Annotated in this window: 57 protein-coding genes and 1 rRNA gene; 21 read left to right on the forward strand and 37 right to left on the reverse strand. The window is 42.1% G+C overall.

What is annotated here, in order from left to right; genetic code table 11:
• Window positions 1-257: 257 nt before the first annotated feature.
• A 5S ribosomal RNA gene (rrf, locus tag H5119_RS13620) occupies window positions 258-372 on the forward strand.
• A gap of 331 nt (window positions 373-703) precedes the next feature.
• Here the strand turns inward: rrf and H5119_RS13625 are convergent.
• The 33 genes from H5119_RS13625 to H5119_RS13785 all read right to left on the reverse strand — a co-directional run bounded on the left by H5119_RS13625 (window position 704) and on the right by H5119_RS13785 (window position 27,549).
• Window positions 704-928, reverse strand: a complete 225-nt coding sequence (locus H5119_RS13625) for a hypothetical protein (protein WP_182702620.1) — start codon at window positions 926-928, stop codon at window positions 704-706.
• Window positions 921-2,699: a hypothetical protein gene (locus tag H5119_RS13630; protein WP_259398995.1), complete on the reverse strand. Its 1,779-nt coding sequence runs from the start codon at window positions 2,697-2,699 to the stop codon at window positions 921-923. The genes H5119_RS13625 and H5119_RS13630 overlap by 8 nt, the downstream gene beginning before the upstream one ends.
• Before the next feature lie 8 nt (window positions 2,700-2,707).
• Window positions 2,708-2,998: a hypothetical protein gene (locus tag H5119_RS13635; protein ID WP_182702621.1), complete on the reverse strand. Its 291-nt coding sequence runs from the start codon at window positions 2,996-2,998 to the stop codon at window positions 2,708-2,710.
• Complete coding sequence (locus H5119_RS13640; RefSeq protein ID WP_182702622.1) at window positions 2,998-3,882, reverse strand: hypothetical protein; 885 nt, start codon at window positions 3,880-3,882, stop codon at window positions 2,998-3,000. Before H5119_RS13640 ends, H5119_RS13635 begins: the two co-directional genes overlap by 1 nt.
• Before the next feature lie 3 nt (window positions 3,883-3,885).
• Window positions 3,886-5,997, reverse strand: a complete 2,112-nt coding sequence (locus tag H5119_RS13645) for a hypothetical protein (protein WP_182702623.1) — start codon at window positions 5,995-5,997, stop codon at window positions 3,886-3,888.
• 14 nt (window positions 5,998-6,011) lie between these two features.
• Window positions 6,012-6,374, reverse strand: coding sequence for a hypothetical protein (locus H5119_RS13650; protein WP_182702624.1), 363 nt, complete (start codon window positions 6,372-6,374; stop codon window positions 6,012-6,014).
• Window positions 6,371-9,961: a tape measure protein gene (locus H5119_RS13655; protein ID WP_182702625.1), complete on the reverse strand. Its 3,591-nt coding sequence runs from the start codon at window positions 9,959-9,961 to the stop codon at window positions 6,371-6,373. The genes H5119_RS13650 and H5119_RS13655 overlap by 4 nt, the downstream gene beginning before the upstream one ends.
• Window positions 9,962-10,026: 65 nt before the next feature.
• Window positions 10,027-10,773 carry a hypothetical protein gene (locus H5119_RS13660; protein WP_182702626.1) on the reverse strand — a complete coding sequence of 249 codons (747 nt, stop codon included), beginning with the start codon at window positions 10,771-10,773 and terminating at the stop codon, window positions 10,027-10,029.
• Window positions 10,770-11,195, reverse strand: coding sequence for a hypothetical protein (locus H5119_RS13665; protein WP_182702627.1), 426 nt, complete (start codon window positions 11,193-11,195; stop codon window positions 10,770-10,772). The genes H5119_RS13660 and H5119_RS13665 overlap by 4 nt, the downstream gene beginning before the upstream one ends.
• Window positions 11,195-11,623 (reverse strand): gp436 family protein, encoded by a 429-nt coding sequence (locus tag H5119_RS13670; protein ID WP_182702628.1) that lies wholly within the window; start codon window positions 11,621-11,623, stop codon window positions 11,195-11,197. Before H5119_RS13670 ends, H5119_RS13665 begins: the two co-directional genes overlap by 1 nt.
• A complete protein-coding gene (locus H5119_RS13675; RefSeq protein ID WP_182702629.1) occupies window positions 11,620-12,081 on the reverse strand; it encodes an HI1506-related protein in 462 nt (153 codons plus the stop codon). The genes H5119_RS13670 and H5119_RS13675 overlap by 4 nt, the downstream gene beginning before the upstream one ends.
• Window positions 12,082-12,151: 70 nt before the next feature.
• On the reverse strand, window positions 12,152-13,045 hold the full coding sequence (locus H5119_RS13680; protein ID WP_182702630.1) for a Mu-like prophage major head subunit gpT family protein: 894 nt from the start codon (window positions 13,043-13,045) through the stop codon (window positions 12,152-12,154).
• 6 nt (window positions 13,046-13,051) lie between these two features.
• Window positions 13,052-13,432 (reverse strand): hypothetical protein, encoded by a 381-nt coding sequence (locus H5119_RS13685; protein ID WP_182702631.1) that lies wholly within the window; start codon window positions 13,430-13,432, stop codon window positions 13,052-13,054.
• 2 nt (window positions 13,433-13,434) lie between these two features.
• Window positions 13,435-14,628: a phage protease gene (locus tag H5119_RS13690; RefSeq protein ID WP_182702632.1), complete on the reverse strand. Its 1,194-nt coding sequence runs from the start codon at window positions 14,626-14,628 to the stop codon at window positions 13,435-13,437.
• A 71-nt stretch (window positions 14,629-14,699) separates the two neighbouring features.
• On the reverse strand, window positions 14,700-16,532 hold the full coding sequence (locus tag H5119_RS13695; protein ID WP_182702633.1) for an AIPR family protein: 1,833 nt from the start codon (window positions 16,530-16,532) through the stop codon (window positions 14,700-14,702).
• A 225-nt stretch (window positions 16,533-16,757) separates the two neighbouring features.
• Window positions 16,758-17,216, reverse strand: a complete 459-nt coding sequence (locus H5119_RS13700; RefSeq protein WP_182702634.1) for a phage virion morphogenesis protein — start codon at window positions 17,214-17,216, stop codon at window positions 16,758-16,760.
• 93 nt (window positions 17,217-17,309) lie between these two features.
• The gene (locus H5119_RS13705; protein WP_182702635.1) at window positions 17,310-18,656 is read right to left on the reverse strand and encodes a phage minor head protein; all 1,347 of its coding nucleotides are present in this window, start codon (window positions 18,654-18,656) and stop codon (window positions 17,310-17,312) included.
• Complete coding sequence (locus H5119_RS13710; RefSeq protein WP_182702636.1) at window positions 18,649-20,208, reverse strand: DUF935 domain-containing protein; 1,560 nt, start codon at window positions 20,206-20,208, stop codon at window positions 18,649-18,651. The genes H5119_RS13705 and H5119_RS13710 overlap by 8 nt, the downstream gene beginning before the upstream one ends.
• On the reverse strand, window positions 20,202-20,357 hold the full coding sequence (locus H5119_RS13715; protein ID WP_182702637.1) for a hypothetical protein: 156 nt from the start codon (window positions 20,355-20,357) through the stop codon (window positions 20,202-20,204). Before H5119_RS13715 ends, H5119_RS13710 begins: the two co-directional genes overlap by 7 nt.
• Window positions 20,357-21,910 carry a terminase large subunit domain-containing protein gene (locus tag H5119_RS13720; RefSeq protein WP_182702638.1) on the reverse strand — a complete coding sequence of 518 codons (1,554 nt, stop codon included), beginning with the start codon at window positions 21,908-21,910 and terminating at the stop codon, window positions 20,357-20,359. The genes H5119_RS13715 and H5119_RS13720 overlap by 1 nt, the downstream gene beginning before the upstream one ends.
• A gap of 1 nt (window position 21,911) precedes the next feature.
• Window positions 21,912-22,493, reverse strand: a complete 582-nt coding sequence (locus tag H5119_RS13725) for a DUF3486 family protein (RefSeq protein ID WP_182702639.1) — start codon at window positions 22,491-22,493, stop codon at window positions 21,912-21,914.
• A gap of 1 nt (window position 22,494) precedes the next feature.
• Window positions 22,495-22,797: a hypothetical protein gene (locus H5119_RS13730; protein WP_182702640.1), complete on the reverse strand. Its 303-nt coding sequence runs from the start codon at window positions 22,795-22,797 to the stop codon at window positions 22,495-22,497.
• The gene (locus H5119_RS13735) at window positions 22,787-23,140 is read right to left on the reverse strand and encodes a DUF2730 domain-containing protein (protein ID WP_259398999.1); all 354 of its coding nucleotides are present in this window, start codon (window positions 23,138-23,140) and stop codon (window positions 22,787-22,789) included. The genes H5119_RS13730 and H5119_RS13735 overlap by 11 nt, the downstream gene beginning before the upstream one ends.
• Window positions 23,112-23,342 carry a TraR/DksA family transcriptional regulator gene (locus tag H5119_RS13740; protein ID WP_182702641.1) on the reverse strand — a complete coding sequence of 77 codons (231 nt, stop codon included), beginning with the start codon at window positions 23,340-23,342 and terminating at the stop codon, window positions 23,112-23,114. The genes H5119_RS13735 and H5119_RS13740 overlap by 29 nt, the downstream gene beginning before the upstream one ends.
• Entirely contained in the window at window positions 23,339-23,779 is a 441-nt protein-coding gene (locus H5119_RS13745; RefSeq protein WP_182702642.1) for a 3TM-type holin, read from the reverse strand. The genes H5119_RS13740 and H5119_RS13745 overlap by 4 nt, the downstream gene beginning before the upstream one ends.
• Window positions 23,772-24,032 carry a hypothetical protein gene (locus H5119_RS13750; RefSeq protein WP_182702643.1) on the reverse strand — a complete coding sequence of 87 codons (261 nt, stop codon included), beginning with the start codon at window positions 24,030-24,032 and terminating at the stop codon, window positions 23,772-23,774. Before H5119_RS13750 ends, H5119_RS13745 begins: the two co-directional genes overlap by 8 nt.
• The gene (locus H5119_RS13755) at window positions 24,025-24,633 is read right to left on the reverse strand and encodes a glycoside hydrolase family 108 protein (protein WP_182702644.1); all 609 of its coding nucleotides are present in this window, start codon (window positions 24,631-24,633) and stop codon (window positions 24,025-24,027) included. The genes H5119_RS13750 and H5119_RS13755 overlap by 8 nt, the downstream gene beginning before the upstream one ends.
• Window positions 24,634-24,696: 63 nt before the next feature.
• Window positions 24,697-25,299: a hypothetical protein gene (locus tag H5119_RS13760; protein ID WP_182702645.1), complete on the reverse strand. Its 603-nt coding sequence runs from the start codon at window positions 25,297-25,299 to the stop codon at window positions 24,697-24,699.
• Window positions 25,300-25,301: 2 nt separating this feature from the next.
• The gene (locus tag H5119_RS13765) at window positions 25,302-25,616 is read right to left on the reverse strand and encodes a hypothetical protein (RefSeq protein WP_182702646.1); all 315 of its coding nucleotides are present in this window, start codon (window positions 25,614-25,616) and stop codon (window positions 25,302-25,304) included.
• 150 nt (window positions 25,617-25,766) lie between these two features.
• On the reverse strand, window positions 25,767-26,294 hold the full coding sequence (locus H5119_RS13770; protein ID WP_182702647.1) for a hypothetical protein: 528 nt from the start codon (window positions 26,292-26,294) through the stop codon (window positions 25,767-25,769).
• Between the two features lie 9 nt (window positions 26,295-26,303).
• A complete protein-coding gene (locus tag H5119_RS13775) occupies window positions 26,304-26,618 on the reverse strand; it encodes a hypothetical protein (protein WP_182702648.1) in 315 nt (104 codons plus the stop codon).
• 23 nt (window positions 26,619-26,641) lie between these two features.
• Window positions 26,642-26,830 carry a hypothetical protein gene (locus tag H5119_RS13780; RefSeq protein ID WP_182702649.1) on the reverse strand — a complete coding sequence of 63 codons (189 nt, stop codon included), beginning with the start codon at window positions 26,828-26,830 and terminating at the stop codon, window positions 26,642-26,644.
• Between the two features lie 26 nt (window positions 26,831-26,856).
• Window positions 26,857-27,549: a S24 family peptidase gene (locus H5119_RS13785; RefSeq protein WP_182702650.1), complete on the reverse strand. Its 693-nt coding sequence runs from the start codon at window positions 27,547-27,549 to the stop codon at window positions 26,857-26,859.
• Window positions 27,550-27,678: 129 nt separating this feature from the next.
• Here H5119_RS13785 and H5119_RS13790 point away from each other — a divergent pair, with 129 nt between their 5' ends.
• The 15 genes from H5119_RS13790 to H5119_RS13860 all read left to right on the forward strand — a co-directional run bounded on the left by H5119_RS13790 (window position 27,679) and on the right by H5119_RS13860 (window position 38,106).
• Window positions 27,679-27,951: a helix-turn-helix transcriptional regulator gene (locus H5119_RS13790; protein WP_135476753.1), complete on the forward strand. Its 273-nt coding sequence runs from the start codon at window positions 27,679-27,681 to the stop codon at window positions 27,949-27,951.
• A gap of 71 nt (window positions 27,952-28,022) precedes the next feature.
• A complete protein-coding gene (locus H5119_RS13795; protein ID WP_182702651.1) occupies window positions 28,023-28,409 on the forward strand; it encodes a hypothetical protein in 387 nt (128 codons plus the stop codon).
• Window positions 28,402-28,902 carry a hypothetical protein gene (locus H5119_RS13800; RefSeq protein ID WP_149613282.1) on the forward strand — a complete coding sequence of 167 codons (501 nt, stop codon included), beginning with the start codon at window positions 28,402-28,404 and terminating at the stop codon, window positions 28,900-28,902. Before H5119_RS13795 ends, H5119_RS13800 begins: the two co-directional genes overlap by 8 nt.
• Window positions 28,903-28,917: 15 nt before the next feature.
• Window positions 28,918-29,160, forward strand: coding sequence for a hypothetical protein (locus H5119_RS13805; RefSeq protein ID WP_182702652.1), 243 nt, complete (start codon window positions 28,918-28,920; stop codon window positions 29,158-29,160).
• Window positions 29,157-29,465, forward strand: coding sequence for a hypothetical protein (locus tag H5119_RS13810; RefSeq protein WP_182702653.1), 309 nt, complete (start codon window positions 29,157-29,159; stop codon window positions 29,463-29,465). Before H5119_RS13805 ends, H5119_RS13810 begins: the two co-directional genes overlap by 4 nt.
• Window positions 29,466-29,471: 6 nt before the next feature.
• Complete coding sequence (locus H5119_RS13815; RefSeq protein ID WP_182702654.1) at window positions 29,472-30,401, forward strand: hypothetical protein; 930 nt, start codon at window positions 29,472-29,474, stop codon at window positions 30,399-30,401.
• Window positions 30,398-32,200: a hypothetical protein gene (locus tag H5119_RS13820; protein WP_259399627.1), complete on the forward strand. Its 1,803-nt coding sequence runs from the start codon at window positions 30,398-30,400 to the stop codon at window positions 32,198-32,200. Before H5119_RS13815 ends, H5119_RS13820 begins: the two co-directional genes overlap by 4 nt.
• Window positions 32,201-32,203: 3 nt before the next feature.
• Complete coding sequence (locus tag H5119_RS20700; protein WP_182702655.1) at window positions 32,204-33,352, forward strand: AAA family ATPase; 1,149 nt, start codon at window positions 32,204-32,206, stop codon at window positions 33,350-33,352.
• Window positions 33,353-33,354: 2 nt separating this feature from the next.
• A complete protein-coding gene (locus tag H5119_RS13830; RefSeq protein ID WP_182702656.1) occupies window positions 33,355-33,699 on the forward strand; it encodes a hypothetical protein in 345 nt (114 codons plus the stop codon).
• Window positions 33,692-34,372: a DUF2786 domain-containing protein gene (locus H5119_RS13835; RefSeq protein WP_182702657.1), complete on the forward strand. Its 681-nt coding sequence runs from the start codon at window positions 33,692-33,694 to the stop codon at window positions 34,370-34,372. The genes H5119_RS13830 and H5119_RS13835 overlap by 8 nt, the downstream gene beginning before the upstream one ends.
• Before the next feature lie 2 nt (window positions 34,373-34,374).
• Entirely contained in the window at window positions 34,375-34,992 is a 618-nt protein-coding gene (locus H5119_RS13840) for a DUF3164 family protein (RefSeq protein WP_138555779.1), read from the forward strand.
• A gap of 8 nt (window positions 34,993-35,000) precedes the next feature.
• Complete coding sequence (locus H5119_RS13845) at window positions 35,001-35,486, forward strand: gp16 family protein (protein WP_182702658.1); 486 nt, start codon at window positions 35,001-35,003, stop codon at window positions 35,484-35,486.
• A complete protein-coding gene (locus H5119_RS13850) occupies window positions 35,479-35,841 on the forward strand; it encodes a Mor transcription activator family protein (protein ID WP_182702659.1) in 363 nt (120 codons plus the stop codon). The genes H5119_RS13845 and H5119_RS13850 overlap by 8 nt, the downstream gene beginning before the upstream one ends.
• Before the next feature lie 498 nt (window positions 35,842-36,339).
• Window positions 36,340-36,975 carry an isoprenylcysteine carboxylmethyltransferase family protein gene (locus H5119_RS13855; RefSeq protein WP_182702660.1) on the forward strand — a complete coding sequence of 212 codons (636 nt, stop codon included), beginning with the start codon at window positions 36,340-36,342 and terminating at the stop codon, window positions 36,973-36,975.
• A 333-nt stretch (window positions 36,976-37,308) separates the two neighbouring features.
• Complete coding sequence (locus H5119_RS13860; protein ID WP_077535524.1) at window positions 37,309-38,106, forward strand: response regulator; 798 nt, start codon at window positions 37,309-37,311, stop codon at window positions 38,104-38,106.
• 491 nt (window positions 38,107-38,597) lie between these two features.
• On the opposite strand, the gene H5119_RS20515 is transcribed toward H5119_RS13860, so the two are convergent.
• Entirely contained in the window at window positions 38,598-38,762 is a 165-nt protein-coding gene (locus H5119_RS20515; protein WP_259399039.1) for a hypothetical protein, read from the reverse strand.
• Between the two features lie 188 nt (window positions 38,763-38,950).
• On the opposite strand from H5119_RS20515, the gene H5119_RS20520 reads away from it, so the two are divergent.
• Window positions 38,951-39,217, forward strand: a complete 267-nt coding sequence (locus H5119_RS20520) for a LysR family transcriptional regulator (RefSeq protein WP_259399040.1) — start codon at window positions 38,951-38,953, stop codon at window positions 39,215-39,217.
• 146 nt (window positions 39,218-39,363) lie between these two features.
• Window positions 39,364-39,834, forward strand: coding sequence for a hypothetical protein (locus H5119_RS20525; RefSeq protein ID WP_259399041.1), 471 nt, complete (start codon window positions 39,364-39,366; stop codon window positions 39,832-39,834).
• A 6-nt stretch (window positions 39,835-39,840) separates the two neighbouring features.
• Here the strand turns inward: H5119_RS20525 and H5119_RS13875 are convergent, their stop codons facing one another.
• The gene (locus tag H5119_RS13875) at window positions 39,841-40,887 is read right to left on the reverse strand and encodes an ArsO family NAD(P)H-dependent flavin-containing monooxygenase (protein ID WP_182702661.1); all 1,047 of its coding nucleotides are present in this window, start codon (window positions 40,885-40,887) and stop codon (window positions 39,841-39,843) included.
• 150 nt (window positions 40,888-41,037) lie between these two features.
• Window positions 41,038-42,357, reverse strand: a complete 1,320-nt coding sequence (locus H5119_RS13880) for a M20/M25/M40 family metallo-hydrolase (protein ID WP_182702662.1) — start codon at window positions 42,355-42,357, stop codon at window positions 41,038-41,040.
• A 407-nt stretch (window positions 42,358-42,764) separates the two neighbouring features.
• Between H5119_RS13880 and H5119_RS13885 the strand changes: the two genes are divergently transcribed.
• A complete protein-coding gene (locus H5119_RS13885) occupies window positions 42,765-43,454 on the forward strand; it encodes a hypothetical protein (protein ID WP_182702663.1) in 690 nt (229 codons plus the stop codon).
• 124 nt (window positions 43,455-43,578) lie between these two features.
• On the opposite strand, the gene H5119_RS13890 is transcribed toward H5119_RS13885, so the two are convergent.
• Window positions 43,579-44,259, reverse strand: a complete 681-nt coding sequence (locus H5119_RS13890) for an SDR family oxidoreductase (protein ID WP_182702664.1) — start codon at window positions 44,257-44,259, stop codon at window positions 43,579-43,581.
• A 391-nt stretch (window positions 44,260-44,650) separates the two neighbouring features.
• Between H5119_RS13890 and H5119_RS13895 the strand changes: the two genes are divergently transcribed.
• Both H5119_RS13895 and H5119_RS13900 read left to right on the forward strand, forming a co-directional pair.
• The gene (locus tag H5119_RS13895; RefSeq protein WP_182702665.1) at window positions 44,651-45,004 is read left to right on the forward strand and encodes a hypothetical protein; all 354 of its coding nucleotides are present in this window, start codon (window positions 44,651-44,653) and stop codon (window positions 45,002-45,004) included.
• A gap of 228 nt (window positions 45,005-45,232) precedes the next feature.
• Window positions 45,233-45,601, forward strand: coding sequence for a PH domain-containing protein (locus H5119_RS13900; RefSeq protein ID WP_077535528.1), 369 nt, complete (start codon window positions 45,233-45,235; stop codon window positions 45,599-45,601).
• Window positions 45,602-46,053 lie beyond the last annotated feature (452 nt).

Raw genomic sequence — 46,053 nt, forward strand, 5'->3', positions numbered from 1 at the left:
GTGAGCCATTAAGCTAACTTGTACTAATTACCCGTGAGGCTTAACCATACAACGCCAAACGCGTTTTATGTGATAGTGAAACACGCGAAGAAGTTAATATGACTAAAGTAGATATTACTGAAAGACTTAAAAAATATTATCAGATATTTTCCAAATTCAAGAGGTGACTCTTAGCGCGTAGCGTTAAAGTTGAGGCACCTTGCGCAAAGAAAATGGTAGCACTACGTGCTTGTCATTAATTCTCTGCACCATATTTGCTTGGTGACAATAGCGTTTTGGACCCACCTGATTCCATGCCGAACTCAGTAGTGAAACGAAACAGCGCCGATGATAGTGTAGCATTTGCTATGTGAAAGTAGGACATTACCAGGCTTCAAATTGTAGAAAGCCCGAATCTAACGATTCGGGCTTTTTTACGTCTGCAGAAAAGTGATGGTTTTTTTGCTGTCTGGGATTTAGTAAATAGCCAAGAGCCCATGCCGAACTCAGTAGTGAAACAAAACAGCTCGAAGGCGAGCCCCACAGAAGGCCGCCCCGACACAAAGATAGTGTAGCATTTCACTGTGGCTCTCCACCGCTATGGGCACTACGACATTATCAGGCTTCAAATTGTAGAGTGATGCGCCGCGCGAAAATTTCCCGCGCTTCGCGCGATAACTGCGAAAAATAGAAATTACTCTATATTAAACAGCTTTCCAAATACTTAAACTTCAATCTCTGTATATGGCAATGTTGGTGCTGGGCCAACAATTCTACCATTCTCTACGTATACAGCCCCTGTTTGAACACTGTCACCTAGTACAATGCTCTGACTGCTGTCGCTGTATTCGACTAACGTTGTGCCGTTTGAGTTAACCGTAACAACCGTTGCTATTGTTCGCTGAGTTCTATCGAGCACTGAGCCAAGTCGGTTTAGTGTGTTAGACATTGCTGATCACCTTTATTGTTTGGCTTACTGTAATAGCCCCTGAATCGTTTATGCTTGCGCTTATGTCCATACTATCGCACGTTGCTTTGTACGTAGTGTCGCTGTATGTAACACCGACTAACATACCAGGGCGGATTGGCGGTAGGTCATCTAAAAGCTTGGTTCTTATTGTTGTATTTTGTTTCTTACCGCTGTTAGCCAGCTCACACGTTCCGCGTTGACGGGCTGCTTGATTATGCGTGATTAGCGTGTCTACAACATCATTAGCAAACTGATCGCCAAGCGTACCTGCACGTTTTATTTTACACGCTACGCCTTGCTGCTCACCTCGCACAAATATCGCGTTATGCGCTTGGCTTATTGTCTGGCTGGTATTGTGCTCAAGTATGATTGAATCATTGAGTATTACATCACAAATAGCGTTTTCAGTATCCCAAGGCATAACAGGCCATGAGGGAATAACTGACACCGTTTTGTTCGCACTGTCTATATCAAGCATTGCACCTACCGACTTAGCCACACTTAACAGTGCCGCAGCTGGGGTTAAGTTTGTATAACTAAATGCGCCTGTTGGAATTGGATAATCAATCATTTTATTGTCGAGTGACCAACCCGTATTAACGAGTATGTCAGACATGATCCCTGCTAGGGTTTTAGCTGTGGGGTTCGCGTAGTTCGTTGCGCGAGCGTATGGTGCTGACAGTAGTGCAAAGCGACCTCGACAGCTTGCACTATAGCTTGAGTTTGCAAAGCGATTATTCGTACTTGGCTGCTCACAAATCACATAAAAGTCATAACCATTTAGCGATATTTTAAGCTCTTGGCCCAGCGCGCGTTCAAAGTCGATACGAGAACAAAATTTAAGGCTAGCAGTAGCGCTAAACTGGCTGCGCGATACTGAGTAATTAACACTACTAATAAGTATTTTTACGTCGTCTAAAACTCGCACGCAATTTATGGTTGGCTGCATGATGTATGTATTCCTAATTTGAGGCTCTATTGGGATTTTTCTGTCTATTGTTGGTACGTCATCGTCGCCACGAACAAGGCCACCCGGTAGGCCCCAATAACAAACTTTGTCGGGGTTGTTAAAGCGCATAATTAAATGGCCGTTGTACGATTTTGCACGCTCTGAAAACTCACCTACAGCGTACCCTTTAAATGGGTGGTTTTTCCAATAACAAATATACTCCTTATCCGTTTCACCATAATGAATAACTAGCTCACGCGACTCTAAAAGTGGCTTTACAAACCAATGCAACTCACGTGCTATGTTAAGTAATTCAGAGCTGTTCCAACGTTGTTTAAGCTCGGTATGTTCAACATCGAGCTGAGTTAGCCAGTGAAAATCCTTTTCGTTATATTCAATTGTGGTGATAGTTTGGAGTATTTGAATGTCGTTTGATACTTGCCCGCTGTTACCCCACTTAGCGCCATATTGTGTTGTAATTACGGTGGGCAATTTCCAGCTAGCAATAAAAAAAGCACGTTTTAATTGAGAGCTGTTAAACACTGTTTCAAACTCAGCTTTAACAGATTGTGTTTGCCATGCTAAATTTTTACTTTGTGTAATTAATTGCAGAGTTAACCAGCTTGAATCCAACTCGATACCAATATTAGACTGCAAAACTGGTATAGTTGGATCACCTGGCCCTGAATCATCTCCAAAATAAAATCTAAGTGGCGGCGTATTAACCGTGACCACCTTTTTAAATATGAATTTAATTAAATTTCTCTTGTCGCTAAACTTTAAAGATAAGGGTTTCTCCATGATTTAACTCAACTTTGGGGGTATGTTTTTATTGCTGGAGTAACGTTATCAATAGCGCTAACAGAGTAGGTTCCTGTTTTGTCGAAACATAAAACTGTTAAAGTGTTTAGGCTACCTAATCTAAAGTAAAACTCACCGTTTTGTCCTGTATTAGCAAAAGCAACTGGTTTATAGTTTGTTTTATCTAAAGCAACCACCATCTGAGATTTTAAAATAAGGTCATTTTTAGGCTCAATCACACCATTGACATAAATTTCATCAGGGATTGTCGCAATGCCATAACGTATTGAATATTTCATTATTCACCCAAGTAAAAACGTACACGGTTAAAATAAAGATAATCTCCAACGACCTCAAAACGAGCTGGCCAAGATTTTGGCGGTGATAATGGAATTTCAACAAATGGAAATAATGCGGATAATTTGTTAGCGTTATTGTTTATAAGTAAGCGCCCCCAAACTCCAGAGCTAGAAAATGCTGATGATTTAGAGTAATGACCATGATCATTATGGAAGTCTATTGGCCCAATGGAATTTATCGAGTTTAAAACACCTGTGTTAACGTCTACCAAAATTGGGAAAGATGTCTTTTTATTAAGAAATGCGTTATGCCCTGAATAGTTACTAAATAATTGACCCACATCATAATCTTTATAATAACCAAAATTGCCTATGGCGGTATAAGCTAAATTATGACCATTGGCATCAAGCTTACCTACAAAGCATGCAGCGCTAGCATCGCTTGTTCCAATATTATCTAAAAGTAAATAGAAACTTTCTTTTGTTGCTAATATCAACCACTTAAAGGTTTTCTTGTCTATTATTTGATTGAAAACAGCTTCGTCATTAGATGGTTGAGCTGTCCAACTACTGTAATTTAATGATGATATTGGTTCCTCTATCGAGTTATAAGCATCAATAGCCCCAAAAAGGGCGGCCCTGTCACCCCAAAACGAATTACGACCATCGTCATAAATTAAATACATCCAAGCACGGCTAGCTGGACTAAATATCATGTTTTTATTGTTTTGTGATATTTCTTCTAATACCCAACCAGCTGGGGGTTTTGTGCCATAACCATCAATTAAGCACTTTTTTAAAACATCAACGGCTGAGCCGTGTGTCTGAGTTAATTGCGGTGCGCCGTCATCATCCCATCTATATACTGTTACTGCTTGAGACATAATTTAATCCTTATTTCCACGAAAACTTAATGTTGAATTGTCACGCACTATTTCAGAGTGACCGGGTGATACTGAGCGGGTAATCATAGTTGGCTTGCTTGCAGCGAGGGTTTCAAATAAAAATGCTTCGCCGGGGTTTAAACCAGCGCCAAAAGCTTGCTTTCGTAATACAAAATACGGCGCGCCTGCGAATGAGTTAATGGGCGCACAGTCGTTTAGCGTGTCGCCGCTGTATATATTACCGACTGATTCACCAATAACGTTGTAAGCCGTTGTTGATGTAAACACGATGGCCCAGCGCTGAGCTATTGCACCAATATTTGTCAGCTCAATTGGGTATTGAGTTGTATTGATTGCTGACGATGCAGCAGCGCCTATCTCACCAAAATTATTTTGCCAAGCGGAAAGAGTTCGTTCGTCTTTTGTTTGTCCCTGAAAATCACCAAGCACCTGAACACTACTCACTGTTGCACCCATTGGGTATGCACGTTTAAGCGGTGTTAGCAGGCTTAATTCATTGCTGTTCATTGCACCGATAGTGACTAATTCTGATTGAATGGCTGTAATAATATATGGCGGTGAAAATACGCTTATACCTGCGTTTATTTTTACCTCACCTTTTACTTTGTCATAGCTGTAATTAGCATCTGTAACTGACCATAAACTCATTCCTTGTCCATCCACAATATCAACAAAATTTGCATCTACAATTACGTTAATACTCTGGCCGCTGGTAAGGTTTTGATGTTGAGTACGCACTCTGTTTTGGACGCAAACTTGCCCAAATTCATTGAATATATTCACGGTGCCATTATTTGGAAGTGTTGACGTATCAAAACCACCCGGTGGGGCTGGAACAGTTATTACGCTAACTTCGTTGAAGTCATAACTAATTGAGGCAGGCTTTACGCCTTGGCTAAACTCAATATCAACATAGCCCGTTTCGCTTACTGTGCCGGTGCAATTAGTGCCGGTAATATTACCGCTTAAATCGCTTGATGCTGAGAACGTAGCACCCGCCTGTGTTTCAAAACGTATATAAACTGAGTCACGCGCAAAATTACTGCTCGGTAACTGCCATTGTTTTTTACTAATTGTGCGATTGCCTTTTTCTATTATCACGCCTAAATTTTCGGTTACAGTACCAGAGTAATCAATGGGGTCTATTGCTGTAATAATACCCGACTCATAATCTATGGTTGCAAACACATAACCCGCTGAGACGAATCGGCCTTGACTATCATCTGTGTAAACCGACGCATCGCTTGATTTTTTAAGTCTTGCTGAGCCTTTTAAAACGCGTTCATTAGCTGCAAGTGAAATAGTTTGACTGTCTGAAAATGAATGAAAACGTAAATCTTCATTCGACATATAGAACAACGTGAAATATTGCCCTTTAGAGACCGCAATATTAATAGACGATGAAACAACACCATTTTCAAATGTGAGTTCTTCTTGCGATAAATGTCTAGTAAATATACCGAGTTGTGCGCCTGTTGAAGTGCCTTGACCATAATATCGCTGATATTGATATTCAGCATAATAATGCGGATCTGCTAAAAGCATATCGGGTACGTCTATATTCACTTCAGTAATGTTGCCATAGCTTAAAATACGCTTAGTCCGATAAACATTAAATGCTTCAGAGGCTGGTTTTAATCCAATCTTGGAACTAACCGTTTTAATGCTTGGCGTTAACGTGCGTGTTACTGATTCAATACTGAGCAATTGAGCGGCTGCATTCACTGGTGCAGTTAAAAAGCTAGTGCCATGAAATTTAGTTGTATCAAGTCCTAAATATGGCAGCATCTCGGCTACTGTGTCTGTGTCTTTTAGTTCCTGCGCTTCAACGAGTAACACGTTTACAAGCGCATCATCTGGCTGGTCGCTTAGAAATATGTGCGCGTCCTGCAGGCGGCTTGAATCGTCAGTGCTTAGCGCCGGGTATAGCTTCACCAAATCAAATGATGAACGCGCATGGTCAATATCACTGATTGAGCTAAATACATCGTTTAATTTACCGCTCACGATTGCATTGCTGGTACGGTGGCCACCTGCGTGTAACTCGTTGCCTATGCGCTGGGATTTGAATATTTTTAAATCGGTTCTGTTCATGTTTAAACTCCTATTTAAACGGTTTTTAAACGTAAGTTTATATTTTGGAAATAAGTAGGCGCAGAGTCTGAAAAATGCGTATGCGGTGTTCCCTCTACTGCCTTTTGTGAATGGTCCCAAACCACATTAAACACAGTCCCGCGTATAGTTATTTCAAACGCGGTGAGGGTTGTTTGTGCATGCTCATATAAAGGTGTAAACACGCTGGCAGCTTCAAAGTCACTGTATAGATTAATTGGGCGGCCTTGTGGTATCAGTGTTTTTTCAATGTGCTGCGCACCATTTAAAGCACGTTCGGTTTGCTCGGCTACTGGCAAATAATCAAACTCATTGAGCCAAATTAAGTTATCTAGGCTTTGTGCATTTATTACGATCATTGGGTGTTACTCAACTGTTCAAGTTTTTGTAAAAACTGCTCTTCAAACTCAGCTAATAAATTGGCTGATTGCCCGCCAGGCAACACAAGTTCTAACCGGACTGTTTTGCCATTGGTGTTACTAGTAAAAGTCTGCTGGCTTTTAAGCATGGTGATCAACTCACGCACAGCTGTTGTAAGGCTGTTTAAATCGGCGTTAGAGGCGTTATTACTAGGCGTATAATTGTTTGTAGGCGGCGTATAGCTTGGTGTAGGTGTAGGCGAAGGCGTATACGTCTGTACTTGCTCAACCGCTTTTTGAGTGGTGCTTTGCGCTTTTATTGCTTGCTGTTGTGCGTTAATAGCTGCGTTTAATGTACTCTTTTGCTCACGCGTTAGGTATGTAAGCTGCTTATTGATTTTGTTGTATAGCTCAGTCAGCGCTTTGCTACTGCTGGCGTTATCAATTTGACCGCTGAACTTACTAAATTGAACGCTTTGAATATTAGCGTAGCCGCGCTTTTCTTTTTCTTCGCGTATTGCTTTTGTATCTAAATCGTAAGGGCTATTACCGTTCTTTTCTTGGTAATCTACAATCGTCTTGACGCTTGCCCCAGCAGCCGAATTATAACGACTTACGTTACTTGCCGCCGTCGATGCTGAGCGTGATATTTGCTCTAGCTCGTCGCGCTGCTCACGTAAGCTTTTAGTCGCAAAACCAGACGCTTTAACTTGATCATTAGTGGCTTGTGTACCCGCTCTAATCGATGCAGTCGCTGCATCTTGTGCACCTTTAAAGTCACCAAGCAAGTTGTTTACAACGGCTAATACATCACCTAAACGCTCTTTTTGGTAATTATACTCTTGAGCTGTCAAAGCACCTGCTTGGTAAGCATCGTTTAAACGCTCAAGCTCTGCGGTCACGCTAATTTGTCGACGCTGTAGCTCGCTAAGGCTTAATACCTCTAGTTGCTGTACACGGTTTAAATCGTTCGTTTGATCTGTTAAGCGTTGCTGTTGAATAGTCAGTGCGGCTTGTGCCTGAGCTTTTTGCTCAGCTGTGGCCGTACTGCTCGCCATTACTTGCTGGTTAGTTTTTATTGCGTCGCGGGTTTGCTCTAACTCGCGAGTAAAGCGGTTAACTGCATCGCTGTTTGTGTCTGTTACAGGCTTTAAGGCATTTGCTTTTTCAATCAGCTTATCAAGTTCTTTAGTTAACCCTAATGCCGCCGCTGCGGCTTGGATACTTGAAGGTACGGTTTGATCTGTTGCGTCAGCAGCGGCAATTGCGGCCTCTGCCCACTTTAAATATGCCTGGCGTTGTATGCCTAATGGCTGCTCTGATTGCTGCATTAGCTCATAAGCAGCGCGCAGCTTGTTAGCTGTATCGTCTAGGGCTTTGGTTGAGGTTAAACCAAGCTCTTTGTAGGCTTTTTCAACATCGCCGGCAAATACCTTTTGGCGTTCAAGCATTGCGCCGTGCTCTTCAAATTTAATTTGTAGGGCATCTAAAATAGCGAGCTGGCCTTGGTATTGTTCACCAGCGCCAGCAATTGCAGCACGAGCAGATTCAATGCTTTGAATGAAGCCATCAACCCCAACGGTTACACCGTCCATGGCTGTTGCTTGCTGCTCTAATGACTCAATGGTTTTAAGGGCTTCGGGTAACGATAAGTTTAAAAACGCCTGGCGCTCTTTTTCAGCAGCGAGTGTTTTAGCGGTGGCCTCGGCTAGCTTTTGTTGCTGGTACTCAACATTTATATATTGCTGGTTTGCCTCATCCCAAATGAGTTTACCGGCCTCTATTAGCGCGTCTAACTCGGTCATGTTGGTAATAACTAAACCGGTAGAATTAGATAAATACTTTAGCTCGTCAGCAAGCAGCTGGGCTTGTTGGGCTGATTGCTGCTTAGATTTGCGCAGCGCTTCCTCTGCTACTAGTAGGTCTTTGTATAGCAAACCTACGTCTATTAACTCGGTAATTAACCAAGCATATAAGCCAGCTTTACCGACGGCTTTAAGCGCTGTGCTCCACTTCGCGGCCGCAATACCTGCGGCATTTGTCGCCACTGTAGTAGTTCCTACAGCAGCGGTGTAGGTTCTTAATGATGCCATAGCTGCTGTTGCGCCGCTGATCACACTTGTAAAATAGTTACCTACTTTTAGCGCTAGCCATACTTTAGCAACAGTTGCTATTTCTTCGCGATATTCGTATAAAGTAGTAGCCGTGTTTTGTATTGCTTTACCGGTGCCAACAATCGCGTCGCTAATCTGTTGCGCCCACTCTTTTAAACGCCCATCTTTCGCCATGGCTGCAAATTCAGTATTAAGCGCTGTTATTTGTCCTTTTAACCACTCCATAGCGCCACTTTGCGCTATAAGGTTATAAAACTGAGCCATGTTGTCTTTAGCGTTAGATACCTGCCCGCTAAAGAGCGCCATTTGGGCGGCTGCTGAGCCAACGCTACTACGCCCCATTTCATCAATTAAGCCTTTAATTACATCACGGCCTAACTTACCAGCTGTAGATAATTGCTGTAATTCTTGTACGTTTTTGCCTGTTGATTTTTGTAGTAAATCCCATACTGGGATACCGCGTTCAACCAGCTGTAGTATTTCCTCGCCTTGTAATTTTTGTTTTGCCCAGGCTTGGCCTAATGCCAGGCTTACACCTTCAACCTCTTGAAACCCGCCGCCGAGCTTTAATGCTTGGTCGGTAATGGCCTGCATGGTGCCATCCATTGGATCAAGGCCAAACGCTTTTAGTTTTACAAATGCCTGGCTTACTTCACCCAACTGTAACGGAGTGTTTTTAGTAAATTCTTTTACCCATGCGGTGGCTTTTTCACCGCCCGCAATGCCGCCCATAAGCGCTTGCATTTGCACGCCGAGCTTTTCAAATTTATCACCGGTGCTAAATACCTGGCTTACGGCTTGGGCTACCCGATCAAACCCAACATAAGCCGCAGCAAGTGCGGTAACTTTGCCAATTATACCGTCTAAGCTTTGTGCTTGAGCGCGTTGGGTTGTAGTTCCTTTGCGCAGCTCATTACTAAACTTATCGACAGAGCGGCCAGATTTATCAAACTGGGCTGCTAAGTCACGTTTGGCCGCACGTAGGTTATTAGTATCAACATCAGAGCGTTTAAGGGCTGTTTGTAATGCTGCGTGCTTACTGGTTTGCTGGGTAAGCTCGGTGCGCATTTGCGTTAAATCTTTCTCAGCGGCTTCTAATGAGCGCGCGAGTTGCACAAATGGCTTATCAGTGTTTTTGGTTTCGGTTTGTAATTGGTCGAGGGCTTGAGCTGCCGCCGCTGTAGCTATTTCTTGTTGTTCTAGTTTTTGTTTTGACTGCTCAAATGCACGTATCAGATCAGCTTGATTAGCTAATCCGTCTAATTCGTTGGCAAGCTTGCCAGCGGTTTGGCTGGTTTTCTTGGCGCTGTTATCGGTTTGGTCTAGTGATTCACTGAGTTTATCAGCAGCAGGATTAGCGGCATCGGCACTTTGCTCAATGTTGCGCAGCTCTTGAACCAGTTGCTCAATATTTTGCTTGCCTGTCGCTTCTGCAACAACGCGTAGGGCTAGTTCGAGGGTTTTATCTGCCATGGGTTAACTCAATTTGAAACGGTGTTTAAGAGTGTGAAAAAGGGGCCGCAGCCCCGCACAGGAAATTAGGCGTCGAGTTCGGTATATAAAAACGGGGAATTTTTGCCTGTCACCACTTTAGCCGTGCCAGTTAAACCACCGCTTACAAACTCACTAGCCGCAAAGTCGATTGCTTTATTAGGCATTAATGAGCTTTCGTATACTTCGAGTTGAATTGCTTTACCATTGGCAAGGTTTTCACCTTCACCAAAAATACGCGCACGTACTTGGCTTTCAATACCACCTTCAACGGCTCTGCCGCTCATAGCGTTGTGTTGGTAGCTCAAAGTAATACTGCCGCCAGCGTCAACTGCACCGCCTTTAATGGAGCGAATAAGGCCAAGGGCATAGTTCACTTCAAAGTCAGTGCCTAGCACTAAATCAACAGCAGCTTGTTTAACGGTTAAACCTTCACTTGCTAGGTTCTTATGGCCAAGCTCTAACCAACCTTGGTTTGCAGGGAGTGTTTTAGCGGCATCGGCTACGGTGCCACTGGCTTGATTAACATCAACCACTTTACCCATTAGCGCCATCGCTAACAGTTCAGACGGCACATCATCAAATTCAATCGACAGCTCAACAGGCTTGGCAATTTTTACATCGTCCAGGGCTTGGCCGTAAGAGTCTTTCTTTTTTGATGTACGGATTTTAGAATCAGCTTCAGTTTTGATCTCAAGCTTAGTCATATTGATAGGGCCAAAAATACCAGTGCTTTGGCCCGTTTTACTTAATCGGTCAATGTAAAAATTGCCCGCTACTAATAAGCCACTCATAGGTGCGCTCCTTTCATTCTCATTTGACAAGTAAAGGCCAGCGGGTAATACGCAAAACCTTTGGTGAATCGGGGTTTAATCGGTGAGTTAACACGCAGCCAAGGGCCAGTATCGCCTGCTTTTTTGCCAGCTAATGCGCGAATAGTGTTAACCAAGTGGGGGCCTGCATTTTCTTTACGGCCTTGGCGTACAACCAAAATCACTAACCAGGTTTGTTTAATTTGCATTAAATTGCCGGCGTTTGCGGTGTCGGGTAATTGGTCGCCAAAATATAAAAAGTGCAAGCACGGTGTACGTTGTGATGACTCGCCCAAATCAGCTAAGTCGGTAATGTAATTAACTTGCTTAATGTTGGGCACAGTCTCAAGCGCGGCTTTTAATGGCTCGTGTGCTGCTAGGTAGTCATCGGTTATGTCAAACATCAGATAAACCCTTTCGATTTACCACGGGCAAATACGCTACCTGCTGATTGCATTATTGCAGTGTCGTCGGTTTGGGCATTTGCGCCTAGCTCATCAACACCAAGCGATAACGTGCCTTTACCAACTGCCGCTAAAAACTTAATTGCATTTTGATAGCGCTCAGTAATGTGCTCTGGCGCGTTATCAGTGCCCAAAAAGTAACGGGCAATATCGCAACACAAACGCGTTAAAACGGTTGGCACAATCGTCAGTGGCAGTGAATAACGCCCCGCTAAATAGCCATTAATTTCAGCGCTGGCATCAGTTAATGCCTGCTCTAAAATTGGCATGTTTATTTGCTCGGGGTCGCTGTCTTCACGCTCTGTTAGCAGCACTAAATCTTGCTGGCCAAAGCGTTTTAGCATGTCATTAGTGCTGGCATAACTCATGATGATTGACCTTGTTTAACGGCATGGCTAAATACTTTCCATGCGGCATTACGCTGCTCGGCACTGGGTTTTATTGTGAGTACTTCGCCAGCATCGATGCCAGGCACTTGATACTCAAGCTCATCAACCGTTGGCTTTTTAGCAAAGCGCTGCTCAAGCATGATGGCTAGAATCGGGTGCAAGCTTTCATCAATACCCGCTAAATCAACCTCAATAGCTACAGTGCTATCCACACGTCCATTGTCCAATGATGATTGCGGACTTGGCTGCGTAGACGCTTGACGAGTTTGCACGCTAATGTGTGGATCAGCGCTAAGGGTCTTAAGTTGCTGCTCGTTAATATCTGCGGTCGGCAATTTATTTTTACCTGGGGCAAATGTAAGGCCCGCACGGCGGTACTTTTGACCGCGCGGGTTAGTGACAATGATGCACCCAGTATCAGTACTATTTTTAGACATTTCATATCCTGCCTTTATATAAAACAGTAGGGCTAGCAGGGCTAACCCTAAACGTTAGTGTTAAGCCTGGTTAATCAAGCCAAGGCACAACCATCACTTCAACCGCTTGATAGTTGGTGTTTGATGCTCCACCTTCTTTTTGCATAGCTTCAATGAGTGCTTTAGCCTTGCTGCGGTTCGTTGGGCCAACGACGAGTAAGTCAGGGTTAATGCCTAATGGGCGGCCTTTGTCTGACTTTAAGCCCATCATTTTTTCAATTGCGCTGTTAAAGTTTGCTTCAGTTAGCTCGGCTTTTGAGCCAAAGGCTTGTTGCCAAAAACCAAAACCTGCGTTCACACGTGCATCTACGCCATACAAATACTCATCGGCCATAAACACATGATCAGAGTTGCCCGCATCGGTTTTAGCACTGAGCTGGTAGTCTTTGCGCTTTTGGAAAATAAGCGGTTTAAGTGGGCGGCGGGTATCCAATAAATACCAAGGGGCTAACGCGCCATCTTGCATATTTGATACAAGCTTTTCGTTTTCACCTTCACCGACATCGTGCTCGGTATCAAAAAAGTTTTGACCGTCATAACATAAGGTGTTCCAGCCGCTGGCTAAACAGGCATAGGTTAGTTCGTCTGGGTGTGTTGCTGCCGCATAGCCCATATCTTGGAACTTAGCCATTAACACGCCAAACGTATCGTCTTCAATGTATTCGCTGGGGATGCCTTCAGTGGCTTCAAACTTTTTGTTTTTAATCGAGTACGAGTGCAAGGCCATTTTGTTTATATGGCGATCACCAATCCACTCACGCAAGCGGCTAAATTCACCTAACCAAGCATAATCTTCACTTGATGTGGTCGACGGTACGACCGTGGCAATACGCGTATATGTAGGCGTGTAAGTGCTACGGCCTGCGTTAAATTCAGTTTTAACGGCCGTAAAAACGGCGCGTAACGATGGGGCTGAAATATCCATAGTGGTTTAAATTCCTAGTTCAACCCAAACACCTTCAGCAGCAACTTCCGTTACTTTGCCTGCGGTGCTTCGGCTATCGGTTGCAGAGTCGATAGACACATGGCCATCGGTCGAGAAATACACAGTGCTGCCAATATGGCTGTCGAGCACATCACCGGCATTGGCAAATAAGTGCTCGCCAATTTCAACGGTTGCACGCTGTGCTTTGTCAGCGCCTTGGCTGTTATCAACACCCATGCGCACAATCCCTGCACAGGTGCCAACTGTGCCAATGTTGGTTAGCAAACCATTGCTGGTTAAAATAGCTGGTGCATCGCCAGTTAGTACAATGGATGCAGCAAGTGGGTAGGCTCTAAATTTGCCTTGGCGTTTTGCAATAGCGGCCATGGTTATGCGTCCTTATTTTTCAAGAATGCCGCTTTATCAATGCCAGTGGCTTTGAGTACAGCGAGTTCTTCAGTGGTTAATTCAGGATCACGATTGTGTTCTTCGTCAGCCTTTTTCTTTTGTGCACCGGTGCTTTGGGTAGTGCCCGTTAATGCGGCAATTGGGCTGCGAGCATCAAGCGCGGCTTTTAAAACAGCCACGCCGTTTTGCTTGCCTAAATCTTGAAAGTACGACACCTCCGCTTCAATAATGCGGCCATCGGCTTTTGCGGCATCAATCGACTGCTCAACGGTTAAACCGTCATTTTCCGTTTTTAATACGGCTAGCTGTTGGGTCACTGCGTTATAAGTGGCAACAGGCACATATTTCGATAGGTCAACGCTTGAGCCTGAGCTTGCTTTAAGTGCGGCGACTTCAGTGCTGGCGGTGGTTAATTTAGTGCTTAGCTCATCAGCCGAGTCGGCTTTTGTTTTAAGCGCTTTGAGTGCGGCAAGACCTGTGGCGTATTGTTCAGTGGTTGGCTGCTCGCCATCACCAATTGTCACGCCCAAGAGTGCAAGCAGCTGGAGTGCTTCATTCATGGTGGTTTCCTTTTCAGGGGTTGAGGTTTTTAAAACGGCCACCTTGCGCATGCCATCAACAGCGGGTTCGTTGGTCAGTGCAAAGTGGCGTAATTTAACGGGGCGGCCATCGGGGCCATAATGAAATACGGGGCTGATAAAACGGTATTCATCATCACGCAAAAATTGGGCTGCTTTTTTTGTCCATTGCACGTTGAGTGCAAACAAGCCTTCGCCTGGGATGTACTCTAAATCGGTGGGGTTAAACCACCCTGCGGCGGGGGCTTCCTTGCCGTTTTCTTGTGCATAAAGTGTTTGATGTTCGTAGTCAAAGTGGTAATCGTTTTGGCGTGTGTTGGCATCTGCTTTAAGGGTATTAAACGCAGTTTCATCCATTAGCCAAGCGTTATGCTCAGTGTCATTTGGGCGGCCATCGCCTGCGCTAAAGTAACCATCAGGTGCAAGTTGTACGCGTGGGCTGGTGCCATCAGCGGTTACATCGGCATTAAAACGACATACCGCAAGGCCCATTTGTGCGGGTTTACTAGCCGTTAGTACAGCAAGTGAAACGCCTTCCAGTGGCAAACAGCTCCTGGTTGTATTTGGTAAGTCTGTGTTGTGAGTATTTAACGGCATGTAACTGGCTACAAGTAAATTAACTTGCAGCCAGTATTAGGGATTTCTTTCGAGGGGGATTTTAAACTGGATTAAAAATTAGTTATAGTTAGTGGCACTTCTGGTAATGTAACTATCGGTTCAGGTAGAGCATCATTTCTTAGACAACTTAAAGTTAAACCTATCTTCTCTACGTTACTGAAAAAACGAGCTGGATAAGCATTTGGATAGTCACGCTCTATTAATTGCTCGGTTAAATTAAGTATTCTATTTATCAAAGTTCGAATTCTATCTTCATCAGGTTCAAGTAAGTTTCTAGCATTAACTAGATTAGGGGTAGAACTTAAAACATAGGCAGCAAAAACTCTATTAGCATGTGTCAATATACCATAGCGCTTTTTGGCAGTTTGATAATTAGTTTCTTCCAAGAGTTCCTTTATATTTTTATCAACAATTCTTAAATGCCTTACTGCATTTATTAACTTAATTCCGCTAACTGAGCTATTAAATACAGAGCGATATTGCGACCCTTGGAGATTATCAAAAAACTTACCTCTTTGGCTTTTTAGTAATGCCAGAGTTGTTGGAGTGGAGGTTAAGCATGCAAGGGCATTGAGCGCTTCATCCACGTCTATATTATTTTGCTCATTTTCAATTTGAGAAGAGCTTGTACGCAATAGCTTATATGTATAGCCTTCAATAATGAGCTCGTCTCTTAGACGGATTTGCTGTTCATTTTGAGAAGCGAAGTCTCTTCCTAGTACGCGATTTTGGTGATTGTTAGCTCTTGTTATGTCATGAATTATATTATCGTTATCACCTTCAGGAATAATGATAAATCTAATATGGACCTTAATTTGCACAACTTCTTCAGGGTGTGCTGAGGCCAAATTGCCTATAGTGCTCAGAGTCTGCGCTCCATTAATCACACTTACATCCCTAAATTTGAAACGGCCCATGGCTCTATCGCGATTGTTATTACGCCTAAAGGGTTCAATACCTCTGACAAGAACAGTAATCCCATTATTATAAAACCAAAATAGCCCCGGATTATTGATAGCAGTAGTTTTGATTGAGTCATTTACTTCGGTTTTACCAAGTAAATTACGGATATTTTTGGTGAAAAGGTTATTTGAATGTTGTTCCCACCACTCAGCAAGTTGTTCGCCGCTAATCATCCCATAGTAAGAAGTGTAGTTTGATTCAATTTGACCGTATTGCTCTAGCTCAACATCTTCAAGGTCTATAGTGCTTGATGATTGAACACGCATCCAATCAACAATATCTTCAGCAGATACAAGGTGTACTTGGAAGGGCAAAGCATTATTAGGTGTATCATTTTGGACTATCGCAGCTGCATTTAACTCATGTTGCCATCTTTGCATGTCAGATAATATTTCTACAGCAGCGCCGCGTTTACCTGTATGAGCCATGACAAATTTAAATGTATAATCAATTGAATCAAGTGCAGTTAAAATATCGCTTTCGATGCTACGTAATATTCTATCGAATCTTGCAAACTGCTTATCTTGTAGATGTTCGCAAGCTGATTTAAAAGTTAAAAAATCAGCTTTAGACCATGTCGAACCTCCGGACTGATTAAACTTAGCTTGAACAACAACGACTGTTTTTTCGTTATGATTAACGTGTATTGCGTCTATTCCTCCATCTTCAGAGCTATCACAGACTGCTGCACCAGCAATACTAGTATCCACGAAGCATAGATGTTGTATTACAAAGGCTCCGATAGCCCGGCTAGCCATTTTAACATTGTAGTCATTTTGAGTACTGGAGCACTCTCTCTTGTGTATATGATCTTGAAAAGTACTTCTTAAAGTATTACCAATTCTATCAGCAGTTACAGCAGCAGTTGCGGATGCTGCAATGTTATTATCTTCTGGTGCTAATTCGGTTACAAATGCCATATTGATCCTTTATGATTGCATTCTGAGTTTAAGGTAAGTAAATATTATATAACTGTATTCATATTACGGTCTGGACTGAATAATTAAAATATTTTAGTTAGTTATATTGGTCTTTATTCAACCTAGAAACGTTTCTAAACCCATTTCCAGCTTATTTAATACCATACTTGCAACATTCACGCGACTAAAATACCGCATACGCTCTTAGGTGGCGTTGTGGCGTTTTTAGCTTTCTAATAGAAGATCACCCAGTATTACCAGTAATTCGGTTTCGTTATCGCGGCTTATGCCTAAATATTCACGTTGGGGAATCGCAGCGGGGCCGGGTGCCATTTCAGGTAAGCCGCCAAAGTTATGAATAGCAGCATAAGGTTTGTTACTGCCAATCTGCGCCCAAAAGTCGCCGCTGTCTGCTGTAATAGAGGCCGCAAGTCCGCCAGCTGTGGCTTGCAGTATTTGCCCGCCGACACGGTTGGGGTTGTGTTTTAAGTAATTATCGCTAAGTGCTGGCCATGGCGAGCCATCAACAGGGCTTTGCTGATCTGCTAGGGCATCTTCGCTGGCACCTTCCATCACAGCGGCAATGGCATCCATAGGTTCGCTTAAGTCGTTAAAGCGTTCAACCAACTGTTCAAGTATGGTTATAACGCCAGTGCCTTCAAGGGTAAGTGAGATAGTTGACATACGTAATAGCCTATTTAATAATCATTAGTGGCGGTAGTGTTTCCAATGGGTAACGGTTAACGTGTTCGTTATGATGTGGGTTCGAGTCTCACCCTATCGCCAGCCTTTCAAATAACCTGCCGCAATCCCTGCGTTTATATCTGCTTGTGTAACTTTGAACACATTAATTAATGGGTCGAGTACACTGCCAACCTTGGCAAAATCCACAATCATTTTGATCACTTGCTCACCACTTGGGTAAACATACATAAGGTTATTATTTGTAGTGTCCCAATACACTTTGGTTTGTGGGTTATTAAGCCAGGTACTGAGCTGGGTATATTCACTTAGTTCTAGTGCTTGGCCTTTTACTTTATGGCGGGTGCTGTTGGCATGGGCTAATGCGCGCTCACTTAAGGTAATTACACGCCCAGCCTCAATACCTTTATCAATCAGCTGTTGGTTTATATCGTCTGCTAAAAAGCTCACTACGGTTTTATGTTGTGGCCGTGGGCCATTGGCTTTTAAGCCTGCGGCGTTGTTTGCTTGCTTAGCTAATTGGTAGCGCTCAACACGGGCAAGGCTTTCTTTTGTCCATAGCTCAAACGCGGCCTCTCGCGCAGGGCTGTTATTAAGGGCTTGGATGGTATCGGCTCTTAATTGTGGGTCGGGCACTTTACTAAGCTTTTGGGCAATGGCTGTATCGGTGCCAAAGGCGCTTTGCCCTGGTGAATATGCCCAGCCAACGTCAGGTGTCATTACATCATCGGGGGGTAGCTTTACCCGGGCATGGGGCACGGTTTTAATATCGCCTGTTTCGCGGCTGATAATCTCAGCATCAAAGGGTTGCACGTAATTACTGCCATCTTCAATCGTAATACCACGCGCTTTAACTTGTGCCTCAGTTAATGCGCGTACACGGCAACGACAGCCCCAACCATTAGGCGGGTAAATGGTTTGCCATATTGGATCATCAAATCTGAATACGCGGCCATTTAATAGCTTATGCTCGGGGCGGGTTTGGCCGTCATCAATGGCCACATACTGCCAATAAGGATGCGTTTTAGCACGCGATAACATGCGCCGATAACGCCCAGCCATGTACGCCGTTTGCATGTTAGTACGGTAAATTGTGTTTAAGCGGTACGGGCTACCTAGTTGTATGTCATCGCCCATGGCATTTTTAGCTTTGCCCCACCAACCAAGCTTTTGCAGCTGAGGGGTTAGGCGCTCATTAAACTGCTTAGCTGTTAACCCTTGTGTTAATGCGGCATCTAGCTCGCCACGAATAGCACTGAGCACGTCCATATTTTGTGCGCGTGCAACGGTAAACGCTTTGCTGTGGGCGCTGGTCAACATATCGTGCCATTCGTCGCTGACTGCGTAACCTTTAGATTTAAAGTAAGCCACCGCGTCTGCGGGCGGCTTATCAAAAGCGCTGGTTAAACTAACGCTAGGCATTGAGTGAACCCCACAGCTCACTTACAAAAAACAACCGCGTGAGTAAGTCAGTTAAGCCATCTTGATCCAGCATGGGGTAAAGCTCAGCCAATTCAATGGCGGCCAGTTCTTCGCTTTGGTTTAGCTTATCAAGCAGTGGCTGTAATACGGTTTTGTATTCTTCGCACATATCGCCGCTGGTAATGGCATCAAGTGCCGTGTCGAGCTGTGCTTGGCCTTGGTTACTTGTGCCTTCACTTTTAAGCACTGCTAGCGAGCTGGCTTTTAATGCGGCTGTATTGTTACTCATAGGCTCTGTGGGTGCTTCAAGTACGTCATCGCCGTCTTTGGCTATAGGAATATTTAAACGCTCATGCACCCATGATTTAGGGACTTTCATACCAAGCGAAACCAATGAGCGCAGCGGGTAAGCTAAGTCGCGCATTTCGTCACTGGTGGAGTTGTCAAACTCAAAACGTGGCAGGCGGCGATTGCCTGCGTAGCTTTTACCATTCAGCGCATAAAGCGGGTATAAAATATCGCGGTTTATGGTTTGCTCTATTTGATGTAAGTCGCTTTGGGTGATAGAGCTTAGCGCCTCAGCATGTACATTACCCAGCGCATTGGTGCTGGTTTTGCCATCGGCTTGGCTGGTTAATGTACCTCCTAGAATTGCTTTAGATTGGGTAAGTTCACACCAACGGATCATGGATTCAAACGGATCGGCTTGGCCATTTGCGGCGCTTTGAAAATCAATTTCCATACCTTTGGGGATTATACCGCCTGCGTTATGGCCAATACTCATTACTGCGCGTAACAGTGTGGCTTTTTCTTTTGGGTTAGCACCGCTGGGGTATTTACCCACACGCACAGGTAAACCGTAAATCTCTAAAAATTCGGCTAGATCACGTACCGAATAATTTTTAAATAAGAACGGCCAGCTTAATACCGACACCAACCCCGCACGGTGAACATAACCCGACTTGGATTTATGAATATGCATAGCCCAGGCGAACGGGTTGGGCTGCTCGCCATTGGCGCTGCCATCATTGAGCATTAATTGATTGCGGTTGTCTGGGTGCGTTTTAAAGATGTTTTGATCACGAAACTCATAGCCAGTAATGATTTGCTGTTTTTCTACGTAATCCCATTGCAGCTCATTGGGTGAAAAGCCTTTTAAAATAGCGTCACTAAAATCAAAGAGTAGATCATAAAACCAAGTGGCATCATCAATGATCTCGCCCAGCATATCGGCATCACGTTGCTCTAATGGGCTGGCATTACGTGGCGCTTTAATATTCCAATCTAGGCCAACAATGGCGCGGCGGCGTTTGCCTAAGTCGCAGCTTATATGGCCGTCTTTGTCTTCCATATCTTTGGCTAGGTCTGCCATGGCCGCTAGGTTGCCTTGCTCAGCCTCGCGCAGTAAGTTTGCCAGTTTTGCAGGGGTAAGCCCTTGAGTTGGATGATCTGCATACTCTTTCATTAGCGAAGCAACGCGGCTGTTATTGTCGGTTTGTTTTTCGTCTAGGGTCTCGAGTGTGAGCGGGTCGCCGTTAATATCTACTAGCATGGTTTAACTCGTATAAGTTGTTTTAAGGTGATCACATACACATCGAGCTTTAATGCATAGTCGATGGCTGCGGTTTTATTTGGGGCGCTAAAATCAAGCGTAATTTCTTGGGCTGTAAATAGCTCTTGGCAAAGTATGCGCCAGCGCATTACCAACACCCCGCGCCTTGGTAGTCGGCCAGTTCGTCATAGTCAAACTCATCTTCAGCATGCTTATCTGGCAATGGAGTAAACTCAATCGCGCTGCCTTGCATCCAAGCAGCACGTACAGCCATTGCAAGCCCTACAGCAAAATCACCATGACGCTGGCGGCCATCAGTGCCTTTGCTGCTGCCTTTATCTATTTTTGGGGTGCCGTTACGCACGGTGATCATTTGTAAGTCATCAAGAATGTCTTGGTGTTTTGGTATGGCAATATTTCTATCTTCAAACTCGGCTTTAAGCTTGGGCATCCACTCCCTGTACCATGGATCGTTAAGCATGACTTGCTCAACCATGTCAGTACCAAAATGTAATGCGGCGGCTTCGGCTAAGTAGCCACCGTTACCTGTTGCATCAAACGCCAGCCCTTGTAAGCGGGGTAATCGTTTAGTCACGTACAGCATCACATAACGCTGCATATCGTAAGTAAGGTTGGTAAGCTCGATTAAAAACGGCACGCGCTTGGATAAATCACGGGCTATTTCAAGGGGCACAAATACGGTTAAATCGCCACGACGGGCAAAGTCTTCCCCAAAGCTATGGTTCAGATCAGGATTTAACGTGGTTAAAAACAGATCCAATTGCTCTGTACAAAATGCCTCAATCACAGCTTTTTGGGCGTCTTCGGTCCATGACATAAAATCAGCAGGCGCTTCATAGGTCACAATGGGAATGCCTTTAACCATCGCCATTTCAATTAATGCGCGGGGTATGTAGTTGCCACCGCCTTTTTTAGGCTCACAAAAATACTCTTCTCGGGCATCGTCTTCGCTTGCGGTATCTTTAAGTAAATCAGCAATCCATTGTTGCTGTAATTGTTGTGACCAGGATTTCTTTTTGATTTGGCAAATACGCTGATACAAGCCTTCACTACAGGCATCTTCAATGGTGATGGTGTGAACTGAGTAGCGCTTTTTACCTGCGCGGCTGTCTTTAATAAGCTCGTTAAATAAATTGTCTACCCCGTTATGGGTTGAAATTAAACGCACTTTTGAGCCCCACATGGTCAGAGCAAGTGCGGCTTTGAGTACTTCGGCTAAGCGATCATGAAAGGCCGCTTCATCTATGGTTACGTTGCCCTGCATACCCCGTAAATTAGACGGGTTAGAGCTGAGCGCCTGAATTTTAAAGCCTGAACTAAAGTAAATAACAAAGGTTAGAATTTCTTTGTCTTCATTCTTTATGACTTCTTCACACACTTGTGAGGCGGCTTTATTAAATGCTTTTGCCCACATGGCGGCGGCATCAATAAACTCGCGGGCCATTTCTTTATTTGAGCCAACATAAAAATGATTGCAGCCATTGGCACTGCGTGCAGCTGCGGCGCATAACACAGCATCGGCAGCCTCAGCCCAGGTTAAACCAGTACGGCGGCTTTTCTCGGCAATTTTTAAAACGGAGTCGTCAGCAATCCAGCGTTTTTGATACCCGAGCAATACTTCGTCAGCGTTAAACTGGTTTATTTCAGCATTCATTTGCTCAGCTGTATTAGCGGCTATCATGTTAAACAATCCCTAATATAGACTTTTTGATTTGTGCAACGGTGTCGGCTGTCATGCCTGCTTGCGTTGCAACGTGCTCAGCGGTGGTGGCGGCTTCTTCCGCAAAGGCTTTACGAATATCTTTTTCGCGCTGGTGGGCTTTCATTGCGGTGGATTCTAAGCGTTGACAGGCAAGCATCACTTCTTTGAGTAAGCCTACATCAACGGCAGCATCATCATCAGGGTTGGTCATTTGCTGCATTGTGGCTTTAAATAATAAAGAACGGGCCATCTCAAGTATTAACTTGGTGGTGTCGCCTGTGGGCTTATCGCCCAGTTGCGCGGTAAGTGCTTTAGTTGATTCGCGTAAATCTCTTAGGCGCTGGCCAATGGCCTCTGTTTTTTGTGCATGGCGGCTTAGGCCACTGCGGCTTATTGTGGCTTCTTCATCTAAGCCCGCATTGAGTATTAAGGTGTTTATTTCGTCGAGTATTTGGCCTTGGCTAAAACGCTTATCGCGGAGCATTTCGTCTAGGTGCTTTTTAATACTCTCAGGGAGTAAATCAACCTTACTGGGTTTGGTTCTACGCGCTTGCTCAGTCATGTTACCCCCGAGGGCTTGGGCGTTTAATGCCTGGTACAATAATTGTGCCTTCAGCTACATCAATGCCACTGGGTGTAATGGTGCTAACCCATGTGGAGCTTTGGCCTATTTTTTCAATCGTTACGTAGCCGTTGCGTTCAAGCCAGCTGAGGTGAGTGTGTAGCTCATCGCGACCACACTTGAACGAGTACGATTTTAAAATATCGCAAATAATACTGTCGTTTAAATCGTAGCCAGGTTGCTCGTTCAACGCCCGCAAAATGCACAGGCGCGAATGTTCAGCAATAATTTGATTAATCGCCATTGCGGGTTCCTCTTAGTTCGTTTTCCATTAGTAGATCGGTTAAGCGTTTTAGGTCGGTAAGCTGTGGGTTTAGCCCATCGATTTTGCCGCTGACTTCAATCAAGCGTTTATCTAGTTCGTGTAGGTCGTCTGAGTTGGGCAAGTCTTCAATGGTTTTCTCTACCGCGCTTAAACGACTTTCTAACACTTTAGATACATCGTCATGTGCTTTTTTAGTCACAAAGGTACTACGCAGCCAAGCCAATGCAGCGGCCCCAACTATTGCAACACCTACGGTTAAAAAGGCTTTGTACCACTCTAAAATAAAGTCCATGCTAAGCCCTGTAATGCTGTTGTTTTTCATTGAGTGATTCAATGAGAGATTGACACTCAACACAGGTACTACAGTTTTTAACCGCTTTACGCCGCGCTGCGGGTATTTCAATGCCGCACTCTTGGCAGTGCTCAAATGCTGCCCCTGGTTTGTTGGCTTGTTCGTGGTGTAGTGATAGCGCGGCATCTAACAGGTGCTGCTCAATTTTTTGCGCATCGTCTAATTTACTCAACGTGGTTTCCTTACTTTTTCGATAACGTTATTTAAAGCGTGTTTAACGCCCGGTGCGGCTTTCTCAACGGTGCGGCCAATCACATAACCGCCAATACCTAATTGCAGTAAATCCCATGCTTGCTCAGATAAGCGAAACGCCAGCACGCCAAAGGAATCAAGGCAGATCAAAATCAAAAAAGTCAGCATGGTAATGGGCCGCCAGTTACGCTGTAGCCAACTTTCGCCATTAGCCTCAGCGGTAATTATTTGTGATTGGGCGGCGAGCACTTGGCCTTGTAGCTCAACAACTTTGCCCTCAAGTTCAAGCACCTTACTTTGTGCGGTGTTCTCAATGCGTTTGAGTTCGTTGGTAACAATTTGGCGCTCTTCGTCACTCGTGAATAGGTCATCAACTAGCTTGGTAACTGGGGCGACTAAGTTAAACCAATTAGCCATGCTGGCCTCCAAAGCGTTTATGCAGCTGTTGGCGGGCATGTTGATAATCGCGATTGCCATTAACTCTAAGCTCAATGTCTATCGCGCTAACAGCGCGCCAGCCTTTGCTAAAGTGGCTTTGCATAGTGCCGCAATGGCTATGCAAGGGGATATTGTTAGGGTTAAAAGGCAGGCCGTGCATCCGTGCATCAACCTCCAATTTGATGCGCTGCTCTTTACCTTTTTTTAATGACCATTCCCAGTTTTTACCCATGTTGCCCCCAAAGCTCAGCAAAGGCGTATTCGCTTATGTGGGCTAGGCGGTTAAACCAGCCTTCAAGGTTGGGTTTTTGGCTGGCATCATTGGTACAAATGCGGGCGTATTTACGGCCACGGTTTACGCTAAGGCGGGCAACTAAACTTTGTGGGGCGCAGCTGCTTACAGCCTTTAAGGTGTTAGGGCCAATGCGGCCATCAGCTTTTGCACCGCTTGCACGTTGCAGTATTTGGCTCATGGCAAAGCTGCCATGGTTTATAGCGCCGTCTAAAGTAAGTAAATCAACGCCATTATCAAGTTGCTCGCAGTACATGGCACGCCAGTAATCACGGTGGTAAAGTCGGATAGCGTGGGCAATGGTAAGGTTTTTTATATCTATCGTGGGGTATGCGCGTTGGCTAATACCGTATTTAGTTAAGCCACCACGATCACTTGCTACGTCATTTAAGCCGCCATCAGCACGGAGGCCACCTTCTAAATAAAGAATGGGCAATATGCAATGTGCAAACTTGAGCGAGTACGGCGCAAGTGCGGCTTGTACTTCCGGGCGCTGATTAAAACAGCTTAAATTGGGTAATGGGGTTAGGGTTAAACGCACTTGGCACTCCTGCAATCCCGTTAAGGTTTGCGCCAGAGTGCCAAGTTTTAGGAGGAGTGAATTTTAAACTGGATTAAAAATTAGCTCGATTAACCTTACAGTTATATTTGGTATATTTTTTATAGCAAACAATTCTTTTCCGAAGGAATAATTGCTTATTAATAATTCCAGTTCATGCTCAAAGTCGATTTCACCGTGGAATAGAAATTTTATACCTTCCGTCTTCAAAATAAAAATATCAAAAAAGGCGTTTTTATCTGAGTCATGCTCAGTATTTTTTATTGCATGATACATAGCAATGTCAGGATCTAGTGTTGTAGAGATAAATTTATCACTACCGCTACCACCACGAAATAAAACTTGTCCAATAGACAAAAGCTGACCATGCTGATTTATCTCATTTTGTATTTTTATTACTTGATTGCTAGTTAAGCTTTCGTAGTTTTTTAGATAGTACCTTATACATGGGAGTTCAAGGTTTGTAGCGTTTTGAAATAAATTTTTGTAATCTTGATTTGTAGTAATTGAATCAATTAAGTCTACATTCTTTTTTATTCTTCCTTGAGATAGGTAACGGGCTTCCCATATTTCTTGTACAAACTTATTCGCGGTATTCTTATTTAAAAATTGACCATGGAATACATGGTCAAATGTGTAAGTCTGCATACTTATAGTTCTAGTTTAGCATATTCAATATTAGCTTTTTTAAGGTAGTTTTGGGCATATTCACAATTTATTATGAAATCTTCCGGTGTCAAATCGTTTGTTTTATTACAATATCCAATACAATTTTTCAAAGCTCGTACAGTATATTGTTTGTTGAATACATGGTCAGCATATTCTTGGTCAAACTTTGTCAATACTTCTTCATATCCACTTTCAAGTTTTTCTTTTAATCCGTTGGCCATTGCTATGGTTAATGCAGGTTCATGATCCCCTTCAATTAATTTACTAATCATGTGTTCACCAAAAAATTGAGTCATATAAATCTCCTTTGTGTAACTTCCGAATGTTTATGTTCTTTTTATGCAAATAAATTAGTTAAAAAATATGTAATCAGAACCTTAGCTCAATGCTATTAAACAACTACCTCAATAACATCAAAAGTAGATGGGTGAGTATAGGTTGATATTTCAAGCTTCACGAATAAAATTAGCTGTAAGTTTTTTGAAAAAGCTCATTTTTTTATTATTTTCAAGGTTATGAACATTGTTGACATCATACCTACATAGCTCTAAAAGCGTGTACATAATAGGAGGCTCTTTTAATTCAATCGCTTTCAGTTTAGACATAAAACTTGCGTACTCTTCTTTGGTTAGAGTATCGCTATGGATGAACATTTCACTTTCCAGTCTTATATATTCTTGTCTTAATTCGTTATGTAATTCGGAATTTTTTCTAGTTTCAATAACTAAATCTAAAGCTTGAAGCACAGCTACAATTCCGGCAAAAATAGCGCCAATTTTGGCATCGTTAGCTAAAGTAGCTACTGCTGACGTTGAGAATGCGAGTGAAAGAGCAGCGGTTATTCTATGCCATTTACCAAAGAATTGTTGCCTCATCATATGGTAGCGAATGCCCAATCCTATATTATAGGTAACATTCCAATGTCGATCTAAACCGCTATCATCATCTGGTGCTAAATCTGGTGCATTATCCATAATTAGTCCTTACTTTTTTGGACGTGGTGGGGTGGCGAAATTGGTTGTAATAATCGTTTCCTTTTTCTTGCTACCTTCACAGCTTGAATAATAGTCATCACTGCATGCATCATAGTCTTCACTGCATGCATAATAGTTTTCACTCAATGCATCATAGTCTTCAGAGCTTGCATTATAGTCTTCGGGGCTTGCATTTTCATCCGAGTCTATAGTAAAAATACACTTGTCTGATAAAGGTTTCTTATTATTTTCTACGTAAGTCTCGTCTGGGGATACTTTAACGATAACAGGTGATTTTTCTTTTTTATCTTTATTTTTAGACATCAGTATACATCCTTGTTCTCTGTTTATTTTGTGGGTTTATTTCCACCTGGGCGTGGCGGTGTGCTGAAATGTTGCGTGATTGAAAATGATTCCAATCCATCAGATTTATTACCTGGCGGAACAGGTTTTTGTATAGAGTTATCCTGTTGCTTGCCACGATTAGGTTGTTGGTTACCAGTGTTTTTTCCGTTTGTGTTTTTATTATCACTCATGATTGTTCTCTAATTATTAAAAAATATTATAAATCTTTCCCCATCCACACAACTCGGCCAACTATGTGTAGTTGATCTAAGCTTTCTTGTGGTACGAGTTGAGCCTCGTAAGCTGGGTTGTCTGACAGTATTTTAATACCGCCTGTAAATTGCCTCTGTAGTCGTTTTACCAATAGGTGACTGTCTAAGTCTATTACATAAATGCCATCTACAAAGTTATCTAACGGTGATGTATCAACCACTAGCGACTCGCCGCTAATAATGGTTGGGTGCATGCTGTCACCCTTGGCCGTTATAACCACCAAATGGCTCTTATTTAAATTGCGTTTAGATAACCATTGGCAATCAAACACCATGCTCTTATCAGTATATTCTTCACTAATAACAATAGCGCCGTGGCCAGCGGACGCTTCTACATCAACAACCGGCACATAAAATAGATTAGCAGGCAGAAAATCAGCGTTAGGCGTCTTCACTAGTTGCTTCTTTTTTGAGACTTGATATTCAAAGGTTTCATTATTTAAACCTTTTGAGTATTCACCTGTTACTACAAAGTGTATATCAAATCCGATCTTTCCAAGCTCTGCTAATTTGTCTGATGGGATTGGAGAACCAGACTCCCAGCGGTAGTAAGTAACCTTACTTACACCCACAGACTCAAAGACATCTTTTTGTTTTAGGTTAAGCCTTTCTCTTTCTTGTAATAAAAAAGGTTTCATATATTTATCTTTTTATATTGACAGGGTGCAAATGTGAACCCTATACTCAACTCGAATCTTAACTAAACCCTTTTATGCTCCGTTCGCCAAAACTACATAAAAGGATTAATTACAAAAAGGTAATGTACTATGAAAGCACAAGAAATAAAACAAGCTATTAAGCTCAAAGGTTACAGCTTGTCTATGCTTGCTGATGCTTTGGGCGTAAATCTTGCCACTGTATCGGGTGTGGTTTGTGGCCACACTCAATCTCGCCGCGTTGCTGATGCCATTTCTAAACTCATTGATAAACCCGTAAAAGAAATTTTCCCTGATGTTGAATCGTACTCTCGCCCCAAGCTTTTAAAGGGGGCACTGCGCCAGCAAGGCGTTGAAGAGCTTAAACAGTTATTAGCCTCTTGAGTGGTAATTATTGCTGGGCTTAATAGCCAGCGCATAACTAATTCAGTAACGGATAAAACGGGAGTATGACAATGAACACGATGTTTATTTTCATGACAACGCCACACAATCAAAGCCAGCACCGGGCACTTACAAGCAGCCAAGGTTTGCACCGTGGCAATGCGCTTAGCGCGAGTTTTATTACACAAGCTAAGCAGCAGCTTACGCAATTGATAGGCGGTTACACGCGCTCTGGGCTTAACGATGGGCAAGCTGTTAATACCAAGCCAGCAAAGCACGTTGCTAAATTGGCTTTGGTTAAAGTAAGTAATTTGAGTATTCATAATTTAAGCCTTAGTGATTTGGTTGCTAAGAGCTTAGTGAAATTAACCTATGTATTGGAAGTTCCAAAAAGTGTTTATTTTTGGAATGCATTGTTGGCACTTTTGACCTTGCCAAAAGGATCATTACATGACTAAGCCAAAGCGTCGTCAGTGGGGGCGAATAGTTGCTCGTAGCCTGCCTGAAGCATTACAGCTATGTAAAGAGCACGCACAAGCTACTCGGCAAATGAGCGTCCCGCGTATAGCGGATAGAACCGGTATTAGTACCGACATGCTCTATAAGCATTTAGGTAGTGGAGATATGCCAGCCAGTTTACTTATTCCTTACATGGCTGCCACTGGCCGTGAATACCCGCTGATGTACATGGCCCATAGCCTAGACAAGTTAATTGTTGATATGCCTAAAGGTAAAAAGCCAAGCAATAGCAACCTGACGCACTTAAATTTATTTGCTAACCAAGTTATTGGCATGGTGATGCAATTAGAAGAAGGCGCAGGCAACGCACAGTATGTTGCCGAGCAAATTGTATTGCTAATGCAGCAACTAGCCTACCAAAAGCTCGAAGCTGAAAAGCTTGACGAACCGCAAACTTGTTTTGATCTTACTGCCGATCACGATACCCATTAATTAAGGATGACAATCATGCAACTCAAAGACCTAGATCACTCTGATTTTCAACAAAACGATGAAAAGTTACCCAAAATAGCGTGTGCATGCTGCCGTAAAAGTGAGCAATCATCTAAATCTATGGCCCCTAGTGAGTGGCTATATGCGGCTAATTTTGTTGGCTGGCGCAAGGTAGTTACTGATGGCACAACGTTGTCGCCAGTTTGCCCGCACTGTGTTGATGAAATGGACGCTGTTGCAGAGGCGCAAACAGCATGAGCGAAAAGTATTTAAGCGCTCAGGTGCAGCGCGTTTTAAAAACAATTGAGCTTATGGCAGGCCATGAAATTGATGGTGTAGAGCCTGGCAAATTAGCCCAAGCATTAAATACTAGCGGTGCTGATGTTACCCGTATTCTAACTAATTTAGAACATGGCGGATTTGCTGAGCGCTTACCCAGCAATGCTAAACGTTGGCGCTTACATAAAAGCTTAGTGCAGATCAGCAATACCGTTGAGAACAACTTTAGAACGGCGCTGCGCCAGCTGCAAACCGAAGCCAATAACTATAACGTGTTGAGGTAGAACACCATGGCAAAAAATGAATTAGTTGATATAACCCCTGCACAAGAAAAAGCGATTGTGCAAGGCAAAGACATTTTAGCATCTAAGCAAGATGTGCTGTTAAAGCTTGGCCAAGCACAAGCATTTAACTTTGCTGCAAAATTACTGACGGTCAGTGAATTAAAGATCCTTAATGAAATAAAGGAATCTAAAGCATACAAGGGTTTAACGTACACCGACTCTGATGGAAAGTTACTGACGGTCAGTAATTGGGGGGAGTGCTGCAAATCGATTTTAGGTAGTAGCCAACAGCATGTAGATGAAAAATTGAATAACCTTCACCGATTTGGAGAAGAATTTTTTGAACAAGCCCAGCAAATGAAACTGGGCTACCGTGATTTGCGTGCTTTGCGTCAACTTTCAAATGATGAACAGGCGCTTGTTATTGAGTCTGAAGCGGTTGAAGTGGGCGACAAAGAAGCGGTTAAAGATTTAATTGAAGAGCTAAAAGCCAAGCATAAAAAAGAAACTGTCACTCTTAAAGAAGAGCTGCACGCCAGTGATGCAATGCTAAGAGCAAACCGCGAATTGTCGAGTAAAAACGCGGTAGAAATGCAAAACATTAAAGAGCAACTACACCAGAAAAAGTTTAGCCCTAATAAATGGCAAAACGAGGTTCGCGACTTTTTTACCAGCCTACACAAAGTGCATAACCAAATGCATGAATCATTAAATCAAGTTATGAGCCTGCACGAGCAATTGCAATTTGTTGATATGGATGACCGTGCAAAAGATGCCTGTATTGCTGCGTTTTACGCTGACAACAAGTTGCTTGTTGAACAGGTGGCTTTGAGCTGGAACACCATAGAAAACCATTGGGGACATTTTCAGGCGAGCGCTAAACCATCGGGCGAGTTTTTAGCTGAACTGGGTTTTGATAACGCGGGGGATCTATGAACACAGCAACTATGAGTAGCTTAACCATTGAATACTGGGGCGAGCAATTACAAAGCGCAGGCCACGGTAAAAAAAGCCAAATACGCGAGCAAGCATGTAATGCATTAGGTTTAAGTAAAGATGCGTTTTACCGAGCACTTAAAAAAGCGGGGTTTAGTTCAGGTAAACAACGCCGTAGTGATGCAGGAACAACTGCACTTACAGACGACACTGTGAATATGTTGGTGGCTATTTTAAACCAAGGTGTACGTGAAAATGGTAAGCGCGTTATGAACGTAACCACTGCACGTAGCATGCTAATTGCCAATGGTTATGAATGTTTAAGCCACAGCCAGATATGCCGCGTACTTGCCCAGCGTAATGCGTCAGTAAATGATTTAGACCGCGCTACGCCGCATGTGCAATTACGTAGTCTTGGGCCTAATCATGTTCATCAAACTGACCCTAGTTATTGCTTGTTGTATTACCCACCGGGTAAGCCAGGTAAACGTCAAACTTTTATGAATGATGCGGACTTTTACGCCAATAAACCTGACAACCTTGAGAAGGTTAAAAACTTTAGGGTTTGGCGCTATGTATTGGTTGATCACTATAGCGGCGCTATACGCTTATTTTACTTTGAAGCGGCGGGCGAAACCCAAGCGAATATGTTTGAATTTTTAATGTGGTGCTGGCAACAGCACGACAGCAGCCCAATTCATGGTGTACCACAAGTGTTGATGTGGGATAAAGGCAGCGCGAATGGTGCCAAAGCAATTAAGAATGTTTTAAAAGCGCTGAACGTTAAAAATATTCCTCATGAAGCTGGCAACCCGCGTGCAAAAGGTGCTGTTGAAAAAGCCAATGACATTGTAGAAACCCAGTTTGAAAGCCGTATTTTGTTTGAGCCTGTAGACAGTGTGGCTGAGTTAAATGCCGCTGCATGGGCATGGCAAGAAGCATTTAACGCCAATGTTGTGCCAGGCATGAATTGCCGCCATCACCGCCATAAACAGCCACGCCTTGATGTATGGAAACATATTTATAAAGCAGAGAACCGCCAATTTTTACGCGCGTTACCTGATTTACAAATATGCCGTTTATTACTCACTAAACAAGATGAAACCCGCAAGGTTGCGGGAGATTTAACGATTAGTTACCGCCACCCTGTAGCGAAGAAAAGCATTGAATATGATTTAAGCGATTTAGCAAATATTCGCAACGGCATGAAAGTAACGGTTGGCCCTGTAATTGTGAATGATTGCCATGCCATTTTAGTGGGTGTGAGCAATGAATTTAACGAGGCTATTTATCATCAAGTAGAACCTGTGAACACTGATGAAAGTGGCTTTAGGTTGGATGCCCCTGTGATTGGCGAAAAGATAGCACGCCATAGTGATACCGCAGCTCAAGCCAGTGGTAAAGCCGCAGACAAATTAGCGTTTGGTGAAGATGCCACCGAGAGTGAAATTAAGCGTGCTAAGAAAACTAAAGCCGCTCCTTTTAATGGTGCTTTAAACGCACACAGTCATTTAAAAGATATTAAACATGAAACCCACCTAGCGCCTCAAGGAGAAGTGATCACGCCTGATTCTGCGATCACGGCGCAAGTAACTGATGCCGCTAAACGTAAGGGGAATGTTTTAGAAAGTTTGGATTTACGTATTTTGCTGGCTAATCGTCTGGGCCGGAACTTACGGCCTATGGAGTTAGATTACATAGCGGGTTTAGGTGATGTTGTTGACACTCAAGTGAATGACATTGTGGAGGAACTGCACCGGGGTGTAAGCCATGCGCCAGTGCTAAAAATTGCGAGGTAATAAGTGGCGAAAATAACAAAGCTTAGCCAGGTGTTTGAGCAGCTCGGAGTTAAGCAAGCACAAGTAGTAAAAGCGCTGAGACATAAAGGCATAACCTTTAGTACAGCAAGTTTAAGCCGTGTTAAGCGGCAAGGCGAATGGCCTAAAACCTGTGATAAGGCGGCTATTCAAACACACATAGAGGTGTATTTACACCACCAGGGCGCAAGCTCAAAGCAGCTAAATAAGTTGTGGGGTTGGTGTGAGCAGCAAGCGCCCATTATTGATAAACCTGACTATGAAGACCCGGAGCCTGAAATGTTAAGTATGCATGCAAAACGCTTTTTTAAATTACGCCATGACCCATTTGAAAATGAGATCACCTGTGAAGACGATGTGTTTTTAGTTGATAACCATCGTTTGATTTTAGAAGAAATGCTAAGCGCTGCGAGTGCAGGAAGTATGACGGCGCTTATTGGTGAATGTGGCAGTGGTAAAACCATTATTCGCCGTGCTTTTACGCATCGCGTTCAACAAGAAAACCCCGAGGTTATTTTAATACAACCTGCACGTTTAGATCGTCGTAAGATCACAGCGGAGTCTATTAGTAGCGCAATTTGTAGAGCATTACAGATTAAGCACCGCCCAAGTGCTGAGGAACGTGATGCAGCGGTTGAAGAGGCACTCATTGAAAGTGCTAATAACGGCCATTTGCACCTAATGATTATTGATGAAGCGCATGATTTAAGCGCTGATGTAATCAAACTACTAAAGCGTATTTGGGAGCTAACCCATGGCTTTAGGCGTGTGATGGGCATTGTATTAATTGGCCAAACGGAGCTTAGCAAAAAGTTAGGCGGGCAAAATGTGCGTGAGTTTACCTGGCGCTGTAACCAAATAAAAATGCAGCCGCTTGGTTTGCATGTTCCTGCTTATATTCGCCATAAATTTAAACGTATTGGTGTGAACGCGGATGACATTTTTACAGAGGATGCAATGGGCGCTATTCGCGGTAAGTGCTACGGAAAAATTAAGCACGGGATGGCGTTTGATGATGAAGATATGGATCGGTCTTTTCCGCTTCATATTAATACATGGGTTAATAAAGTGATGAATGTGGCGGCCAATATTGGTGAGCAGAAAATCACAGAAAAAATGGTTCATAAGGTGTGAGCATGGAACAAGTACAAATTCAATTAACGGGTATGGCTCAGGTCAAAGTGAGTAAGACTTTAACGGTTTCTAAGGCACAGGCCCAAGTGATATTAGCTGATGATGGCGCTATGCAAACTTTATTAGCTAAGGCAGTTAATGCGCCAGTTAAAAACTGGGATCACATATTTGGTCAACGTGAAGTGGTGGCAATTAATCAAGCTAGCGGCATGCAGTGTTTAAAGGTTGGCTGTGGTTGGGTTGGTGAAACCTTCAATATGGCTTTAGGTGTTGGCGAAAGGCTATGCCCTAAGTGCAAGGGCAATAGTTTTCATCAAGTGCAAGCGGTGGTTGAACGCCATGGATAAGCGCATTTTAAATAAAATTAAGCAGTGTTTAGCTTTGGCCAAAAGCGCAACCAATGAACATGAGGCGGCCGCAGCAATGCGGGCGGCTCAGGGGTTAATGCGTAAATATCAGGTGACTGATGCTGATATTGGGTTGAGCTGTGTGAGTGAGCATGATCACCCAATAGAGGGAACGCGCATTGTTAGTTATCACGCTTTATTACTTGTGCTAATTGAACATGCGTTTGGTGTTAAGGCTGTTATGAAGCGTGGTTTGTTCACGCCAACTAGTGCCACCTTTATTGGAATAACGCCACAGCCTGAGCTAGCGGCCTATTGCTATGAGGTGCTTTGGGTAAAGTTAAAGCTTGATAGAAGTACTTATGTTAAATCGCAGCCAAAGCAATGTAAACGCGCAACGAAAGTGGCACGAGGCGATAGATATGCAGAAGGCTGGGTAAACGGGGTTTATCACGTTGTTGAAGAATTTGCTTTGACTGAAAAACAAAACGGATTTGTTGCTGCCTACATTGCGAAACATTACCCCAGTTTAACCATTACTAAGCCAATGACGCGCGGAAAAAAGGCAAATACCAAAGACGCTAAAAGTGAGGGTTATGCACGCGGTACGAGCCAATCAATTCATCGCCCAGTAAACGGGCAATCACAACAAAAACGTTTAAGTAGAGGTTGATTATGGAACAAGAATTTTTAGTAAATGCGCGTGGCTTTAAAGTGCCAATGGATAAGGTTTCAGATAACGATAAAGCTCAGCATACGCTTGTGGGTGATTTGTTGCAGGAGGCTAAGCAGTTAAGCGCGGCGCATGATGATTTTAAGCGCCGTTGTTTTACACGCGTTAATGACTTTGTTGCCGAAATGGCTAAGAGTTATAACGTTGAAATAGGCGGTAAGAAAGGCAACGTGACTTTATCGTCTTATGATAATCGTAAGTGTGTAAAGCTTGGCGTTGCTGATGATATGAGCTTTGGGCCTGAGATCATTGTAGCTAAAGAGTTGATTGATGGTGTGGTGAATGAGCAGCTTGATTTGCTGGGCGATGAAGCAAAGCTTTTAAAGGCGATAGTTCAAGATACCTTTGCGACTGATAGCGATGGTAAATATAGCAAAGCTAAGATCATGAACTTGCGCAGTAAGCACCGTTTTAGCCATGATTCAGATGAATGGGCTGATGCAATGAAAGCATTGGATGATGCCATTATTTTTAGCTCAACAAAAACCTATGTACGTTTTTATGAGCGCAATGATTTGGGCGCATGGGTGCAAATTCCTTTAGTTAGTAAGTCACTTTAGGGGGCGCAATGCGATTATCTAAATCTCGTTACATTCAATTGATACATATTGCTAAAACTCAGCTGACTTGGGATGACGAGTTATACCGCTCAATCTTAATGACGCTGACGAGCAAAAGCAGCTGTAAAGAAATGACTGTTCCAGAATTAGATCGCGTACTTGAACACATGAAATCTAAAGGTTTTAAGCCTGTATCTAAAAAGCGAGGTAAGGGCCGTAATAGCCCTATCGCGCGCGATAGAGCACCAGGCGAAAAAACACCGTTAGATAAACTGCGTCAGACGTGGATTGAAATGGCGCATGGTGGTTATTTACGTGATGGCTCAGAGCAGGCACTTTTAACCTGGAGCAAAAACCAAGCTAAGCGCTTTAACCGTGGCGTAGCTGTTGAACGTTTAGAGTGGCTTGATGATAGTGTGCTTATACTATTAATAGAGCAGCTTAAAAAATGGTATCAGCGCTTGGTTAAACAAAAGGAGTTAGCTAATGGCTGAGAACAGCGCAACTCAACGAGCAGACGGCATGCTTTTAACTATATTAGAGTTAGTATCTGAAGGCACAAAACCCTCAATTGGGGAGCAAGCGGCTTTTGATTTAGCTGTTAATGTGGTGGATAATATTAGGCACACTTTTGGTGGTGAACTGGTATATGTATGTAAAGGCCGAACGCTTGATTCTATTATTTTAAGCAACCAAATTTGGAATGACTTTAGAGGTAACAATCATCATGAGTTATCTAAAAAGTATGATTGCTCAATTCAATGGATATATGAAGTTGTGCGAACAATGGTAAAACTCAAACGCGCTGAAGTTCAAGGCGACTTGTTTGACGATCAAAACGACACTTAATTTTCTTCAACAAAAAAGCGGCGCAAATTTTTAGGCCGCTTTTATCACTTTCACTATTTGAAATACCTTTTAATATACTGTCTCGGTTATTCCCGTATAATTTCAAATATTCCCACACTTATCGCGCAAACACTGTTTAGTTATTGTAGGTTGGATCAGTAGAGAGCCCGAATCTAACGATTCGGGCTTTTTTACGTCTGCAGAAAAGTAAGGTTTGAATGATATACACTCGCACTGAAACAACCCGAAGGCGAGCCACAGTCAATGATAGCGCATCATTTGCACTGTGCCTTTCGCCGCCCAACTTAAAATTTAAAAAAAACCGCTACAGCAATGTGACGGGGTTTTTACTATCCTCCGCTGCGGGCGCCGCTTGATAAACTTCATAGATCATCATATTTATGTTCATCTCGCTTACTTTACTTGTTAATTAACGGTATGAATACTAAGATGAATTTATTATCTTAGTATTGCAATTAAGGCACTGGGCTGTTCTGAATGAATTATCAACTTTTTATAGATGACTCCGCATCACTCATTGAATTCACACGTATTTATCTTGCTATTTTTTATACATTTGTAGCTGCTTTTTATACATACAGAATTATTTATAAAAACCGAACTACACCTTCTGGTGTCATTTTTCCAGGTAAACAATTTTGCTCTAGTTGGTGGAACCATATGGCGTTTAAGTTTTTTAGAGCTGCCATTTGGTTTGTGTGTGTTGTTAGGGTATTTATTCCAGAGTTGGATGATTATTTACTATTATTTACCCCTCTAAATGGTTGGCCTGGCGTTATGTTTGGTAATGTATTACTAAGCGCAGGTTTCGCATTAAGTATGTTTGTACATTTTGATATGGCATCACTATGGCGCTCAGGAATTGATCCAAATGGACCAAAAGAGCTTAAGACGACTGGGCTTTATGAGTATTCTCGAAATCCAATGTACTTAGGTGTTGCAGCTGCACAAATTGGCTTTTTTTTAGCGCTCCCTTGCTTATTTTGTTTAGTTTGTTTGCTAGTAGGGTTAACCGCATTGTATAGGCAAATAATGGTCGAAGAAGCACATTTAGAAAAATCGTTTACAGAGTCATATCAAAAGTATAAGCAGCTTGTTCCTCGCTGGTTATAGACACCCATTTTATTAAAATAAGATTGTTTTAGGGGCTAAATGATGAAATTTTGCCTTGTTGTCACACAGGTTTTTTACCTCATCATAGACCAGTTTATTAAGGAATTGGTATGGCTAATTTGATGTACTTTATTAACAATTAGTCTGTGTTTTATACGCTACTTTATATTATAAAATAGTACAAATGAACGCTTGAGGCGTACTTAAGGCTCTAGATATTAGTTTATTACAATGATGTAAAATTTTTCTCCTTTAATAATACAGAGTTGTTCTATAATATTAGTGAATAAAAGCAACCGCTTTATAAAATACAATAACACTGAAGAGATATAAATGAGTGATTTAACCGCAATAGCCAATTTATCAATATTATTAGTAGAGCCTTCAGATGTGCAGCAAAAGCTTATAATAAAATCACTAACTCAATGTGGTGTAAAACAAGTTGAAACAGCGGCTACACAACTTCAAGCTTTAACAATGCTTGAAAAGTACCAACCTGATTTAGTTATTAGCAGTATGTATTTTGCTGATGGCACTGCAGACACGTTATTACAGAAAATTAGATCTACCCCACGTACAGAACACCAAGCATTTATGTTGGTGTCGAGCGAGCGTAATAAAAAGTATCTTGAACAATTAAGACAATCGGGTGTACTCGCTATTTTACCTAAGCCATTTAGCGCCGAGGCTATTACACGCGCGCTAAAAGCCACTTTAGATATTATTACCGAAGAAGAGGTAGAGCTTGAGCACTTTGATATAACTTTATTGCGAGTACTGGTTGTTGACGACAGCCGTTTTGCACGTAAGCATATTATTCGTGTACTTGCTGGCATGGGGATCCCTGCACCAGTAGAAGCTGAAGATGGTAAACAAGCGATAGAGCAATTAAATTCACAATCATTTGACTTAATTGTTACCGATTATAATATGCCAGAAATGGATGGCAAAGAGCTGACCGAAACCGTAAGAGGTTCTAACACCTATTCGCACATTCCTATTTTAATGGTGAGCTCAGAAGCAAACGATACCCACCTAGCGAATATAGCGCAGGCAGGCGTTGATGCTATTTGCGATAAACCTTTCGAGCCTGCAACAGTGAGAGAGCTACTATTTAAAATAATGTCTTAGTCGAATAAAAACGGCGAACAAATAAAAAATTAAACAGCGGTGGTAACACATATTGCTACCGCTTTTTTTAACTTATTGGCTAGGCACGTTATACAACTGAAACGCTACTAAACCAAATAACAGAGGCAACACAAGCGTCAATGGCAAAGTGCATAGGCTCTGGTTAGAGTGCGCCAATACTGCCAAGCAGTAATACGGTATCTAAATAAACATGTGGATTTAGTAAACTTATTGCAAAGGCCGCAAGGGCAGTTTGCCACTAGCTCACTTTTATTACCTGAGTTACTTTTAACCCCGATGTGCCTTTAATTGCAGTGCGCGCAGAGCCAAATGCTAAGTGAAGTAATACCAATTCTAATAAATAGCTGATCTATTTTACTTGCTAAAACAACCCATTTCTTTGTTGTAAATTTCGCAAAGGGAACAGCCAGTTACATCAATTTATGCCTAGAACTGAATTATTTTTTCGGCGTAAAATTTAGATCACATACTTAATGGAATTGGTATGACATAGCTATACCGCCCCATGTTAACCACGGTAATAACCCCAGCAGCCATAGCTTTAACTCACTAGCTGCAAATACCCCTACAATAATTAAAGTGGCATCACAAATTATACAAACTGCGGCTAAAACAAAACGGTTAGCGCCCGCCATACATTTGCTTAAAATCCAAATGTTTTTGCGCCCCAATGGCAATAATTAAACTCAGCCCTAACATCACACCCGACAAAAGCGACATACTTTAAATCCAAATAAATAAAACCTGTTATTCAATGCCTGCAGGGTAGGGAGTATTCTGTTACAAATCCAATGAATATATTTATTGTTATATGCGTAAACTCATGATTGATTATCAGTTACTCAATGCGCTAAGCGCCGTGATAGGTGAAGGCGGATTTGAAGAGGCGTCTAAAAAGTTATTTATTACGCAATCGGCGGTTAGCCGACGTATTCATCAGCTGGAAGCTAAACTAGGTGAACCCGTACTAATAAGAACCCAGCCACCGTCGCCAACAGCACTAGGCAAGCGCTTACTTAATCATTTACAGCAAGTATTACAGTTAGAAGTAGCCCTTAATGTGGGGCGCTTAACGAGCATACTGATTTAAATACACCACTTAGTGTAAGGCTTGCTGCTAATGCGGATTCGCTTGCAACCTGGCTGCCCGAAGCACTCGCCGTGTTTGATACCTAGCTAACCTGCAAGTTCAGGTTTGAAGTAATTTGCGAGGATCAATCAGTCGCTCATAAAAGAATGAAAGACGGCGAAGTAATGGTGTGTATTAGCTCATCCCCCGAGCCTGTAAATGGCGGGCTTGTTAGCCCACTTGGCGCTATACGCTATAAAGCCATTGCCAGCTCTGAATTTATAAAGCGGCATAAAATCAATGACCTTTTGCTGTTAGCTCATTTACTGAGCGACCTTGATAAATTACAGCATCAATTTTTAAACGACCTTAACGGCTCAACCCCACTATTCATCCATATTTACCCTTCGTCAGAGGGATTTAAACAAACCATGACCGCAGGCTTAGGCTATGGGTTATTACCTACACTACAGCTCGGAGATTCGTTAATAAAAGAAGAGTTGGTTGATTTATTTCCACAGTATTACATAGATACGCCTTTGTACTGGCACTATTGGCAAACCGAAAGCCCGCAGTTAAAAATATTGCGTAAATTTGCGCTGCAAGTAGCGGGCAAACGGTTAGAGCCTATTAACTAATAAAAGTTAAATAGCACCTTGTAGATACTGGTGTACTTGAGTCGCTGTTTGTTTAGCATATTTTTGTACACCAAGAATGGTGGCTGATGCAAAACCAGTCCATTCGCCATAGCCTACCAGCCATAAACTGGCATAATCGACGCTGTGGGTTTGCTTCGTTAGAGCAGACAAATCAGTACTTAAATTTAAGCCTGCTAAATGTGCCAAGTTCGCTTTAAACCCTGTACACCAAATTACTGCATCAATAGGTATAGTTTTATTGGCTGTTTTAATCGTATTTTTGCCAAAGCTGACTATGTTTTCTTCTCTGGTTAATACGTCTCTTTCACGAGCCTCTTTAACAGCATCAACCATTACGATTTTAGAAAAATCATCACTTGGTTCAACGGTTTTACCTTGTAACGATGCCTGATACTGTTTGGTAGAAAGTTCAAAAAGGTAGCGCCCATCTAGCTCATCATCTAAAAACTCTAACGGGCGGTTAGTAAACCAGTGAGTATTAGCCACCTTAGACACCTCGGCTAAAATTTGTGAGCCAGAGTTACCACTGCCCACTACAGCTACATTTAAGCTCGCAAATGCTGAGTTATTAGCGTATTCGCTCGAATGTACCTGCATACCTTTAAAGTCATTAATGCCTTCAAAATTAGGTATAAAGGGGCCTGAAAAATTACCGGTTGCAGAAATAAGCACTTTTGTAGTGAATTCACCCATATTGGTTTTTACAATAAATAGGTTATCGTGTTGTTCAACATTTAATACTGTAACGGGACGTTTAATATTAAAATTATAACGCTGCTCGTACTGGCCAAAGTAATTAATAACATCGGTTTTAGTTGGGTATTCTTCGCTGGTACTTGGCATGGTATAACCCGAAAGCGAGCTATATTGGCGTGGAGAAAATAGCTTTAAGCTATCCCATGCATTTAGCCATGCGCCCCCATAACTTTGATTAGCATCAAGAATAAGCGGTGTGATCCCTTGCCTTTGCAAGTAGTAAGCAGTAGAAAGCCCAGCTTGGCCAGCGCCTATAATAATTACTTGTTCAGTCATACATTACCTCTATGCTCACGCAGTTAAATACATTAAAGCTAATATGTTTTACACTACATTTTTAGAAATGTAGTGTAAAGAGAGGTTTTGCTGTTGTAAAGATTAAAACTAAATGTGCAATGGAGTTTATTGCATTGCACAGGTAAAGCGTTACGGCTTACTGCCTGATAAACGGTATATAAGTAATGCGGTTTTTTTGATGTTTTTATCAAGGCTGGTTAAATCGGCTGTTTCGTTTTTGGTATGCGCGCCGCTGCCCATTAAACCTAAACCATCTAGTGCCATATCAACATGGTTTGCGGCAAACGAAATATCAGCTGCACCTGCATTGCGTGGATTGGCGGCTATTACTTTGTTGAAACCTAAATCGTGGCTTGCGTCGCTGTATAATTCTAATAGCTTTTTATTGCCATCAGTTAATGCCATTGGCGGGTAACCGTCTTCAAAAATAAGCTCTGCTTTACTGCCATTTAAACTGTTGCTAGCAATAAGTTGCATTGATCTTTTTGCGTTTTCTAATTGTTTTGGTGAAAGTGCGCGTAAATCACCTGCTACATGCACGGTTTGTGCTATTACATTACTTTTACCAAACGCCGTAGCTGAGGAATTAGAACTGTTGTAGTCGGCATTAGTACCGCCCACAATAAGCCCAGGATTAAACGTTAAATTAGGTTGCGTGGCAAGTTGCTCTCTAAAATCATTTAAAATGCGTGATGCCTCGTAAATAGCGCCATAACCAACGCTTTCGCTAAATATTTGCGACGAATGCGCTGCATTGGCCGTTACGTTTAGCGTCCAGCCGGTATAACCACGGCGCGCCGCCATAGCGGTTTTTATATTGTTATCGCCATTTTCATAGCCAAGCGCTACGTCAGCCCAAATTGCGGCATCAACAATAGCTTGTTTAGATAAGCTAAGCGGGCGACCGCTGCTTTCTTCATCGCCAGTCAGTAACACTTTTATGCTTACATTTTCGAGTAAGTTAAGGGCTTGCAAGCTTTTAAGTGCGGTAATTATTATAGTGTTGCCACCTTTCATATCAGCAACGCCTGGGCCACTGGCTGTTTCGGCATCAAGCAGTTTGTAGGTAGTAAAATCATCGTGTTTAGCAAATACTGTATCTAGATGGCCGATCATCAGTATTTTTATTGCATCGGGGTTTTTACTCTCAAAGGTAGCTAATACATGCCCTGCGCGGTTAAACGCACTGCCATCCAGCCATTCTACTTTAAAACCAATGGCCTTAAGTTGCTCGCTTGTCAGCGCGCCTATTTTTTTTACACCTTCAATATTAAGCGAACCGCTATTAATATTTACGGCTTGCTCTATTTCTTTAAGTGCTTGGGAAATGTTTTTATCGACCTGTTTTATTATTTCACGCTCGTTTTTATCAAGCGCAGCATGGCTTGTAAGCGGTAGGGTACTAGCAAGGGTTAAAATAAGTGCATGGCTAAATTTTAAAAATGACATAACAGCATAATAAGTGAGAAATAAGAATATTTAATATGAAGTAAAAATACAGAGTATTCAATAGGCGTGGTTTGTGATTTGTATAAATAATAATGAGTTACAAGGTTAAGGGTTATAGGGGGATGCGTAATTGATTAAAATACTGATATTCAAATATGATTTGTTAATTAATAATCAACAAGTATAACTAAACAGCGATTTGTCTGACATTGTTGATCTCCACCATTTTGGGGTTTTGCTGCATTTAGGAAAGGAAAGTCGAAGCTAACTATCTGTTTACAGATATATATTATATGGTTAGGATAAAATTAGTATAAAAGAGCGGCATTTGTTTATTTGCAAAACGGCAAATATCGTAGACATAAACTTTTATGTGCCGAATCAAACTATGGAGTAAATTTAATTTTATGGAAGCACCAACACTTTTTACAAATATTAGAGATTGGTTAGAAATATTTTATTTTATTAGTGGGGTTATCATTATGCCCCTAGCTGGATTTGGCTTGTGGCAATTAAAGTTAGCTAAAGATCAAATTACGTTGGCCAAAAATCAATTGGAAACGAGTAAAAATATATTTAAAACCCAATCAAAAAGAGCAGCCGTAGAGGCTGCTGTTCTTGAATGTCGTAATTTTTCAGAAACTGTAATTAAAGAATCAATGGCTCTTGATAAATTTTGTAAACAAGAACAGATATCGTATTTTGATGACGTCATTTTTACAAACACAGAAGATGGGTTTACCCTTGATTGTAAAAATGTTGATGAAGAGGATGCGAATAAACTACAAGCTGTTGATGAAACTATTACAAGGTTTATGAACGGGATGGAGGCTCATTCATTATACTTTCTAAGTGGAATTGCTGATGAAAAAATTGCTTTTCATACTAACGCTAAAGCTTTTATTGAACTCGCCGAAACGGCATTTAAAGTAATTCCTCTCTGCAATATCGACGATGATGATATTCAACCTGTAAAAACATTATATTTCATGTGGTATAAAAAGGTTGAAGCTAAAAAGCTTAAGATAAAAAAGGAAGAGATAGAAAAAGAATTATCTGATTATAAGGAAGTTAATCTTAGGTCAATTGGTACATAACAAGAGGCTTTTCAACGTCGAATATTTTCCCTTTATTCTATCCAGCCGGTATTTAAAATTAACAACCGTCAGGTTTAACGCCATGGGCATTAAACCTGACAGCCCAAAATAGACCAAGCTACATTTAATTAGTTGGCATTAAATAGATTTCTCGTACGCTGTTGCGCTGGTTTGCTTCAATAGCAAACAGTACGGCGTCGGCTACATCTTGTGGGTCGAGTTTATCGGGTTTAGCTTCATCAAAAAATGGGGTGTTTACCATGCCTGGGGCGATGGTAGTGCATCGGCCGTTCCACTCACTCATTTCCTCAGCTAAGTTTTGTCCAAAGCCATAAGCAAACCATTTAGTTGCACCATAAATAGAGCCACCAATTGGCTTACGGCCAGCGGCAGAGCTGGTTAATATAAAGTGACCTTTATTTTGGTGTAAATGCGGCAGTGTTAATTTAGCAGTCCACAGTAGGGCTTTAATGTTTATATCAATCATAGTTGACCACTCATCGGGGTCACCTTTTTCGGTGCCTGCGGTTGAAACGCCCATACCTGCGTTAGCAAAGGCTACGTCTAATCGGCCAAACTTTTCAATGCCTTTGGTAACTACGTTTTCAAGCGCAGTAAAGTCGGTTGCATCTGCGACTACGCCCAGTGCATTATTTGAGCCTAGCGACTCTACTAACTCAGTTAGCTTATCTTCGCGTCTAGCGGTAAGTATTACTTTATGACCATTATTAACAAGTGTTTTTGCGGTTGCTTCACCAATGCCACTTGAAGCGCCGGTTATGAGTATTATTTTTTCTTTTGCCATAGATAACCTCTTTAATGAACGTTAAAAACTTGAACCAAGAATACCAATAAACGATTAACCTACATTGAATGTACGCTGTAAATTAGCGATAAGTAGCTGTGTTTTGTACTTCAATAGACATGGTTTTTAGCCGTTATTAAAATTGAAATAATTAGAGGGCCCCCTAGATTACTACTAAAACTGTCAATCAAACAAAATGATAAGCTTAACTTATAATTAATAAATCACGAGAAGAGCGATGCATCAATAAGGGGAAGTCTTCGCCCGCTCAAATAAGTCACTCAAACATCTGTAATCTCTTGCAAAACGACAATTAAAATAACACCGAATCCTCTTTTAATATTCCATGTAAAATTGAAGTAACCGATTGAACCAAAATAGGAACTCGGCTATGGTTGAGACATCAATAAATATAAAACGAGCTAATCTACAGGCTCGTCAGTGGCCGATTATGGATGTTTTAAGTAATAGAACTAAAAAGATTATTGGTCTTCTTTTTAAATCTGATCAAACAAAAATTGTTGAAAAAAACCTTTTGGATGACTGCTCAAGAAGCATCTCTGGTTGCAATGATTGGGAAGCTGAATTATTAGAGCGGATTTGGATATCCGTTTTAAAAATAAGTTCAGGAGACATGAAGAAATTCGAATCTGCTGTTAAGCTAGCTAATACTGATTATAGGGATTTATTCATGGCAGCAGGGTTTGGGTATGATTCAGAGGCTCATAAAAAGTGGAAGATTTAATGCCTAAAGCGACTAACAAGCGCATGTTGCATAAGCTACTAGCGTGGCTTGGACGTTTTTTTACGATCGTGTCTCGATACAAAGCCTCCGCATATTCTTTTAATATTTCATGTGAAATTGAAGTAACTGATTGAACCAAAATAGTAACTCGGCTATGGTTTGTTTATCAATAAAGATAACTTTAAAACGAGTTAATCTACAGGCTCGTTAGATATATAAGGATGTTCAATGATAGATTTTGATAATAAAGGTTTTTTTAAGCTTAAACAGGATTCTGATTACGCAGATAAAGTAAAAGATTTACTTTTAGACGATGAGCAAATAATTGATTCATACAAGTCAATGCGTGATGGAGTGGTTTTTACAGATAAAAGAATCATCGCTGTAAATGTGCAAGGTATTACCGGAAGCAAAAAAGATTTTACATCTTTACCCTATAAAAATATTGTAGCCTATTCGGTTGAAACCTCGGGTACTTTTGACCTTGATTCTGAATTAGAGATATATTTTTCAGCTGTTGGTAAAGTTAAGTTTGAGTTTACTGGCAAGTCTTCAATGTTGGAAATTTCAAAAACAATATCTAATCATTTATTGTAGACAACTTATTGCTAACTGCCCCTCTGGGGTGGGCAGTAAGTATTAAAGCTCACCTTCCACCGCAAACTTCATCAACAATGAATCCAGCCATTTTTAATGCTTTTAGATAGATAGATATTTATTATAAAGCGTATGCGTTTTTCAGCATTTAAATAGGATCGGTATCCACTTGAATGCCAACAAGCGTGTCACTTGGCTTACATCAAGGCAAGATTGAATCTTTACTTTCTACGGATATAGGTAAGGAGTGTGAGCAGGACGCAGATGCTTTGTGGGTTTTTACTTATTCTGACAAGGGTGTAGGTCATTAGAGTAACGAGTGGGCATTAATACCAATCTGCATAAATCTTTGATCAATTTAACGAATTAAATTGCACTATAACGTCGTTAAAAATTTTTTATTTAGAACAACTAGATACAAAAATTTTTGCCTAGTTCTAGCGTAATTTTCT

The organism is Pseudoalteromonas sp. SG45-5, from assembly GCF_014164085.1.
In the GTDB taxonomy this organism is placed as follows: Bacteria; Pseudomonadota; Gammaproteobacteria; order Enterobacterales; family Alteromonadaceae; genus Pseudoalteromonas; species Pseudoalteromonas aliena.

Excerpts from the sequence above, each read along its gene's own strand:
- H5119_RS13625 (WP_182702620.1), bottom strand. The coding sequence starts at position 928 with ATGTCTAACACACTAAACCGACTTGGCTCAGTGCTCGATAGAACTCAG.
- H5119_RS13630 (WP_259398995.1), bottom strand. The coding sequence starts at position 2,699 with ATGGAGAAACCCTTATCTTTAAAGTTTAGCGACAAGAGAAATTTAATT.
- H5119_RS13635 (WP_182702621.1), bottom strand. The coding sequence starts at position 2,998 with ATGAAATATTCAATACGTTATGGCATTGCGACAATCCCTGATGAAATT.
- H5119_RS13640 (WP_182702622.1), bottom strand. The coding sequence starts at position 3,882 with ATGTCTCAAGCAGTAACAGTATATAGATGGGATGATGACGGCGCACCG.
- H5119_RS13645 (WP_182702623.1), bottom strand. The coding sequence starts at position 5,997 with ATGAACAGAACCGATTTAAAAATATTCAAATCCCAGCGCATAGGCAAC.
- H5119_RS13650 (WP_182702624.1), bottom strand. The coding sequence starts at position 6,374 with ATGATCGTAATAAATGCACAAAGCCTAGATAACTTAATTTGGCTCAAT.
- H5119_RS13655 (WP_182702625.1), bottom strand. The coding sequence starts at position 9,961 with ATGGCAGATAAAACCCTCGAACTAGCCCTACGCGTTGTTGCAGAAGCG.
- H5119_RS13660 (WP_182702626.1), bottom strand. The coding sequence starts at position 10,773 with ATGAGTGGCTTATTAGTAGCGGGCAATTTTTACATTGACCGATTAAGT.
- H5119_RS13665 (WP_182702627.1), bottom strand. The coding sequence starts at position 11,195 with ATGTTTGACATAACCGATGACTACCTAGCAGCACACGAGCCATTAAAA.
- H5119_RS13670 (WP_182702628.1), bottom strand. The coding sequence starts at position 11,623 with ATGAGTTATGCCAGCACTAATGACATGCTAAAACGCTTTGGCCAGCAA.
- H5119_RS13675 (WP_182702629.1), bottom strand. The coding sequence starts at position 12,081 with ATGTCTAAAAATAGTACTGATACTGGGTGCATCATTGTCACTAACCCG.
- H5119_RS13680 (WP_182702630.1), bottom strand. The coding sequence starts at position 13,045 with ATGGATATTTCAGCCCCATCGTTACGCGCCGTTTTTACGGCCGTTAAA.
- H5119_RS13685 (WP_182702631.1), bottom strand. The coding sequence starts at position 13,432 with ATGGCCGCTATTGCAAAACGCCAAGGCAAATTTAGAGCCTACCCACTT.
- H5119_RS13690 (WP_182702632.1), bottom strand. The coding sequence starts at position 14,628 with ATGCCGTTAAATACTCACAACACAGACTTACCAAATACAACCAGGAGC.
- H5119_RS13695 (WP_182702633.1), bottom strand. The coding sequence starts at position 16,532 with ATGGCATTTGTAACCGAATTAGCACCAGAAGATAATAACATTGCAGCA.
- H5119_RS13700 (WP_182702634.1), bottom strand. The coding sequence starts at position 17,216 with ATGTCAACTATCTCACTTACCCTTGAAGGCACTGGCGTTATAACCATA.
- H5119_RS13705 (WP_182702635.1), bottom strand. The coding sequence starts at position 18,656 with ATGCCTAGCGTTAGTTTAACCAGCGCTTTTGATAAGCCGCCCGCAGAC.
- H5119_RS13710 (WP_182702636.1), bottom strand. The coding sequence starts at position 20,208 with ATGCTAGTAGATATTAACGGCGACCCGCTCACACTCGAGACCCTAGAC.
- H5119_RS13715 (WP_182702637.1), bottom strand. The coding sequence starts at position 20,357 with ATGCGCTGGCGCATACTTTGCCAAGAGCTATTTACAGCCCAAGAAATT.
- H5119_RS13720 (WP_182702638.1), bottom strand. The coding sequence starts at position 21,910 with ATGATAGCCGCTAATACAGCTGAGCAAATGAATGCTGAAATAAACCAG.
- H5119_RS13725 (WP_182702639.1), bottom strand. The coding sequence starts at position 22,493 with ATGACTGAGCAAGCGCGTAGAACCAAACCCAGTAAGGTTGATTTACTC.
- H5119_RS13730 (WP_182702640.1), bottom strand. The coding sequence starts at position 22,797 with ATGGCGATTAATCAAATTATTGCTGAACATTCGCGCCTGTGCATTTTG.
- H5119_RS13735 (WP_259398999.1), bottom strand. The coding sequence starts at position 23,140 with ATGAAAAACAACAGCATTACAGGGCTTAGCATGGACTTTATTTTAGAG.
- H5119_RS13745 (WP_182702642.1), bottom strand. The coding sequence starts at position 23,779 with ATGGCTAATTGGTTTAACTTAGTCGCCCCAGTTACCAAGCTAGTTGAT.
- H5119_RS13750 (WP_182702643.1), bottom strand. The coding sequence starts at position 24,032 with ATGGGTAAAAACTGGGAATGGTCATTAAAAAAAGGTAAAGAGCAGCGC.
- H5119_RS13760 (WP_182702645.1), bottom strand. The coding sequence starts at position 25,299 with ATGCAGACTTACACATTTGACCATGTATTCCATGGTCAATTTTTAAAT.
- H5119_RS13765 (WP_182702646.1), bottom strand. The coding sequence starts at position 25,616 with ATGACTCAATTTTTTGGTGAACACATGATTAGTAAATTAATTGAAGGG.
- H5119_RS13770 (WP_182702647.1), bottom strand. The coding sequence starts at position 26,294 with ATGGATAATGCACCAGATTTAGCACCAGATGATGATAGCGGTTTAGAT.
- H5119_RS13775 (WP_182702648.1), bottom strand. The coding sequence starts at position 26,618 with ATGTCTAAAAATAAAGATAAAAAAGAAAAATCACCTGTTATCGTTAAA.
- H5119_RS13780 (WP_182702649.1), bottom strand. The coding sequence starts at position 26,830 with ATGAGTGATAATAAAAACACAAACGGAAAAAACACTGGTAACCAACAA.
- H5119_RS13785 (WP_182702650.1), bottom strand. The coding sequence starts at position 27,549 with ATGAAACCTTTTTTATTACAAGAAAGAGAAAGGCTTAACCTAAAACAA.
- H5119_RS13790 (WP_135476753.1), top strand. The coding sequence starts at position 27,679 with ATGAAAGCACAAGAAATAAAACAAGCTATTAAGCTCAAAGGTTACAGC.
- H5119_RS13795 (WP_182702651.1), top strand. The coding sequence starts at position 28,023 with ATGAACACGATGTTTATTTTCATGACAACGCCACACAATCAAAGCCAG.
- H5119_RS13800 (WP_149613282.1), top strand. The coding sequence starts at position 28,402 with ATGACTAAGCCAAAGCGTCGTCAGTGGGGGCGAATAGTTGCTCGTAGC.
- H5119_RS13805 (WP_182702652.1), top strand. The coding sequence starts at position 28,918 with ATGCAACTCAAAGACCTAGATCACTCTGATTTTCAACAAAACGATGAA.
- H5119_RS13810 (WP_182702653.1), top strand. The coding sequence starts at position 29,157 with ATGAGCGAAAAGTATTTAAGCGCTCAGGTGCAGCGCGTTTTAAAAACA.
- H5119_RS13815 (WP_182702654.1), top strand. The coding sequence starts at position 29,472 with ATGGCAAAAAATGAATTAGTTGATATAACCCCTGCACAAGAAAAAGCG.
- H5119_RS13820 (WP_259399627.1), top strand. The coding sequence starts at position 30,398 with ATGAACACAGCAACTATGAGTAGCTTAACCATTGAATACTGGGGCGAG.
- H5119_RS13830 (WP_182702656.1), top strand. The coding sequence starts at position 33,355 with ATGGAACAAGTACAAATTCAATTAACGGGTATGGCTCAGGTCAAAGTG.
- H5119_RS13835 (WP_182702657.1), top strand. The coding sequence starts at position 33,692 with ATGGATAAGCGCATTTTAAATAAAATTAAGCAGTGTTTAGCTTTGGCC.
- H5119_RS13840 (WP_138555779.1), top strand. The coding sequence starts at position 34,375 with ATGGAACAAGAATTTTTAGTAAATGCGCGTGGCTTTAAAGTGCCAATG.
- H5119_RS13845 (WP_182702658.1), top strand. The coding sequence starts at position 35,001 with ATGCGATTATCTAAATCTCGTTACATTCAATTGATACATATTGCTAAA.
- H5119_RS13850 (WP_182702659.1), top strand. The coding sequence starts at position 35,479 with ATGGCTGAGAACAGCGCAACTCAACGAGCAGACGGCATGCTTTTAACT.
- H5119_RS13855 (WP_182702660.1), top strand. The coding sequence starts at position 36,340 with ATGAATTATCAACTTTTTATAGATGACTCCGCATCACTCATTGAATTC.
- H5119_RS13860 (WP_077535524.1), top strand. The coding sequence starts at position 37,309 with ATGAGTGATTTAACCGCAATAGCCAATTTATCAATATTATTAGTAGAG.
- H5119_RS20515 (WP_259399039.1), bottom strand. The coding sequence starts at position 38,762 with ATGGCGGGCGCTAACCGTTTTGTTTTAGCCGCAGTTTGTATAATTTGT.
- H5119_RS20520 (WP_259399040.1), top strand. The coding sequence starts at position 38,951 with ATGATTGATTATCAGTTACTCAATGCGCTAAGCGCCGTGATAGGTGAA.
- H5119_RS20525 (WP_259399041.1), top strand. The coding sequence starts at position 39,364 with ATGAAAGACGGCGAAGTAATGGTGTGTATTAGCTCATCCCCCGAGCCT.
- H5119_RS13875 (WP_182702661.1), bottom strand. The coding sequence starts at position 40,887 with ATGACTGAACAAGTAATTATTATAGGCGCTGGCCAAGCTGGGCTTTCT.
- H5119_RS13880 (WP_182702662.1), bottom strand. The coding sequence starts at position 42,357 with ATGTCATTTTTAAAATTTAGCCATGCACTTATTTTAACCCTTGCTAGT.
- H5119_RS13885 (WP_182702663.1), top strand. The coding sequence starts at position 42,765 with ATGGAAGCACCAACACTTTTTACAAATATTAGAGATTGGTTAGAAATA.
- H5119_RS13890 (WP_182702664.1), bottom strand. The coding sequence starts at position 44,259 with ATGGCAAAAGAAAAAATAATACTCATAACCGGCGCTTCAAGTGGCATT.
- H5119_RS13895 (WP_182702665.1), top strand. The coding sequence starts at position 44,651 with ATGGTTGAGACATCAATAAATATAAAACGAGCTAATCTACAGGCTCGT.
- H5119_RS13900 (WP_077535528.1), top strand. The coding sequence starts at position 45,233 with ATGATAGATTTTGATAATAAAGGTTTTTTTAAGCTTAAACAGGATTCT.